The organism is Streptomyces sp. NPDC091272 (assembly GCF_044757485.1).
In the GTDB taxonomy this organism is placed as follows: Bacteria; Actinomycetota; Actinomycetes; order Streptomycetales; family Streptomycetaceae; genus Streptomyces.
Genome location: NZ_JBIVVC010000001.1, coordinates 624,879 through 672,933, shown reverse-complemented (window position 1 = coordinate 672,933; position 48,055 = coordinate 624,879). Strand labels below are relative to the sequence as shown.

The window sequence follows — 48,055 nt, the reverse complement described above, 5'->3', positions numbered from 1 at the left end:
GTCTTGGGTTGGGGGGGGGGCCCCCCCCCGCCCCGCCCCCCCCCCCCCCGGGGGGCCCCCCCCCCCCCGGGGGGGGGGGGGGGCGCCGCGGGGGGGCCCCCCCCCCCCCCGGCCCCCCCCCCCCCCCCCGCCACTGCCGAAAACCGTCCTGTCGTCGCAGGTCAACCCCCCTATTCGGCAAAATGATTTGTGGATGGGTCAACCATCAAAACCCTTGAAGGAGGTGATGCCCTCCGACACCAGCAGATCCACCTCCCGCAGCGTCCCGGGGTTCACGTCGGAGAGGATCATGTGGAACCCGTAGTCGATCGCGCAGTTCCCGTCGGCCTTCGCGTGCCAGGCGTCGAGGCCCGCGCGCAGGCCCTGGCCGGGGCTCTGGATGGCGAAGTCGACGATGGTGGTGGCGCCGCCCCAGGCGGCGGCGCGCGTTCCGGACTCGAAGGTGTCCGCGGCGAAGGCGCCGCCGAACGGCATCTCCATGTGGGTGTGCGCGTCGACGCCGCCCGGGATCACGCACTTGCCCGTCGCGTCGATCGTCGTGCCGGCGGTCCAGCCATCGGCGACGGCGGAACCGTGGGCGGCGAGGGCGACGACCCGGCCGCCCTCGATGAGCACGTCGGCGTGGTTCTCGTCGGACGCGGTGATGACGAGGCCGCCCCTGATCAAGGTGCGTGTGCTGCTGCTCATACGGTCGAGGACCTCCTGGGCCGGTCGCTGCGGGGGGTTCAGACGCTGTGCAGGGCTCGTTCGAGGACGGCGGCGCCCTCCTCCGCCTCCGCGACCGTCAGCGAGAGGGGCGGGGCGATGCGCAGCACGCTGGTGTTGTGGCCGCCGCCCTTGCCGACCAGGAGGCCGCCCTCGCGGGCCGCTTCCTGGACGGCGCCCGCCGCTTCCGGCCAGGCCTGGTCGGTGCCGGGGCGGACGATCTCGATGCCGGCCATCAGACCGCGCCCGCGTACCTCCCGTACGCAGGGAACGGTCGCGGCGATCGCCCGCAGCCGTTCCAGGAGGAGTCCGCCGACCCGCCGGGCGTTGCCCTGGAGGTCGTGTTCGAGCAGGTAGGAGAGGTTGGCGAGGCCTGCGGCCATGGTGACGGGTGAACCGCCGAAGGTGGAGATGGAGCCGGAGTCGATGCAGTTCATGACCTCGGCGCGGGCCACGACGCCGCCGATCGACATGCCGTTGCCGATGCCCTTGGCGAAGGTGAGGATGTCCGGCGGTCCGTTCTCGGCGTGCGCCTGCCAGCCCCAGAAGTGGTCACCGGTACGGCCCCAGCCGGTCTGCACCTCGTCCGCGATCCACAGGATGCCGTGCCGGTCCAGTACTTCGCGGAAGGCCGCGTACAGCCCGTCCGGCGGGGAGGTGAAGCCGCCGACGCCCTGCACCGGTTCGGCGATCAGGGCGGCCACCTGACCCCTGGCCTGGCCGAGCACGTCCTCCAGGTCTGCGACGCACGCCTCGATGAACTGGGCGTCGGACAGTTGCGCGTACGGACCCCGGTAGCGCACACCGCCGTGCACGTACAGGGTTTGCAGCGGGGAGAGGCTGGTCGGGGACCAGTTGCGGTTGCCGGTGAGCGCGACGGTGGAGAAGGAGCGCCCGTGGTAGCTGTTGCGCATCGCCAGGATCTGGTTGGAACGGCGGTACGTCGTCGCCAGCATCAGGGCGGTGTCGTTGGCCTCCGTGCCCGAGGTGGTGAAGAAGACCCGGGCGTCGGGGATGCCGGAGAGGTGCGCCACCCGCTCCGCCAGGTCGATCATCGGGCGGTTGAGGTAGAGGGTCGAGGAGTGGATGAGGCGTCCGGCCTGTTCGGCGACGGCCTTGGTGACCTCGGGGAGGGCGTGGGCGGTCATCGTGGTGAGGATGCCGCCGAAGAAGTCCAGGTACTTGCGGCCCTCGGAGTCGAAGACGTGGCGGCCCTCGCCGTGGGTGAGTTCGAGGGGCTGCTGGTAGTAGAGGGCGAGCCACTCGGGCAGGACGGCCTGATGGCGGGAGTGCAGGTCGGTCACGGCTGAACCAGTCCTTCGCGGAGGTGCGGGTCGGTCACGCACGGCTGATCGAGTTCTTCGCGTGCGCACGGGACGTGCACGGCTGAGTCACGGCTGATCGAGTTCTTCGCGTGCGCCAGGACGCGCACGGCCGGGTCATGGCTGTTCGAGTTCTTCGCGTGCGCACGCGTCGCGCACGGCTTGGGCGCGTGCCCTCAGGACGCGCACTGCTGGGTCACGGCTGATCGAATCCCAAGTGCGCGCACGCGACCCTTGCGGCTGCACGAGTCCCTTGCCCGCGCACGGGGCCCTTACGGCTGTACGAGCCCCTTGCCTGCGCTCGCGACCCTTACGGCTGTACGAGCCCCTCGTACGCGTCGGGGCGGCGGTCGCGGTAGAACGCCCACTGGTGGCGTACTTCCTCGATGAGGTCGAGGTCGAGGTCCCGGACGAGGAGTTCCTCCTCCTTGTCACCGGCCGTCTCGCCGACGAACTGGCCGCGCGGGTCCACGAAGTAACTCGTGCCGTAGAAGTCGTTGTCGCCGTACTCCTCCTGCCCCACCCGGTTGATCGCCGCCACGAAGTACTCGTTGGCGACCGCCGCGGCGGGCTGTTCCAGCTGCCAGAGGTGGGCGGAGAGGCCGCGAGAGGTGGCCGAGGGGTTGTAGACGATCTGCGCGCCCCCCAGGCCCAACTGCCGCCAGCCCTCGGGGAAATGGCGGTCGTAGCAGATGTAGACGCCGATTCTGCCGACCGCCGTGTCGAAGACCGGCCAGCCGGCGTTCCCCGGTTTGAAGTAGTACTTCTCCCAGAAGCCTTTGACCTGGGGGATGTGGTGCTTGCGGTACTTGCCGAGGTAGCTGCCGTCCGCGTCGATCACGGCAGCGGTGTTGTAGTAGAAGCCGGACTGCTCGCGCTCGAAGACCGGGACCACGATCACCATGCCGGTCTCTCGGGCGAGGTCCTGCATCCGGCGGGTGGTCGGGCCGTCCGGGACGGCCTCGGCCCAGCGGTAGTGCTCGGGCTCCTGCACCTGGCAGAAGTAGGGGGCGTTGAAGACCTCCTGGAACCCGATGACCTTCGCACCCTGCCGGGCCGCCTCCCGGGCGTGTTCCTCATGCTTGGCGATCATGGATTCGGTATCGCCGGTCCAGGTGGCCTGGACCAGGGCGGCGCGTACGACGTTGGCCATGACTCGTCTCCGTTCAGCCGGGAGCCCTGACGCCCGACGGGACGTCAGAGAGCTTCTACGCCCGTAGAGTTGGGACGCGGATCCTTGAACGTAAGCCGCTGCGGATGGCGGGGCAAGACCATCGTCGTGAACCCGCGGAGTCGATCTTGTTTCACACCCGCAAGGGTGAATTTCCGGCCCCGCCCCCGCCTAGAACTCGATCTTGATCGCGGCGTGCGGACGCTTGCCGCGGCGCAGCAGCGTGGCGGGCACGTCGGTGAGCCAGAACTGCCAGGTGTACTTGCGCGAGATCAGCTTGCGGACCTCACGCAGGCCCTCCTCGTCGAGCAGCGTCGCCGTGGCCTCGACGGTGGGCCCGTTCGGCTTGATCCGGCCGCGGATGTCGCACGGGGCGACGGTCACGCTGCTGTTGCGGCGGACGCGCTTGACCTTCCAGGTGTCGGCGTTGGTCCACACGTACAGCGCGGAGCCGTCACCGGCCACCCAGACCGGGGTGGCGACGGGGGTGCCGTCCTTGCGGAAAGTGGTGAGGCTTATGTAACGGGTGCGGGCGAAGGCGCTCGGGAGATCCATGGGGCGACCCTACGCGCGGGGGGCGGCCCGTGTGGGCGGAGTCGCCGATACGTCCGACGCCGGTTGCCCGTTGCCGCGCCTAGAGCAGGGGCAGCAGTTCGCTCCGCACGAGGAGCTCGTCGAGGGAGAGGCCGAGCGTGCCCGCGAGGGCGGCGACCGTGAAGAACGCGGGCGTGGGGGCGCGACCGGTCTCGATCTTGCGCAGCGTCTCGGCGGACAGCCCGGCGGCGCCGGCCACGTCGGGCATCGTACGGCCGGCGAGGGTGCGGGCCTCACGCAGCAGCTGACCGAGGCGTTCGCCGCGTTCGCGTTCTTCGGGGGTGAGGGGGGTGCGGACCATGCCGTTATTGTAATACCTCTGAGGGCGGGATAGTAATTGGCGCAGTGGTGAGGTGGCCCACGCACCGGTCACGCTCGGACCCACGCACCGGCCGCGCACGGGCCCACGCACCGGTCACGCTCGGGGCCACGCGCGGGGCCACGCACTGGCCACTCACCGTCCCGCGCCAGGGGTCAGGGGCGGGCCCACGCACCGGCCGCGCACGGCTCCACTCACCGGCCACCCACCGGCCAATCACCCTCCCGAGCCAGGTGTCAGGGGCGGTCCGACTCCCGCACCACCATCGCCGAGCCGCCGCCCCGGCGGACCTTCTCCGCCGCCGCGAGCCAGCGGCCGTCCGGCAGGCGTTGGACGCCCGTCGCCGCGCCGATCTCCGGGTTCTCCTTGAAGACGTGGCCGAGCGCCTCCAGCTCACCGCGGACCGGACTGTTCCACAGACCCGGCTCCAGCTCGGTGGTCGCCGCGTTCCGCTGGCTCGCCCGGGGCGACGCGATCGCGTCGACCAGCGGCAGCCCCCGGTCCACGTGCCCCACCAGACTCTGCAGCACCGTCGTGATGATCGTCGCCCCGCCCGGTGAGCCCAGTGCCAGCACCGGCTTGTCGTGCCGGTCGAGCACGATCGTCGGCGAGATCGAGGACCGCGGCCGCTTGCCGGGACCCGGCAGGTTCGGGTCGTGGACGGCGGGGTTGGCGGGCGCGAAGGAGAAGTCGGTCAGTTCGTTGTTGAGCAGGAAACCCCGCCCGGGGACGGTGATGCCGCTGCCGCCCGTCGACTCGATGGTCAGCGTGTAGGACACGACGTTGCCCCACCTGTCGGCCGTCGTGAGGTGCGTGGTGTTCTCACCCTCGTACGTCGTCGGCGCCGCCGTGCCCGAACTGCCGCACGTGCGCGACGGGTTGCGCGGGTCGCCCGGCGCCAGCGGGCTCACCAGCACCGCATCGTCCTTGATCAGGCACTCGCGCGAGTCCGCGAACCTCTGCGAGAGGAGCCCCTTCGTCGGTACGTGTTCGAAGGCCGGGTCGCCGACCCAGCGCCCCCGGTCCGCGAAGGCGATCCGGCTCGCCTCGATGAACCGGTGCAGATAGGCGGCCTGCGAGGCCTTCGACAGGTTCGTACGCTCCAGGATGTTGAGCGCCTCGCCGACACTGGTGCCGCCGGACGAGGAGGGCGCCATGCCGTACACGTCCAGACCGCGGTAGGACACCTTCGTCGGGGCGGGCCGCTGCGTCCCGTAACCGCGCAGGTCCCGCTCGTCGAGATCGCCGGACCGCACGACCCGGGTCGACCTCGGGTCGACCGGGGGCTTGCGCACCGTACGGACGATGTCGCGGGCGAGGTCACCCCGGTACAGCGCACCGACCCCCTCACGACCCAGCTTCTCGTACGTACGGGCCAGGTCCGGGTTGGTGAACCTGGAGCCCACGACCGGGAGTTGACCGTCGGGCAGGAAGAGCTTCGCACTGTCGGGGAAGTCCCGGAAACGGGCCTCGTTGCCCTGTGTCTGCGAACGGAAGGTCGCGTCGACGGTGAAGCCGTCACGGGCCAGGCGTTCGGCGGGCTTCAGCAGGGTGCGCAGCGGCTTCGAGCCCCACGCGTCCAGGGCCGTGGCCCAGGTGGCGGGTGTGCCCGGGGTGCCCACGCTGCGACCGCTGGTCATCGCCTGGTCGGTGGGGATCGGCTTGCCGTTCTCCAGGAAGAGATTCTTGTCGGCGCTGCGCGGGGCGGTCTCGCGGCCGTCGATGGTGCGCACTTTGCGGGTCCTGGCGTCGTAGGAGACGAAGTAGCCGCCTCCGCCGACGCCCGCCGAGTAGGGCTCGGTGACACCGAGCGCGGCGGCCGTGGCCACGGCCGCGTCCACCGCGTTGCCACCGTTCCTGAGCACCTCGATACCGGCCGCGGACGCGTCGGCGTCGACACTGGCGACCGCGCCGCCGTAACCGACGGCGACCGGGACCTTCGCGGGAGGCGCGGCGACGACGGGCGCCGCCGCCGCTCCCCCGCCCCGGGACTCGGCCGCTCCCCCGCCGCCCGGTGGCGCCGCCGCTCCCACCGTGACGACTGCCGCGGTCACGGCCAGCAGCGACAGTGCCCGTACTGCGGGTCCGGCGGGTCGGTCGGTTCGACGCATGCGTACCTCCTGGCGACAACAGTTCGCGCAGCGTAGCTCTACCGTCATGGCCCCGCCAGGTGCCCTGCGGCGCGTCCCGTCATGTGGGCCGGACCGACATGCGCCCGTCACAGAGCCGCACACCGGCCCATGACAGGCCCCCGCGGGGGACCCGGGGAACCCGTCCGTCCCACCGGCACCGTGGGGCCGCTAGCATGCGCGCCCATGAGTGACGACCTGCGCAACATCCTTCTGGGCGGGACAGCCGCCGGCCTCTGCGTCGCCGTCGGCTGGCTGGCCCGTACCTACCTCTGGCGCCGCAGACTCCGGCGCAGGCAGGCGTTCTTCGGGATGCCGAAGAACTCCGAGTCGCTGCTGGTCGTCAATCGCGAGCCCGGTGGCAGCGACTCGGCCGTGCACCGCTTCGACGTCTTCGCCCTCCTCGAACTCTCCGCGCTCGTGCGGGAGTGCGGTGCGCACGCCCAGATACTCACCCACGACGTCCCCCAGCAGGGATTCGGCGAGCGCACCGAATTCTGCGTCGGCAACCCGGGGTCCAACCGGCGGATGACCGCCCATCTGCAGAGTCTGCTCCCCGGCATACGTATCAACGTGGACGTCGAGCCGTCCCCCGACCGGGGCGCCTTCCAGATCGGTACCGAGCGCCACCGCCTGGAACCCGGGGTCGCCGAGTACGTCCTGCTGGCCCGGCTCACCGTCGGCGACGGCGCCCGCCCGGTCTTCCTCTTCTGCGGTCAGCGCGCCATCACCAACCAGGCCGCGACCCGCTATCTGGCCAGGAACCACGAGAAGCTGGCCCGCAAGCACGGTGACCGTTCGTTCTGCCTGCTGCTGAAGGTGGTCAACTCGCAGGCGTACGGCCCCGATGTGGTGGAGCTGGTCTCCGACGTGACGCGCTCGGCGCAGACCCCGCTGCCGGTCCCGCCACGCAACTCCCACCGCGCGGTGACGTGAGACCCGCCCCGGGCGCGGTCAGCTGCGCCGGTCCTCGACGGGCAGCGTCGGCGGAGCGTGGCGCCTCACCAGGGCCAGCACGTCCTCCGGGACCAGCTCGAAGACCAGCCGCTCGAAGCACAGCCCCTGCTCGGACCTCGGCTCGCGCCCCCTCATCGTCGACAGCCGCCGGTAGGCGGCGCGAGGCCGGCAGACGTACGGGAGCGATCCGGCCGACTCCCGTGCCTCGACGATCACGTACTGGACGCCCCGTACGCCCTCCGCCCGTACGGACACCACGTCGTCCCAGGGCACGGTCCGCCGCGGGTAGAGCGGCAGCCGCACCGAGAAACCGTCGGGCCCGGCCGAGATGCGCAGCGGGTGCACCGCGTACCCCACGTAGGTGACGGCGACGAAGAGCAGCAGCAGGCCGAGCGCGGACATCAGCGCCCCGGAGAGCGTGGCGTTGTTCGCCCCCTCGACGATCGCGTAGACGGTGTAGCCCCACATCACGGTGACCACCGCCGCCGCGACCGGCAGCGCCATGACCAGCCGGCGCAGCGGCAGCTCGATTGTCGTGTCGGCCGTCGGTGCCGCGTCCTGCGGGCCCTTCGGATCCTGTGCATGCGTCATGCGACGAGCTTCGGCGCTGGGCGGCCCGAGCACCAGTACCCGGCGGTAATCGGCCCTGTCCGCATCGCCGGCCACCCCTTGGCCGGACCGTCGTATCCCCTGCCACCTGCGGCTCAGCCCGCCGTCGCCTTCTGCGGAGTGCGGGCCGCGAGCTTGCCCCGGTAGTGGTCGACGACCACGGCGATCATGATCACCGCACCGGTGATCATCTGCCGCTGGAAGTCCGAAACCCCCATCAGGAGCAGCCCGTTGGTGAGTACGCCCAGCAGGCAGGCGCCGAGCAGCGTGCCGATCATCGAGCCCTTGCCGCCCGAGAGCGAGGCACCGCCGATGACGACCGCCGCGATCGCGGACAGCTCGTAACCGCTGCCGAGGATCGGGCTGGCGATGTTGAGGCGCGCCATGTACGTGACCGCCGCGATACCGACCGCGAAGCCCGCGATCACGAACGCCGCGACCTTGACCACGCTCGTACGGTGCCCGGACAGCCGCACCGCCTCCTCGTTGGACCCGATCGCGAAGACCAGCCGTCCGAAGACGGTGCGGGTGAGGACCAGGTGACCGACGACCACCATCAGCACCGCGATCCAGAAGAGCGAGGGGATGCCCAGGAGGGTGGAGGTGCCGAAGTGGCTGAAGCCGGGCGGGAAGTCGTACAGCGTCTGCGCGTCGGTGTGTTCGAGTGCCGCGCCGCGCGCCACGTTCAGCATGCCGAGCGTGACGATGAACGAGGGCACGCGCCAGCGCTCGGAGACGAAACCGTTGACGAACCCGCAGGCCATGCCGACGAGGGCGGCCACCGCGACGGCCAGCAGCACGGCGAGCGGGGTGGACAGGCTCGCCGAGGTCAGCACCTCCCCGGCGACGACAGCCGAGAGGGCCATCACCGAGCCCACCGACAGGTCGATGCCGCCGACCAGGATGACGAAGGTCATGCCGACGGCGAGCATCGTGTTGAGCGTGATCTCGGTGGCGATGTGCGTGAGGTTGTCGGACGTGGCGAACTTCGGGGCCGCGAGCGTGAAGACGAGCACCAGGGCGAGCAGCGCGATGCCGATGCCGGCCTCGCCCATCACCTGACGGGTCAGCTGGCGGGCGGTACGGCGCTCCGCGACGGGCGCGGCGGCGGCTTCCTTGGTGGGGGCCGGTGTGGTCATGAGGAGCTCTTCCCGTTCTCTGCGGCGGGTACGTCCGGGGGCGGGGCCGGTATGTCCGAGGCCGAGCCCTGGGCGCCCGGCGGAGGGGTCTGCGCCTGCGTGACGTATCCCGAGTACGCGAGCGCCAGGATGCGCGAGGTGTCGAAGTCGGCCCGAGCCACCTCTCCCGCGATCCGGCCGCGCGAGAAGACCAGGACGCGGTCGCAGACGCCCAGCAGTTCGGGGAGGTCGGAGGAGACCACCAGGAGCGCCTTGCCGTCCCCGGCGAGGTCCGTGAGCTGCTGGTGGATCTCGTAGCGGGCGCCGACGTCGATGCCCCGGGTCGGTTCGTCGACGACCAGGACGTCGGCCCCGGCGAGCAGCCACCGTCCCAGGACGACCTTCTGCTGATTGCCGCCGGACAAGGTGCGCACCGCCGTACGGATGCTGGGGGTCCGCACCCCCAGGCGGTCCACGGCGGCGCGTGCGTGGCGGTCCTCGTCGGCCCGCTTGAGCAGGCCCCGGCGGGAGATCCTGCCGGTCGCGGCGAGGGTGATGTTCGCGGCGACCGGCATGTCGAGGACCAGTCCCTGCCCCTTGCGGTCCTCGGTGAGCAGGCTGATGCCGTGGCGAACGGCGTCCCGGGGGGTACGGACGCGCACCCGGCGGCCCTTCACGTACACGTGTCCACCGTCGTGCCGGTCCGCACCGAACAGCGCACGTACCGTCTCGGTGCGGCCCGAGCCGACGAGCCCCGCGACGCCCACCACCTCGCCCGCGTGCAGCGCGAAGCTGACGGGCCCCGCGCCGCGCGGACGCAGCTGCTCGACGCGCAGCAGTTCGTCGCCCGCCGGGCGGTGCACGTACGGCGGGTACTCCTGCGCCATGTCCCGGCCGACCATCAGCCGGATGACCTCGGCGGTGCCGGTCCCGGCGAGCTCCTTGGTGACGACGTGGCGGCCGTTGCGCAGGACCGTCATGCGGTCGCCGATCTCGAAGACCTCCTGGAGGTGGTGGGAGATGTAGAGCACGGCGGTACCGCGTGCGGTGAGCCGGCGGATCACTGCGAAGAGTCGTTCGGTCTCGCGCGAGGTGAGGGTGGCGGTCGGTTCGTCCATCACCAGGACCCGGCAGTCCTGCCACAACGTCCGGGCGATCTCCACCAGTTGCATCTGGGCGATGCCGAGCCGCTCCACCTTGGTGCCCGGCCCGATATCGAGCCCGACCTCGTCGAGGAGTTCCTGCGCGCGCCGGTTGAGGGTGCGCCGGTCGACGACGCCGTACCTGCGCGGCAGCCGCTGGAAGAAGAGGTTCTCCGCGACGGTGAGGTTGGGCAGGAGATTGAGTTCCTGGTGCACGACCTGGACGCCGGCCCGCATGGCGGCGGCCGTGTCCTTGGGCGCGTACGGCTCGCCCGCGAGGCGCAGACTGCCCGTGTCGGGCGGCTGGATGCCGGCCAGGATGCGGACCAGGGTGGACTTGCCCGCCCCGTTCTCGCCGAGCAGGGCGTGCACCTCCCCCGCGCGCAGTTCCAGCCGTACGTCGTCGAGGGCCTTGACCCCCGGGAACGCCTTGCCGATGCCCCTGGCCTCCAGGACCACCGGCGCGCCGGCCCGGGTGTCGCTCGTCGAGGGTTGCGTCTGTTCGCTCATCGCGTCATCCCGCGTCCACGCCGGTGACGACCTTGACGTCAGTCTTCACCCAGGCCGCGGACTTCTCTCCCTCGACGGCCCGCAGCGCCACGTCGATGCCGTCGGCGGCCTGCTTTGCGGCGAACTGGTCCACAGTGGAGACGACTTGACTGTCCTTCAGGTAGGGCTTGACCGCGGCGATGTTGTCGAACGACGCGACCACCACCTTGCCCTTCCTGCCCGCCGCCCCGATCGCCTTCACCGCGCCGAGCGTCATGGAGTCGTTGGAGGACATGACGCCCTGGATGTCGGGGTGCGCGGTGAGCAGGTTGGACAGCACGGTGTACGCCTCGTCGGTCTCCCAGTGCGCGGTCTTCGACCCGACGACGGTGAGCCCGCCCTCCTTCGCCGCCTGCTCGAAACCGGCCTTGCGCTGCTGGGCGTTGGCGGCGCCCGGGTTGCCCTCCAGGATGACGACCCTGCCGCCCTTGCCGAGCTTCTTGGCGAGCACCTCGCCGGAGAGCCGGGCACCCTCGGCGTTGTCGGGGCCGACGAAGGGCACGTCGAGGCCGGCGGCCTTGAGTGCGCCGTCGTCGAGCTTGACGTCGATGTTGACGATGCTGATACCGGCCTTGGCCGCACGGCCGAGCGGGGCGACGAGGGCGCGGGAGTCGGCCGGGGCGAGGACGAGGGCGTCGGCCTGTTCGGTGATGCAGCGGTTGATGGCGGCGACCTGACCGTCGATGTCGGTCTCGTTCTGGATGCCGCTGGTCTTGAGCTCCAGGGTGCCGAGCTGCTGCGCGTGGTCCTCGGCGCCCTTCTGCATGGTCTGGAAGAACTCGTTACCCAGGGACTTCATCACCAGGCAGACGGTGGGTTTGCCGTCCTTCTTCCTGTCCTTGCCGCCGCCTTCGGCAGCGGATCCGCCCTCCTGCCCGCAGCCGGTGAGGGCGGTGGCGAGCAGCAGGGACGAGGTGGCGGCGGTGGCGAGGGAAAGCCTGCGGTTCATCGTTGAACTGCCTTCCGTTGAAGGAGAGTTCGCGTCTCGGTGGGACGCGGGCGAACGGGCCGGGGTCGGCGGCGGGTCGTGCGTGGAGATCCCGGGACGGCGGGATCCCTAGAAGGGAACCCCCGCGCGGAGCACGACATTGGCGTACGGAGTCGTCTCCCCGGTCCGTACGACCGCCCGTGCACGCCGCGTCAGCTTCTTGAGCCGTGCGTGCGGCACCCGGTCGAGCGGGGTCCCGGCGAACTGCTGGTCGAAGAGGGCCAGCAGTGCGGGGTCGGTGGCCTCGTGGGCCACGGCGGCGTGCTCCACGACGAGTTCGTCGAGCACCGCCTCCAGCACGGGCAGGAACGCGGGTTCGCCGCGCCGCCAGACCAGGTCCACGACCTCCACCCCGGGTGGCACCGGCAGCCCGGGGTCGGCGACGACCAGCAGGTCACCGTGGCCGAGCGAGGTGATGATCTCCAGGAGGCGGGGGTGCCAGAGCCCGTCAGCGCGCATGGTGCACCTCATTCGTCGGGGCCGGCGGATCGGCCGGGCGGTCGGTGGCCGGGAGGGCCGTCGGACCGGCCGCCGGACCGGCCGCCGGATCGGCCGCCGGCAGGGGTGCACCGTCGAGCAGTGCGTCCACCTCGGCGCCCGAGGGCAGCGAACTCTGCGCGCCGGGCCTGGTGGTGGCGAGGGCCCCTGCCGCGCACGCCCTGCGGACCGCCTCGGGCAGCTGCGTACCGGCCCCGAGGGAGAGGGCGAGCTGTGCGCAGAAGGCGTCCCCCGCCCCGACGGTGTCCACGGCGGCCACGCTGAACCCGCGTTCCGCGCAGTTGAGTTCATCGTCCGCGGCCACCGCGCCGTCCGGGCCGAGGGTGATGACGACGACGCCGGGTCCGAGTTCGCGCAGGGCACGCGCGTGCTCCTGCCAGTCGCGGCTCCCCCGCGGCAGCAGACCGGCGGCCTCGGTCTCGTTCACCACCAACACATCGACGGAGGCGAGGAGTTCGGAGAGCCCGGGGTTGACGGACGGTGGCAGCGGCGCCGCGTTGAGGACGACGAGCGCTCCCGCGTCGCGGGCCTCGCGGGCGGCCGCCAGCACGGTGGGCAACGGCACTTCGAGCTGGAGGAGAAGCGTCTCGGCGCGGCGCGCGACGGTCCCGCCGGTGAGGCTGCCGAGAGCGGGTACGTCGAGGTGGCGGTTGGCCCCCGGGGAGAGGGTGATGGTGTTCTCGCCGTCCTGCTGCACGACGATGAGCGCCACCCCGCTCGCCACTCCGGGGAGTTGGGCGACACCGCGGTCGTCCACGCCCTCCTCGGCGAGGCGCTCGCGCAGCTCGCCGGCGAGCGCGTCGTCACCGAGCAGGCCGACCATCGCCACCTCGGCGCCGAGCCGGGCCGCCGCGACCGCCTGGTTGGCGCCCTTGCCGCCCGCGCCACGTACGACGTCCGCGCCGGAAACGGTCTCGCCGGGCTGCGGCAGCCGCGGCACGGTGACCGAGAGGTCCATGTTGAGGCTGCCGACCACGACCAGTCGCTCGCTGCTCACCGGGCACCACCGTTCTCCGTGGACAGGTCCATGTGTTCGCCGCCCGCCGGTTCGGGGCATCCGCAGGAGCCCCTGGCCAGCAGGGTCACCGCGAGGACGTCCCGGGTGGGCGGCAGATCGGGCTCCCGCATCCGCTCCAGCAGGCGCCGGACCGCCGTGCGGCCCAGTTCGTCGTACGGCTGGCGCATGGTGGACAGCGCCGGGCAGGTGTACGCGCCGGCCGCGATGCCGTCGAACGAGACGAGGGCCAGGTCGTCGGGGACCCGGATGCCCAGCTCGGTCGCCGCGCGCAGCACCCCGGCCGCCTGTTCGTCCGAGGTGACGAAGAGGGCGTCCACCGACCGGTCCCTGGCCAGCAGCGCACGTCCGGAGCGGTATCCGTCGAGCCTGCCGAAGGAGCCGTGCATCAGCGGCGCCGCGTCGGGGCACGCCTCCCAGCCCGTACGGCCGCCGGAGCCCGTCCCGGCTCTGAGCCCTGCCTGCTCCAGCGCCGTGCGCCAGCCGACGACGCGGTCCACCGTGGGGTGGATGCCGAGCGGCCCCGCGATACAGCCGACCCGGCGGCGGCCGTGCGCCAGGAGGTGCTCGGTGGCGGTCCGCGCCCCCCTTGCGTTGTCGACCAGGACGTACGAGGTCGCCACGCCGTCGAGTTCGCGGTCGAAGACCAGGCTGGGCACCCCGGACCTGGCCAGTTCGGCGCGCCAGGCCTGCTCGCCCTGGGAGGGGATCAGCAGCATCCCGTCGACCTGCCGGTCCACGAAGGTGCGGATGTAACCGGCCTCGCGGGTCGCGTCCTCGACGCTGTTGCCGACGAGCAGGGTGTAGCCGGCGGCCCAGGCGTGGTCCTCCAGCGAGCGGGCCAGCTCGGCAAAGAAGGGGTTCGCGGCGTCGGGCACCACGAGCCCCAGCGTCATCGTCTGGTTCATCCGCAGCGAGCGGGCGACCGCGTTGGGCCGGTAGTCGAGCGTCCTGACCGCCGCGAGGACGCGCTCCCTGGTGGCGGGGGCGACGGAGCGGGGCCCGTTGTTGAGCACGTAGCTGACCACCGACGGGGACGTGCCCGCGAGCTGCGCCACTTCCTGCCGTGTTGCCATTGCGACCCCCGGTGTCCCTGTGGTGCGGATGCGCGGTGCGAGAGCTCCGCCTGCCGCAACACGAGTTGGCAACTCGTGTTGCGGCAGGATTATGAGAAGCAACCCGCGCAACCGCAAGGGGTGCGCGCCCGCTGTCACGCTCTGCGCAGCAGCCCGATGTAGAGGTCCCAGAACCGCTCGGCGTCGACGTCGAGCACGATCGTGGCCTTGCGGGTGCCGCGTGGGTTGTTCGGCGCGTCGAACTCGTCGAGCTTGTACCCGAGCGAACGTCCGTAATCGGCACCGAAGTTGGCGTCCACGTCGACGTACCGGCGGTCGCTGCGCCGCGCCACGGCGGGATCGAGGAAGACGGCAGCGGTGATCGCGTCCCAGAGGAAGTGGGTGGCCCGCGGGTCCTTGGCGAACTCGGGCCCCTGCAGGTCCTTGAAGATCTTCTTGATGGCGGTCTGCTTCCCCGCGACGATGGCGTCGTACTGCCTCTTGCCGTAGACGACGTGCTGTGCGGCGTCGTCGGGCACGATCGTCTGCTTGCGGAACGGGGTGCGCAGCGCGATCCGCGCCGACTCCGGGTCGAACCACCAGTTGAACTCGGCGGCCGGGGTGATGTTCCCGGGCTTGTCGAAGGCGCCGCCCATGTAGATCACCTCCTTGATCAGCGGCACGATCTCGGGGTGGGTGCGTACGGCCAGTGCGAGGTTGGTAGCGGGTCCGTCGGCGAAGACGGTCACCTGGCCCGGGTACCGCTTCACCTGCTCGACGATGAAGTCCGCGGCCGCCGTGTCCTTCTTCGGCGCGGTCCTGGGGTAGCCGCCGTACGGGGGCCTGGCGAGCTTGTCGTACGACGGCGGGCGCCGGGAGTCGAAGGCACCGGCCCACGGCGGTTTGCCGTACAGCGCGCTCTCCGCGGTGAGCCGCTCCTGCCGGCCGGGCATCAGCGGTTCGCCCGCGCCCGCGACCACCGGGATGTCGGAGCGGCCGATCAGCTCCAGCTGGCGCAGGGAGTAGGCGGTGCCCTCCTCGACCCAGGTGTTGCCGCTGACGACGGTGACTCCGAGGAAGTCCACGTTCTCCGCCTTGGCCAGCATGAACATGGTGACGGCGTCGTCGTTCAGTTCGCCCATGTCCGCGTCGAGGATGACCTTGCGGCTGTTGTCGGCCCGCGGCTGCGGCGCCGCGGGGATCACCTCGGGCACGGGCGCCGCCGCGGCGACCGGGGAGAGGAGCAGCGTTGCCGCGATCAGCGGGCCGAACAGTCTTTTGCGCACGGGGTCCTCCGTCGGGGAGAGCGGGCACGGACCGCGCGATTATGAGAAGCAATCCGGTCAACGGCAAGGCACGGAGCACGCGCGCCCGCAAGGGGCCGTAAGGACCTGCCGCAAAGGACCTTGGTCCTTTACCGCTGCGTCACTCCTCACAAAGCGCCTCGCGCATTTGCCGCAACCAAGGCTTGGCGGATTACCTCCTTCAGAGAGGACAGACAGGGACAGACAGCACGCTTCTCACGGAGGTTTTCCAGTTGACCCGTATACGCCGCCCGCGCACCCGGCTCCGTACCGGCACCCTCACCGGCACCGCAGTGCTGGCCACGGCAGCACTGACCGCCTGTGCGGGCGGGACCGCCTCCGGCTCGGCCGCGGCCGACGAGGCGCCGCGGACCAAGGTGACGGTGAACCTCACGGGCGACCAGGCCAAGGCCGGTGATCCGGTCAAGGTGACCCTGGCCGGGGACGGCACACTGGACGGCGTGACGGTCAAGGACGCCAAGGGCGGCACCCTGACCGGCCAGATATCCGCCGACGGCAGGTCCTGGACCTCCGCACGTACGACTTCTCCCGGCACCGGCTACACCGTCGAGGCGAAGGCATCGGGGGCCACCGCGACCAAGGCGGGGTTCACCACCCGGGCCGCCGACAAGGTCAACAAGCTGAGCATGGCTCCCGGCAAGAACACCACGATCGGCATCGCGCACCCGCTGTCGATCGTGTTCGACAACCCGGTCAAGAACAAGGCCGACGTCGAGAAGCACCTCAAGGTCACCACCTCGAACCGCACCGAGGGCTCCTGGGGCTGGATGACCGACTACTCCGGCAAGGACCGCGTCGACTGGCGGCCCAAGGAGTACTGGAAGCCCGGTACGAAGGTCAGCCTCGCGGCGGACCTGAACGGCGTGAACTCGGGCCGGGGTGGCGGCTGGTTCGTCCGTGACTACAGGACGAACTTCACCATCGGCAAGAGCCAGGTCGTCAAGGTCGACCTGGACGGCCACCGCCTCAAGCTGATCCGCGACGGCCAGGAGATCAAGGACGTGCCCATGTCGGCGGGCACCCCCGGTGGCGACAAGGCGTCCTGGCGCGGCAAGACCGTCCTGATGGCGAAGGAGGGCACCATCAACATGCGCTCCGAGACCGTGGGCCTGGGCGACGCCTACGACAAGATGGTCGACCACTCGATGCGGCTGACCTGGTCGGGCATGTACGCCCACGCGGCGCCGTGGAACAAGGGCGTCTTCGGCAAGGCCAACAAGAGCTCAGGCTGTGTCGGTATGAGCGACTCCGACGCCAAGTGGATCTACGATCAGGTCCAGGTCGGCGACCCCTTCGAGGTCACCGGCTCCGACGCGAAGGGCACCCAGGCGCTCAACAACGGCTACGGCAACTGGAACGTGTCGTGGTCCGCATGGCAGGCCAGGAGCGCCCTGACCGCCTGACGGCGGGTGCGGGGCCGCGAGGCTTGGGGCCGCCGGGGGGATGCAGCTCCTCCCACAGCGCGGGGCCGCCGCGGGGGGCGGCTCCCGGACCGCGGGGCCGGCTCCAAGAGCGCGTCCCCGGGAGCCGAACCCCACCGCCGACAACGTCCCGGCCGCCGCCTCACCCCGGTGGCCGGCACCGTCGACCCGTTCCGCGTCGAGCACTGCCCGTCCGGCGCGCAGCTGACCTTCTCGCCTCCCGCGGCCGACCCAGTTTCGTGTCGGTACCGCCTCGCGGCGAGTGATCCCCGGCTGCTGCCGAACCGGAACGTGCTCTCTTCCTTGACCTACCGCTCCCTCAGCGGCTCAAGGAACAGGAGGTACCCCCTTCGGCAGCAGCGTGCCCGCCTCGGCCGGAGCGATGTCCATGCCCTCCGTCCTGGGATTGCCCCGCTGCCGCCTGGACACCCAGTTGGCGAACCAGGAGAGCAGCATGCACATCCCGATGTAGATCGGCGAGATGACCAGCACCACGGGGATGAAGGGCAGGTCGTAGTCGAGGTTGGACGCGATGAGCTTGCCGGCGTGGAGGAACTCCTCGTAGGTGATCAGGAACCCGAGGGAGGTGTCCTTCAGCGCGACCACCAGCTGGCTGATGATGGTCGGCAGCATCGCCCGGACCGCCTGCGGCACCAGGACGTACGTCATGACCTGCGTCTTGCGCATCCCCAGTGCGTACGCCGCCTCCCGCTGGCCGCGGTCCACGGAGTGCACCCCGGTGCGGAACACCTCCGCGAGCACCGAGCCGTTGTAGAGCGTCAGTCCGGCCACCAGGGCGGGCAGCGGCTGCACCTTCAGCGCCACGAAGATGAAGAAGATCATCACCAGCACGGGCATGGCGCGGAAGAACTCCACGCACAGCGCGGACACCCAGCGCACCGGGCGGTGCTCGGACAGACGTCCGACCGCGAGGAGCGCCCCGAGCAGGAGCGAGAGCACCGCGGCGTAGGCGAACGCCTTGAGCGTGTTCGCGAGCCCTCGGAGCAGCAGCTCCTGGATGCCCTTGTACTGGAAGGGTGTCCATTTGGCCGCCGTGAACTGGTCGGTGTCGAACAGGAGGTACACGATCCAGCCGACCAGGGCGAGCAGCAGGATCGTCGAGGCGATCCCGTACATCAGGTGCCGGTGCCGGGTCCTGGGTCCTGGGATGTCGTAGAGGGCGGTGGACGCCGTCGAAAGTGCGCGGCTCATCGGGCGACTCCCCAGCGCTTCTCCAGCAGGTGGAAGAGCGCGCTGATGGTGAGGGTGATGATCAGGTATCCGACAGCGATCCAGACGAAGCTCCAGATGACGCTGTAACCCAGCTCGTTGAGGGTCTTGTAGGTGCCGAGCAGCTCGACCACGGAGAAGGCGCCGGCGATCGCCGAGTTCTTGGCGAGCGCGATGAGCGTGGAGCCGATCGGCGGGATCACCGACCGGAAGGCCTGCGGCAGCACCACCGTTGACAGGGTCTGCCCGAAGGTCATGCCCAGGCTGCGGGCCGCCTCGCCCTGCCCCAGCGGCACGGTGTTGATGCCCGAGCGCAGTGCCTCGCAGATGAACGCGGAGGTGTAGCAGCCGAGTGCGAGCACCGCGAACAGCTGGAAGGGCAGCACGAGTCCGAACCTCGGCAGCCCGAGCAGCACCGCGAAGAACAGCAGGGTGAGCGGGGTGTTGCGCAGCACCGTCACCCAGGCCGTGCCGAGCGCCCGGAAGGAACCGACGGGCGAGACCCGGCAGGACGCCATGACGAAGCCCAGCACCAGGGCCAGCACGGAGGCGTAGACGGTCAGTTCGACGGTGCCGAGGAAGCCCTTGCCGTAGAGGGAGAAGTTCTCGGTGAGTACGTTCATGTGGGGGTGGCCTCCCTCAGCTCGCCGGATAGCGGTCGATGGGCGGTGCGGGAGTGGCCTTGCGGCCGGAGAGCCCGAGCGTCACGTCGTACGCCTTCTGCCAGTCGCCGTTCTTCTCGCGGGCGGCGAGCGCGTCGTCGACGGCGAACCGCAGCGCGTCGTCGCCGCGTGGGAGGCCGATGCCGTACGGCTCCTTCGAGAAGGGTTTGCCGACGACCTTCATCTCCTCGGGGACCTTGGCCGCGTACCCCATCAGGATCGTGTCGTCGGTGGTGACGGCGTCGACCTGGTAGGTGAGCAGGTTGTCGACGCAGACCGAGTAGGTGTCGTAGGCGACGAGGTCGGCCTCCGGATGGTCCGCCGCCATCCGCTGGTACGGGGTGGACCCGGCGGCGGAGCACACCCGCTTGCCCGCCAGGTCGCCGGGTCCTTCGATGTCCTTCTCGTCGGTGCGCACGAGCAGGGACTGGCCGGCCATGTAATACGGGCCGGCGAACCCGACGAGCTTCTTGCGGTTGTCGTTGATGGTGTAGGTGCCCACGTAGTAGTCGATCTGGCCGTTCTGCAGGGCGGTCTCGCGGTTCGCGGAGGCGATCGTGCGGAACTCCACCGTGGCGGGGTCGAAGCCGAGCGAGGCGGAGATCATCTTGGCGATCTCGATGTCGAAGCCGGAGTAACGGCCGCTCGCCGGGTCCTTCTCCCCCATGTACGGCTGGTCCTCCTTGGCCCCGACGACCACGTGGCCGCGCCGCTCGGCCTTCTGCCAGGTCGGCGACGCGGGCAGTGAGAAGCCCGACACCACCTTGTAGTCCGGGAGTTGGTCCGGGCTGGGGCCCTTGACCGGCGGGCTCCCCTCCTTGCCGCAGGACACGGCCAGGAGGGCGAGCGCCAGTGCGATGAAGGTCTTTCTCGTACGCAGCAATGGTCCGCCCCCGCTCAGTGCTTGAGGATCTTGGAGAGGAAGTCCTTGGCGCGGTCGCTCTTTGGGGCGGTGAAGAAGTCCTCCGGCGTACGGTCCTCGATGACGCAGCCGTCGGCCATGAACACGACACGGTTGGCGGCGGACCTGGCGAACCCCATCTCGTGGGTGACCACGACCATGGTCATGCCCTCGGCGGCGAGCTGCTGCATGACCTCCAGGACCTCGTTGATCATCTCCGGGTCGAGCGCGGAGGTCGGCTCGTCGAACAGGAGCACCTTGGGGTCCATAGCGAGTGCGCGGGCGATGGCCACGCGCTGCTGCTGGCCGCCGGATAGCTGGGCGGGGAACTTGTCGGCGTGCGCGGCGAGCCCGACGCGCTCCAGCAGCTCCCGGGAGCGCTTGTCCGCCTCTTCCTTCTTCCGGCCGCGGACCTTGGTCTGGGCGAGCGACACGTTCGCCAGGACGGTCTTGTGCGCGAAGAGGTTGAAGGACTGGAACACCATGCCGACCTCGGCACGCAGCTGCGCGAGCGTCCTGCCCTCCTCGGGGAGGGGTCTTCCGTCGATCCGGATGGTGCCCGACTCGATCGTCTCCAGCCGGTTCATCGTCCGGCAGAGCGTTGACTTGCCCGAGCCGGACGGGCCGATGACCACCACCACCTCCCCCCGGCCGACGGTGAGGTCGATGTCCTGAAGGACGTGCAACTTCCCGTAGTACTTGTTGACGCCCACCAGCTCGATCAACGGATCGACGGCCATACGCTGCCCTACCCACTCTCAGCTGTGTCGAGGTCAGCGCAAACTATCCATCCCGGAAAGGGACTTCACGCCCGACACGCACAAGAGGGAAGAACCGTAAATAGCCGTATTTACGCGGTTGACGAACATACGGACGTCAGGTCTCGGACGTCACGCCTCGGACGTCTCCGCGTACACCTGGGTGAGCTCGGGGGCGCCGGTCGCCGCCCACTCCAGGCCTGCGCCGACCACGTCGATGTCCCGGCCGCAGGCCAGCATCACGACGGGTGTTCCGCTGGGCCACAGGTGCCAGTGCGCGCCGGGCACGGTGCGGACGATCACGGTGCCCAGGTAGAGACCGGCGTCGTTGCCGAACCAGGGCAGCTCCTCCGGGTCGTCACGCCAGGACGGCGGCAACTGGTCCAGGGCCTCCAACGAGGCGGGGGAATCGTCCAGTTCGAGGCCGTACTGGGCGGCCCGGACACGCAGCAGCTCGCATTCGGCGAGGAGTTCGCCAAGGCCCTCCTGATCGGAGTCGTCGGAGGTGTGCACCGCCGTGCTCCGCGCCGTGGCCTGTCGCTTGCGCCAGGTGTCCAAGAAATTCATACCGCTCAGGTTCGCACCCACATGGCTCCGGGCACCACAGGCGCGCGGGCCCTGACGCCCCCTCAGGGCTCCGGGACGGGCCCTGGAGAGGGCGTCGTGCCACGTCAGAGCTCCAGGTCGACCACCACGGGGGCGTGGTCGGAGGCGCCCTTGCCCTTGCGCTCCTCGCGGTCCACGTAGGCGTCCTTGACGGCCTCGGTGAACGGCTTGTTGCCGTAGGCGAGGTCGATGCGCATGCCCTTGTTCTTGGGGAAACCGAGCTCGCGGTAGTCCCAGAAGGTGAACGGGTGGTCGTACTTCAGCGGACGCGGTACGACATCGCCGAGGCCGGCCTCACGGAGCGCCGCCAGGGCCGCCCGCTCGGCGGGCGTGACGTGCGTCGCGCCCTCGAAGAGCGACGGGTCCCAGACGTCCTCGTCGGCCGGGGCGACATTGAAGTCACCCAGCACGGCGAACGGCCGGGCCCCCGCGGCGTCCTTCGCCACGGCGGCCCTCAGCGCCTCGAGCCAGGCCAGCTTGTACGCGTAGTGGTCGTGCCCGACCTCGCGGCCGTTGGGCACGTAGACCGACCAGAGGCGGAGCGGGCCGCAGGTAGCGGAAATCGCCCTCGGCTCCTGCACGCCGCCGTACTCGGGGCCGCCCGGCAGGCCCACGACGACGTCCTCCAGGCCTGCTTTGGAGATCAGCGCCACGCCGTTCCACCGGCCGTCGGCGTTGACCGCGGACTCGTAGCCGAGCTCGCGCAGCTGGGCGGCGGGGAACTGCTCGGCGGTGGACTTGGTCTCCTGGACACAGAGCACGTCCGTGCCGGTGCTCTCCAGCCAGGCCAGCAGCCGGGGCAGGCGGGCGGTGATCGAGTTGACGTTCCAAGTGGCGATGCGCATGTCTCTCAACCTACTCGCCGGGTCTGACAGCCGCCGCTCCGCCGGCCGCCGCGGGTGTTCCGGCCGCGGCGGCCGTGGGGGCGCCGGCCCGCGTCACAGGGCCGTGGAGTCGCCGGGCGCGAGGTGGTGGTGCTGTGCGCCGCCGCCGAGGGTGCCGATGTGGTGGCCGTACAGCGGCAGGGCGAGGTCGGTGAGGAGCGCGTCGTGGATGTCGTACGCGTGTCGCGGACCGACCTCGCGGACGTAGTCGATCACCTCGGAGACCTTGCTCCAGGGAGCCATCACCGGCAGCAGCAGCGTCTCGACCGGCCGGTCGGGGACGGTGAGGGCGTCGCCGGGATGGAAGACGGCGCCGTCCAGCAGGAAGCCGACATTGGTGATGCGCGGCAGATCGGGGTGGATGACGGCGTGCAGTTCGCCGTGCACCTGGACCTCGAACCCGGCGGCGCTGAAGGTGTCGCCGTGCCCGACCGTGTGCACGCGGCCGGGAAAGGCGGCGGAGATCTGCTCGGCGACGCTGCGCAGCGTCCAGATCTCGGCGGCGGGGTTCGCCTCCATGGCGGCCCTCAGGTGGTCCTCGCTGTAGTGGTCCGCGTGCTCGTGCGTCACCAAGATCGCGTCCGCGCCGAGCGCGGCGTCGGACTCGCTGAAGGATCCGGGGTCGAGGACGAGGGTGCGACCGTCCTTCTCCAGCCGGACGCAGGCGTGCGACTTCTTGGTGAGCGCGATGCCGTGCCCGCCGTGACCGCTGGCGCCGTGCCCACCGGCGCCGTGACCGCTCGCGCCGCTTCTGCTCATGTCGTCGCTGCTCATGGTGTCCATCCTGCTACGGCTGCGGTGTGGTCTCCTGTCGGACCACTTCCCTCGCGGTCTCGAAAGCCGCGTGCGCCGCGGGAACACCGCAGTACACGGCGGTCTGGAGCAGCACCTCACGGATTTCGGCGGGGGTGAGCCCGTTGCGCAGGGCGGCCCGGACGTGCGAGGCCAGGGACTCCTGGCGGCCCCCGGCGACGAGCGCGGTGAGGGTGATCACGCTGCGGGTACGGCGGTCGAGCCCGTCCCGGGTCCAGATCTCACCCCAGGCGTACCGGGTCAGCAGGTCCTGGAAGTCGCCGGTCATCTCGTCCGCGCCCGCCAGCGCCTCGTCGACGTACGCCTCTCCGAGCACCTCGCGGCGCACCTTCAGACCTTCGTCGTACGGGTCGGGACGCCCACCGGTGACCTGCTCGGGCGCCTCGTCGACGACGGCGGCGGGGGTGTGCGCGGGCTGCGGGGCGGCGTCGGCGGGGGCCCGGGCCTCGGCGGCGGCCGGGAGCGGCGGTACGGGCGCCAGCAGGGTGGTGCTGGTGTCCTGCCACGCGGCGGTGAAGTGGCGCACCAGCAGGTCGGTGACGGCGGCCGGCTGCTCGACGGGCGTCAGGTGCGAGGCGCCGGGGACGAGCGCGAGGCGTGCGTCGGGGATGCCGGCGACCAGGGTGCGGGCGTCGGCAGGTCCGGTGACCTGGTCCTGCTCGCCGACCACGACGAGGGTGGGCACGGCGATCCGGCCGAGTTCGGGCCGGATGTCGAAGGCGGCCAGGGCCTCGCAGGCACCGATGTAACAGGCCGGGTCGGTGGTCCGCACCATCTGCACGGCCCATTCCACGATCGCGGGCTGCGCGGCGGCGAACGCCTGCGTGAACCAGCGTCCCGGCGCGGAGGCGGCCATCGGGTCCATGCCGTTGGTACGCACGATGACACCACGCTGGCGGAACTCGTCGGCGGTGCCGAACCGGGGCGAGGCGGCGACCAGCGCCAGGGAGGCGACCCGGTGCGGATGCCGCAGCGCCAGCTCGGCCCCGACGGCCCCACCGATCGAGCAGCCCGCGTACCCGAACCGCTGGATGCCCAGCTCGTCCAGCAGCGCGAGCAGCCTGCCGGTCAGCTCCCCGACCGAGGTACTGGGCTCCACGGGCGCACCGCCGTGCCCCGGCAGGTCGTACCGGAACACCCGCCAGCTACGGGCGAGCTCCGGTATCTGGCGGTCCCACATGTGCCATGTGGTGCCGAGGGAGGGGCCCAGCACGAGGACCGGGGCGTCTTCTGGCCCGTCGAAGCGGTATTGGAGGGTGTTCCTCGGTGTCTCACTCACCTGCCCGACCCTCTCATCAGTCACCTGCAGTCCTACCGGCAGGGCCAGAAAGTGTGGGGGGATGCGGGCATGGACGCCATGTGGTCTGCCTCCACCATCAAGGTCATCCGCTCGGGTACAGACGACCCCGACTTCGCCGACAAGCTGTCCCCGCCTGATCGGGCGGCCACGAGGTCGAGACGACCTCCACCTCGGAGTCCGGCAAGTCCACCTCGGTGTCGATGCGGCAAGAGCGCATCCTGGCCGCCGACGCCATCCGCGCGCCGCCCACCCAAGGGCACCGCGCTTGCGTTCGCCACCAGCGTGCGCGCGGCGATACTCGATCTGGGCCCCTGGTACCTCGAACCCGGCGCCGACGCACTCTCCGCCGCGTCCGCCCGCGCCTCCAGGGGCATCACCGCCCGCGCCATCGCCAAGGAAGGCGGCGCCGCCCACGTTGGCGGCGGAGATCTGTCCGGCCAGATCGTAGGTGTAGCTGTCGGCGCCGGACTTGGTCCGGTTGCCCGGGACGGTGGCCCGTTCGAGTTCGGACCCGGCCTGTGGGCCGCCCGGCACCGTACCGCCACCCCCGGCTCAGCCCCCGCTGCGACCCGCGAACGCCCGTACGTCGGCGTCCGGGTCGTCCGTCGCCGTCGTCAGGGCTGCGCGGGCGTCCGCGTCCGACGGGTGGCGGAGCAGGGCGAGGACGGCGGCCTTGCGGACGTCGGCGTTGGTGTCGGCGAGCGCCTTCGCCAACGCCGGGACTGCCGTCCCCGCGTCCGCGGCGCCCAGCGCGGCCGCCGCCCCGGCGCGCGCCCGCCATGCGGTGTCGTGCAGAGCGTGCACGGCCGCCTTGGCCTGCGCGGCCGGGCAGGCCGTCGCGCCGAGGGCTTCGAAGGCGGCGGCGCGCACCAGGGGATCGTTGTCACCCACGAGCAGCGCCAAGGTCGCCGGCACCCCGTCAGGACCGGACGCGGCGGGGCCGCCGCCCTGCGCCACCGCGGCAAGCCCCTTGGCCGTCGCCACGCGTACCTCACGGTCCGGGTCCCGCGCCGCCCTCGCCAACTCGGCCACGGCGTTGACCGAGACCAGCGCATGGACCGTCTCGACGCGCACCCCGAGGTCGGAGTCGGTCAGCCCCCGGCCGAACAGCGCGGCGTCGCCGAGGCGCAGCGCCCGCAGCACGGCGGGCCCCGCGGTGCGTACCACCGGGTCGTCCGACCCGAGCGCGGCCACCAGGGGTTCCCTCAGTCCGGGTTCGGCCGGCAGTGTCTCCACCAGTTCCCGCAGCGAGCCGGCGGCATCGGCGCGTACCCCGGCGTCCGGGTCGGCCAGCGCCGCGGCCAGCGCAGGACCGGCGCCGTCCGGAGCGGTCTCGGTCAGCGCCGCGACCGCCGCCCGGCGCACCGCCGGATCCGGGTCGGACAGATAGGGCGCGAGCGCGTCCAGGCCGGGCTGGTCGTCGGTCAGGGCCAGCAGCTCCAGGATGCGCGGGGACGCAGTCCGGCTCCGTCCCTCGGTGCGCGCGGGCGCGGCGAGACGTGTACCGGTCGGTGCCACCTCGCGCGGTCCCGCGGTCGCCACCTGCTGGAGCTCGACCTCTCCGAGGTGCCTGGAGGCCCCGCCGACCGGGGTGTACTCGTCGACGGCGACGAGGTACGGCGCCACCGGCCTGGCCGTGAACTCCATCGCCCCCGAGGGCGACTTGCGCAGGTCCAGGTGGTGCAGCCACTCCTTGTCGTCGCTCTTGGGGTGGTCCGTGCGCTCGTGGTAGAGGCCCCAGCGTGACTCCGTGCGCGCCAGTGAGGCGCGGGCCGCCATCTCCGCGCAGTCACGGATGAAGCTCACCTCCGCGCACCGCATCAGTTCGTGCGCGGTGGTGGCGCCCATCCCGTCGATCTCGGTGCGCATCCGCTCGAAGTGCTCCACCGCGAGGGAGAGCCGGGCACCCGACTTCGGCGGCGCCACGTAGTCGTTCACGAAGCGGCGCAGCTTGTACTCGACCTGGGTCTGCGGCGGCCCGTCCGGGTTGCGCAGCGGCCGGTAGATCAACTCGTGTGCTTCCCGCAGCTGTTCGGCCGGCAGCTCGCCCTCGTACGCCCGGTGCCGCGCGGCGTCCGCACCTGCGAGGTCCCCGAAGACGAACGCGCCGATCATGTAGTTGTGCGGGACGCAGGCGAGGTCGCCCGCGGCGTACAGGCGGGGCACGGTGGTCCGGGCCTGGTCGTCGACCCGTACCCCCGAGGCCGAGTGACCGCCGCACAGGCCGATCTCAGAGATGTGCATCTCGATGTCGTGGGTCCGGTAGTCGTGACCGCGCCCCGAGTGGAACGTCCCCCGGGTGGGGCGCTCGGTCGTGTGCAGGATGCCCTCCAGGGCGGCCACGGACTCCTCGGGCAGATGGCTCAGCTTCAGGTACACCGGCCCGCGGTCGGAGGCCAGCTCGTCCCTGAACTCGGCCATCATCCTGCCGGACCAGTAGTCGGAGTCGACGAAGCGTTCGCCGTGCCGGTTGACCTGGTAGCCGCCGAAGGGGTTGGCGACGTAGGCGCAGGCCGGGCCGTTGTAGTCCTTGATCAGCGGGTTGATCTGGAAGCACTCGATGCCGGTCAGTTCGGCGCCGGCGTGGTAGGCCATCGCATAGCCGTCCCCGGCGTTGGTCGGGTTCTCGTACGTCCCGTAGAGATATCCGGAGGCGGGCAGCCCGAGCCGGCCCGCGGCGCCCGTCGCGAGGACGACCGCTCCGGCGCGAACCGTGACGAACGCGCCGGTCCTGGTGTGGAAGCCGGCCGCCCCGACCGCCCGCCCGTCCTGCGCGGTCAGGATCCGCACCGGCATGACGCGGTTCTCGATGCGGATGCGCTCGCGCATCTCGCGACGGCGCAGCTGCCGGTAGAGGACCTTCTTGACGTCCTTGCCCTCCGGCATGGGCAGTACGTACGAGCCGGAGCGGTGCACCTGGCGGACCGCGTAGTCGCCGTACTCGTCCTTCTCGAACTTCACGCCGTACGACTCCAGGCGCCGCACCATGGCGTAGCCGCGGTTCGCCGTCTGTCGGACGGTGGACTGGTCGACGATGCCGTCGTTGGCACGGGTGATCTCGGCGACGTAGTCGTCGGGTTCCGCGTGGCCGGGGATGACCGCGTTGTTGACGCCGTCCATGCCCATGGCGAGGGCGCCGGAGTGACGCACGTGCGCCTTCTCCAGCAGGAGGACGTTCGCGCCGTGCTCGGCGGCGGTCAGCGCCGCCATCGTGCCCGCGGTGCCGCCGCCGACGACGAGGACGTCGCAGGAGAGTTCTTCCGCGTCCGTCAGGGAGGGGATGTCCATGGTGCTGACCTCTCAGGTGCTGAGCGAGTGGAGTACGGCGCGGCGTACGGCGACGGAGGCGGGGTCGGTGGCGCGGGAACGGTCGCGGGGGTGGGGTACGTCGAGCACCCGCCCGGTGCCGAGAAGTGCGACCCGGTCCCCGAGGAAGACCGCCTCGTCGACGTCGTGCGTGACGAAGACGACGCTCGCCCCGGTGCCGTGCAGCACGTCGATCAGCAACTGCTGCATTCCGGACCGCGTCTGGGCGTCCAGCGCCCCGAACGGCTCGTCCATCAGCACGGCGCGGGGCTCGCCCGCCAGAGCACGGGCCAGCTGCACCCGCTGGCGCTGCCCGCCCGAGACGCGGTGCGGGTACGCCCCTGCGTGCTCACCGAGCCCCACCCGCTCCAGCCACCGCGCGGCGACCGCCCGGCGCTCGGCGCGAGGCACTCCCCTTACGGCGAGCGGCAGTTCGACGTTGGCGCGCACGGTGCGCCAGGGCAGCAGGGCGTCCTCCTGGAAGACCAGGGCCCGCTCCCGTCCCGGCCCGGTGACGGCCTTCCCGTCCAGTGCGACCTCTCCGCCGAGCGCGGGCAGCAGCCCGGCGAGCGTCCGCAGCAGGGTCGACTTGCCGCATCCGGAAGGGCCCACGACGGTGAGGAACTCACCGGGTACGACGTCGAGGTCGACCCCGTCCAGCACGGCGGCGCCCGCGTGGCCCAGCACCGCGCCCCGCAAGGTCAGGTGCGCGCCCCGCGAGGCGGGGGCCTTGGGTGTGGCGGTGGTAGTGGCGGGTGTGGCGGGTGTGGTGGTCGTCATGACGCGGTCCCTTCTCGTACGGGCGCGACCTGGTCGGCGGTGGCCGGACGGGTGGGGGCGGGGCCGGTGGTGGCCGGGCGGGTGGGGCCCTGACCGGTGGGGGTGGGGCCGGTGGGGCTCTGACGGGTGGTGACCGGACGGGTGGGGCACTGACCGGCGGGGGCGGGGCCGGTGGTGACCGGACCGGTAGGGCCCTGACCGGTGGTGACCGGACCGGCGGGCCCCGGACCGGTGGTGGCCGGACCGGTGGTGGCCGGACCGGTGGCGCCCTGAACGGCGGGACCCCGACTCCCGCTGCCCGTGCCGCCGGGGCCGTGGCCGCCGGGCGGCGTGACAGTGGCGGAGCGGGACCGGGAGGCGCGCCGTCCGGCGCCCGGCCCCCCGGCCGCGGTCCGCGGCAGCCATCGGGTGAGCCGGCGCCCGGCCAGCTCCACGGCGGTGGAGGTGAGCCACCCCAGCAGACCGATCGTCACCATGCCGACGAACACCCCCGGGTAGTCCACGACTGTGTAGTCCTGCCACGTGCGGTAGCCCACCCCGTACTCGCCGGAGATCATCTCGGCGGAGATCACACAGATCCACGACACCCCGATGCCCACCGACAGTCCGCCGAGGATGCCCGGCAGTGCTCCGGGCAGCACCACCGAGAGGAGGATCCGCCACCGTCCGCCGCCCATCGTGCGGACGGCCTCCTCCCAGACCGGGGTGAGCGCGCGCACCGCGTGCCTGGTGGACACCATGACCGGGAAGAACGCGGCGGTGAAGGTGATGAAGACGATGCCCTGCTCGTTGCTGGGGAAGAGCAGGATCGCCACCGGCACAAGGGCGATCGCCGGAATGGGCCGCAGGACTTCGAGGACGGGCCCCAGCACGTCGGCAGCGAACCGGGACCGGGCGACGGCCGTGCCGACCGCCACCCCTGCCACGGCCGCCAGGACGAACCCGGTGAGGATCCGGGTCAGGCTGTCCGTCAGGTCCTGCCAGTACGTGCCGTCACCGACCCGCTGCCCGAAGGTCCGTGCGACCTCCGTCACTGTCGGGAACTGCTCGAACCGCAGCCACATGTTGACGTCATACGTCGTCAGCAGCTGCCACACGCCCAGGGCGACGGCCAGGGACAGGACCCGCACCACATGCCGGGCCGTCATGCCGCTTCCCTCAGCGCAGTGCTGTACGGGACGATCCGCGCGTACGGCTTCCCCGCGGTGTGGGCGCCCGCCGCGGCGGCGGTGACGAACGGCAGCAGCTTGTCGCCGTCCACCACCCACACCGCCTTGTCGGCGAACCACGGTGTTCCGGTCGAGGCGTCGGGGACGTAGGCGGCACGAACCGTGTCACCGGCCTTCGCCACGGCGGCCAGCAGCGCACGGGGGGAGTCGAAGGAGGTCGTCGTTCCGTCCCTGAGCCACAGTTCGGCGCGGGCCATCGGCGCCCGGTATCCGAGGGCCTTCTGGTATCCCGCGCCGTAGGCGCGCCGCAGGTAACGGTCGTCGACGAACGCGTCCACGTCCACGTCGCCGACGAGCTTCGCCGACTTCAGGACCGGCACGTCCTCCTTCAGGGCGTCGATCAGCGCCGGCCGGATCACCGGGTCGAAGGTGGCGACACCGTTCGCCCCGTTGTAGAGGTAGACGACCTCGGCGGGCAGCCCGGTGGCCCGAGCCACCGACTCGGCCGCGACGACAGGCTTCCCGCGCAGGTACGTGGTGGCGCGGACCTGCGCACGCAGGAAGTCCTCGACCAGGGCGGGCCGTTCCTCGGCGAACGCGTTGCGCGCGGCCACCCCGTGGAAGGTCGGCAGATTCAGCCCGGCGCCGTCGTACAGCGCCTTCCCCTTGCCCTGGAAGGCCAGCAGCCCCGGCCAGGCGACGAACTGGGAGAGTGCGTCCGCGCTGCCCGACTGGAGTGCGGACGCGCCCACGGCAGGCTGCTGGTTGAGCTTGCGGATGTCCTTCTCCGGGTCGAGGCCCGCGCGTTGCAGGGCACGCACGAGCGTCCCGTCTGCCGCCGAGCCGACCGATGTGGACACGCGCTTCCCGCGCAAGTCCTCAAGGGTCCTGAGGGACGAACCGGGCCCTGCCATCACGGTGTTGAGACCGCCACGGAGGTTGTAGCCGGTCACGGACACCAGCCGGGTGGGCCGGTCGAGCTGCTCGCCGCGAGCCGCGTTGATCAGCAGCGGGAAGTCACCCATCGAACCGATGTCGATCTTCCCGGCGGTCATCTGTGCGGTGATCGGCGCACCGGTGGCATAGTCCTGCCAGCGCACCTTGTACGTGACGCCGTCACGGGCGCCGCGCTTCGCCAGCTCCTCCTCGAAATAGCCGAGGCTGCGCAGGAGGGTGCCCGCGGTGACGGTGTTGATGGTCTTGGACTGGTAGCCGACGGTCACGGTGACCGTGCGGGAGTCGCCCGCCTCCGCGCCGCCGCCGCACCCAGTGGCGAGTACGGCGGTCAGCGCAGTGGCCAGGGCGGCGGGAAGTGCCTTCCGGATCATGGGGCGTTGCCTCTCAGCGCAGCAGGTAGGGCATGTTGACCTCGACGGCGCCGGTGGGGCACCGGGCGGCGCACGGGCCGCAGTACCAGCACTCGTCGACGTGCATGTACGCCTTGCCGTTGTCCGGGTGGATGGCGAGCGAGTCGAGCGGGCACATGTCGACGCACAGGGTGCAGCCGTCGATGCACTTCGACTCGTCGATGGTCACGGGCACGTCGGCGCGCTGGGGGGCCAGGGGCATGGCTGTCTCCAGAAGGGGAGGGTGAACAGGAAGGGAGCGCGGAGAGGGAGGAGGGGAAGGTGAGGCGGCACGGGCCGGCGACACAGCCGACGGAACCGGGGGGCGGGGGTCAGAGGGAGCGGCGCAGGAGCCCGCTCATCGTGATGCGGTCTCCCCTGAAACGGATGAACTCCAGGTCCACCGGCCGTCCGTCGCCGAGATGGGTGAGCCGCTCCAACATCAGGACGGCCGCGCCGCGCGGCGCCTCCAGCACGGCGGCGGAGTGCGCGTCCGCGTTGACGGCCTCCAGCGTGATGTCGGCGGTCCCGAGCGGCTGCCCGGTGAGGCGTTCGATCAGCCGGAACACGTCGTTGTGCTCCAGGTCGCAGTCGAGCAGTGCGGACCCGATGTCCATCGGGATGTACGTCAGGTCGAGCGACAGGGGCAGGCCGTTCAGCCTGCGCAGCCGCTCGACACAGAGCACATCGGAGTGGTCGGCCAGGCCCAGGCGCCGGGCCACCGGAGCGGGCGCACAGACCGGGCCGGCCGTCCGTACCTCGTTGGTCACCACGCCGTGCTCGTTCAGGGTCTCGGCGAGGCCCTGGAGCCGGTCGAGGCCGTGCGGGTACTTCTCGGACACGAGGACGGTCCCCACCCCCGGCTGCCGCTCCACCAACCCTTCGGTGCGCAGCAGGTCCAGCGCCTGGCGCACCGTGTTGCGGGACACTCGGTAGTCCGCTCCGATCCTGTCCTCCAGGGGGAGGACCCCGTCGGGAAATCCATTGGTGCGCGCCTGCTGGCGCAGCAGGTCGGCGAGCTGCCGGGCGTGGTCTGCGCGCAGCCGCCGGCGTGCGGCGGCTGCCCGCAGACGGGGCGCGGCGTGCTCACGGATCCGTTCGGCTGGCATGCGCTGGACCATACCGACGGTGTCCACGGGGTGGTGTTGCGGCAGCATTGCGCCACCTGAGACACCGATCGGAACGCTGTGACCTGCAATCTTCCGGGACTTGGCGAAAGATCTGCCACACCGGGGGCCGCCGCCATGCCGTATCTGCTGTTGTTCGGGGCCGGAGGGAGCGGAGGGGAGCCGGAGGTAACGGAGGGGTCCGGAGGGAGCGGAGGGGAGACTGCCGTTGCGGACGGCCTGGCCGTTACGGACCGAGCTGCGAGGGTGTGGCTTGTTACGGCCCGCTCGATACGGACCGACCGACCGACACGGCCGACCGCTAGGGGGCGGACTCGCGAACCGTCAACCGGGTCGGCAGGATCAGCGGGCCCGGGTCCTGCCCGTCGATCGCCCCGACCAGCATCCGCGCCATTTCACGCCCCAGGGCTCTGACCGGCTGACGCACGGTGGTCAGTGGTGGGTTGGCGTGCCGAGCCCCGGCCAGGTCGTCGAAGCCGATCACCGAAACGTCCTCGGGCACCCGCAGGCCCCGACGACGTAGCACCTGGAGCGCACCGACAGCCATACCGTCCGATGCCGCGAAGACCGCGTCCAACTGCGGATGCGCGTCGAGTAGTTGCTCCATGGCCCGTGCGCCACCCTCCTCCAGGAACGCGCCGGAGGAGACGCCCGTCAGAGACATGCCGGACAGCGTCAGCCCCTCGGTGAAGCCCTGCTCGCGGGCGACCGAGACCTGACTGTCGACCTGACCTGTGATCATGACGGGTCTGGTGCGTCCTGTGCGCACTAGGTGATCGGCGGCGAGCCTGGCCCCGCCCCTGTTGTCGGCGTCCACGTACCAGCGAGGTTCCCCGGCAAGGGGCAGACCGCCGAATACCACGGGCATCCCGGCCTCCTCGGCCAGCCGTCCCAGCGGGTCGTCACCGCGCAGCGCCATCAGCATGATGCCGTCGGCGCGGCGTGAGCGGATTATCTGCCGCAGGCGGTCGCGGCCGCGCGGTGTGTTGGCGAGCACCAGGATCAGTTGCAGCTCGGTGTCCTCCAGCGCCTCGCTCACCCCGACGATGATCTCCGCGAAGAACGGGTCCGCGAACAGGCCGGTCTCGGCGCTGGAAGCGGCCAGCACCACGGCGCCGACCTTGCTGCCGGCCAGTGCCCGTGCGGTCGGGTTCGGTACGTATCCCAGTTCGCGGACGGCGCGTTCGACCGCCTCGCGCTTGGCCCGGCTCACATGAGGGACGTTGTTGATCGCCCGGGAAGCCGCCGTCCGCGACACACCCGCTCGTGCGGCAACCTCATCGAGGGTCGGCATGCGCCTCGGCGTCGGCTGCATCGGAACGCTGACTCCTCGGCTTCATCGGCGCGCTGGACATGCTGATGATCCCACGGGCCCGCGGAGCGAACGCGGGCGATCGACGATCGGATGTGCGACGCCGGAGGTGCCGTCCGGCCGACAACCCCGTCGAACGCCGGCTGCTGACACGGCATCACCGGAATCACCGGCATCACCACCCTTCTCACCTGCGTCGAGCGCATCCCAGTGCCGACCGGCATGCGGGCCCGCGGGGCTCGTGGCGCGCAAGAAAACCGGTAGCGCTTCCAGTCTTGCGCTCAGCTCATTTACTCCAACGCGGAGAAAGGTCGTGCAGGGTCCCTTGACAGGCTCAATTGCCGCCCACACGATACCGGGAATACCCCATGGCCCCGGAGTGGCAGCCGGAAGCGCTTCCAGTGGGAGCGCTCCCAATACATACCGAGGCGGTCTGGGCGTCCCAATCCGAGCCGCGTCCCTGCCCGAGCCGCCTCCCTGCCCGAGCCGCCTCCCTACCTGCGCCACGTCCCTACCTGAGCCGCCTCCCTGCCCGAGCCACGGGGTGCCCGAGCCACGGGCTGCCCGGGGCGCCGCTCCACCGCTCCCTCCTCCGTACCGCTCGGTCAGGAAGACAGCCGCGCGGTGTCTCCCCGTCAGGAACCGTGCCGTCAGGAACCGTCAGGAACCGTCCCGTCAGGAACCGTCCCGTCAGGAACCGAGGTACTCCCCATGCGTCACCTCCCCCGCGCGACAGTGGCAGCGCTGCTCGCCCTGCCGCTGGCTCTCCTTGCCGCTGCGCCCGCCCAGGCCGCTGACCCGACCACGCTGACAAGTGGCTTCTACGTCGACCCCAACTCCAGCCCTGCCCTGTGGGCCGCCGCCAACCCGGGCGACGGACGAGCACCCGCCATCCGCGACAACATCGCCACGAAACCCATGGCCCGCTGGTTCGGCAACTGGAGCGGCACCATCGGCACCGCGACCGGGGCCTACGTGGGCGCGGCCGATGCCCAGGACAAGCTGCCCGTCCTCGTGGCCTACAACATCCCCAACCGCGACATCTGCGGGGGACAGTCCGGGGGTGGGGCGGGGTCGGTCAACGCCTACAACGAGTGGATCGCCGCGTTCGCCGACGGCATCGGCGCCAGGCCCTCCGTGGTCATCCTCGAACCGGACTCGCTCGGCGACACCAGCTGCATGACCGCCGCCCAGATCACCGAGCGCAACGCCCTGCTCAACAACGCGATCACTCAGTTCAACGCGAAGGCCCCCAACACCTGGGTCTATCTCGACGCGGGCAACCCCGCCTGGCGCAGCGCCACCGAGATGGCCGCCAGCCTGAACGCCGCGGGCCTCAGCCGAACCCGCGGCTTCTCGCTGAACGTCTCCAACCACTTCTCCACCGCCCAGAACATCACCTACGCCGACGCGGTCAACGCCGCACTGCGCTCGACCGGTGGATACACCAAACCGTTCGTCGTGGACACCAGCCGCAACGGCAACGGGTCGAACAACGCCGAGTGGTGCAACTCCGCCGGCCGCAGGATCGGCGCGACGACCCAGCAGGGAGGCGGTGCCGAGATGCTCCTGTGGGTCAAGACCCCCGGGGAGTCCGACGGCAACTGCGGCGTAGGCGCCGGTTCCGTGGCAGGCCAGTTCCTTCCTGAGGTCGCCTACAGGGCGATCTACGGCTACTGATCTCCCGCAGTCTCTCGCGGGCCCGCCCCCACCACGGCCAACGGCATCGGCGCATCCGCCGCGTACCGTCAGGGGCGTGGGCCCCCGTCCGATCGCCGACACCGAAGTCCCTCTCGTCGACGCCTACTTGTACTTGTACATGGCGTCAGCAAGGCCGGTACACCCTCTCGCCAAATCAAGCAGGCCGTTGCGCCGAGCAGTCTTCTCGATATCCACCGGTGCAAGAGTTGCCAACTCTCGTACCCTGAACGGGCTTTCTGAGGTACCTGCTTATATGCAGCGGTAGAGGAAGCCCACTCGTTGCAAGGCGTGACGGTCACTGCACTGCACAGCTCCGCCCTTCGGCATTACCTTCCAGCGAAACGCGGACGCATTGCGTGGGTAGCAGGTTGCGGACGACATCCGAAATTTACAGAGAAGCGTGCGTGATCTAGTTCACTTTGCCCTGGCTTTGAAGATCGACAGTGCAAGGGATAGCGTCACCGACGTCCGAAAGCGGTGGTCCAGACCAAGCCACCGAATTTGAGGACGAATTGCACACGACCATGTGCAGGGGGGAAGAAGCCATCGGGGGAGGCTCTGCATTGCCACGCGTTCGCCGCCCTTGGGGCCCCATCCCCCCTTTGTGCACATAGCACCAAGGGGAAGTATAGATGAACCACAACTCCATCCGTTATGCAGCCGCCACAGCCCTGGCAGCTGTCACCCTCGGCGTCGCCGCTCCAATGGCCAGTGCTACCGAGGCGCACCGAGCCGTTCCCGCTCAGGTCTCCGTCGAGCAGATCACCGCGGCCGACCTCGTCTCGCTGATCGCGGCAAGCCCCGCCGCGCAGACCAACGGTGAAGCGTCACTCACCCCGGAGGCCCTGCAGGAACTCCAGGAAATCTCGGAGCAGCGCCAGTACGCGGGCGGCCGGGTCGGCGCCGCCATCGCTCTGCTGAAGAAGTCCGGCGGCCTGGTCAAGGCCGGCGCCAAGGCGGCGCTCGGCGGCATCAAGAAGTACAACGACTGGGTCAGCAGCCTCTCCAACTGGAACCCGGTCAAGTGGGCCCTGAAGGGCCTGCCCACGGCTGCTCAGTACGAGGTCTACGAATGGCTGCGCAAGCAGCTCTGACCTGGTCTGCCGGGGCGCGGCCCGCGCGGCCGCGCCCCGGCAGCCTCAGTCTGTCGTACTGCTCCTGCCCCAAGGGACCGGAATGTTGAACCATAAGCAACTGCAGCTCGGAGCAGCGGCGGTCATCGCTGCCGTCGCTCTGGGGGCCGCCGCACCGGCTGCCTCCGCACAGGAGAGCGTTCACACCGCTCGCACTGTTGGCGCCCCCGCCGGAATGTCCGCGGCACAGGCACAGGCACAGCACATTCTGTCCTCACCGCAATTGCGCCCGCACCTGAGCGGCACGGGCCGGGCCCTGCTCCAGGCTGCGGCCGGGGGTGACACGCGCCCCGAGATCCAGCGGGGTGCCGTCAACTCGGCGGCCAAGGCTGCCTTCGGCCTCATCAAGAAGGCCGGTGGAAAGGTCCTGTCGGGCGCTTCCAACGCCGCGAAGAAGGGCGTGCCGGCCTTCAAGAAGTGGGCCGACGGCCTGGCTTGGTACCACCCGGTGCGCCTGGCCGTCGCCGCACTCGGCGGCGAGGGCATCAAGCAACTGGTGAGCCTCCTCGCCGGGTGATCAGCGAATCGTGTGGCGGCGCGCAGCCGCCACACGATCATCCGCCCCCCATGGGCCGATCGCGCACCCCGCTCCCCCACCCCCCACCGCAGGAATACGCCATGCACTCCGACACGGGCCCTTCCCAGGCCCACGCCCCCGGCCCTCCCCCGAGCTCCGAGGAGAAGCCCGGTTGGGCAGCCGCCGGCCTGATCACCACCTGCTTCTTCGTCGCCGTCCACTGGGGCGGCACCAGCGGCTGGTGGCACGCACTGTGGATTCCCCTCCTGCTCCTTTCCGTTCTGGGCGCAGGATATGAATGGACGGTCCTCGTAAAGGCCCGTTTCCGCATGGAGTGGAGCGAATGGCCCACCATGATCGGCACGCACACTGCGCTCCTTGCCGGCACCGCCATCGCGCTCGGCCTGCTCCAGCTGTGACCTTCCGCGATACCCCGACAGGAATTCCCCTTCACGACCTGTGAGCGGAAAGGCGCTTTCCATGTCCGACGCTCCCCCCGGCTGGCCTCCGCCCCGTCCCGGCCGGGCCGCCACTCCCCTACCTCCCCCTGCTCCCGCCGCGACCCCCGCCCCGCCGGGCTCCCGCTACGACGAACAGGCCCGCAACGGCAGACAGACCCGACAGGGCAGGACCGCCGAGATCTTCTTGGCGGTCCTCTTGCTGGCCGGCGTGACCATAGCCGTCACCGTCGCCGGCGCGGTCCTCGCGCTCGCACTCGGACTCGACGCCCCAGACCCAGAAAGCGAGCAACTCTTCGCGAACCCCGTCGCCGACCAGGCAATCACCCTGATCGGTCTCGCGGTGGCCACCCCGGCCGTACTTCTCGCCGTCCGCCTGTGCGGACACCGGCCCATGGGCACGGTGTCCTCGGTCACCGGGAAACTACGACTGGGATGGCTGGGGCGGTGCGCCCTGGTCGCGTTCCCGCTGATGACCCTTCAACTGGGACTGCTACTCCTGTGGACGTACCTGTCGGAGAACCCCGCCGACGGCGGTGAACAGGCTGTCGAGTTCGAGTCCTGGCCCGTCCTGCTGGCGAGCCTCGTCGTGCTGTGGGCGCTGGTGCCGTTCCAGGCGGCAGCCGAAGAGTATGTCTTCCGCGGCTGGCTGGTGCAGGCCTTCGGCGCCTGGCTGCGCAACCCCTGGCCCGGCATTGTCGTCGCCTCGCTGCTCTTCGCGCTGGCGCACGGCTTCGGCGAGACAACCGGCTTCGCGCTGCTCCTCTACTCCGCACTGTGGTGGGGCTGGCTGGTCCTCCGTACCGGTGGCCTCGAAGCAACCATCGCCCTGCACACCGCGAACAATGTTCTGACCTTCACCGTCGCGGCAGTCTTCGGCGAACTCTCCGACACCGGGACCGCCGCGGACGCCCCCTGGCAGGCCCTCGTCCTGGAACTCCTCTTCGCCCCCGCCTACTGCCTCCTGATCGCCCGCATGGCCCGACGCCGGGCCATCGCCACGACAACTCCGTAGGGTCTGCCGGCACCTTCATTCTTGGGACACCCCACCGCCGACGGCTGCCGGGGAACCAGAACGACTGCAAGGCGTGGGCGGAATCCGAGGCTCGTCATGCCCCATCGTCGACGCAAGGGCGAAGACCTGCCCGCTGGAAGGAAGTGGACAACAAGTCCCACAAGGGGGTCCGTGCCTGTTCGGGCACGTTTTCGCCTGAATGAACCCTTCTCAGTAACGCCGCGTGACAGTTCGTGATCTTCGCTCAGGTGGTGCGGCCGTGTTCCAGCTGGAGCAGGACGAGGGCGGCTCGGGCGATCCAGGTGATGCCGCTGGGGTCGAGGCTGACCCGGCGCAAGGCCTTGAAGGTAACCTTGCGCAGGGCGTTGGCCCGCTCGGCGACAGCATGTACGCCTCGGATGACCGAGTTGAACGCCTGCTGTTCGTCGTCGAGTTCGCCGCCCTTGGGCTTCTTGACCGGGTGGCGGAAACTATCGCCGGCGTTCTCGTAGCCGAGGTCGGTCAGGGTGGGAATGTCCAGTGTGGAGGCGAGCCGGTTGAGGGCGCCGACCAGGCCGTGGGTACGGGCACAGGTGGTGTCGTGCTCGCGGCCGGGGCGGACCGGGGAGGCCCAGATCGGCCAGCCGTCGGGGGCGGAGATGACCTGGACGTTGCCGCCGTGGTGCTTGTGCTTCCCGGACCACCAGACCACCAGAGGTCGGCGCCGTTGGGGCCGGGGCGGCGACGCGGTCGGTACGGATGACGGTGCCGTTCAGGTTGAGATGGGTGTGGTCGGCGGCCGTCGCCTGTTCCAGCGTGGTGGACAGATCCCGGGCGTGGTCGGCGAGCACGGTCAGTCCCTCGTGCAAGTAGCGGTACGCGGTGGGTACCGAAACCCTGTTGGCCCGGACGAGTTGTGCCAGCCGGGTCCCGTCGACGAACCACCGCAGCACCAGGACACTCTGCTTGAAGACGCCCAGAGCACGGCCTTGCGGGTGCCGAGCCGTTCGCGGTGCTCGCGCAAGAGCCGGGCGAGAGTCTCGGCGGTCTCCCTGCCGATGTCGAGTGTTGCGGTGTAGGTGATACTGGTCAACGCGTGAATCCTGTGGGTTCCGGAACGTGATCTTCGCGGGCCTGTTCCTACCAGGGGCTTCTCGCGTATCTGATGCCGGGTCAAGCCCGTCTGATGGCCCTGGTCGGTCAGGAAGATCGCGGATCTCCCGGACGGGCGGCCCAGCCAATACTCTGAGACCCGCCCGCACTACCTGGGAGAGTCATGACAAGTAGGTTTACCGAGTTGGCCGTTGACTGCCACGAACCGGAGAGGCTCGCGGCCTTCTGGTGCGAGGTCTTGGACTTCAAGGTGATCGACCGGAGCGAGGGCAAGGTCGAGATCGGCTCCTGGGTGCCGACCGTCGAGGATGTTCGGGCCCGCCAGATGCCGCCCACCCTGCTGTTCATCCAGGTGCCCGAGGGCAAGACCGTGAAGAACCGGCTTCACCTCGACGTCAGCCCGATCGACGGCAGCACCGAGGACGAGGTGACCAGATTGCTCGGCCTCGGCGCCACCAAGACGGATGTGGGCCAGGGCTCGGGCCGAAACTGGGTGGTCATGACAGACCCTGAGGGCAACGAGTTCTGTGTCCTGCGCACCCTGACACCGCAGAACTAGGCCGCGAGCGGGCAACCGCACCCCGTTACACACCGCAACCGTAACGTTGCCGAGAAGACCTCAATGAAGACCTGGAAGATCCTGCGTGACTGTCGCCTCAAGGGCGACGGAGTCCACCACGCCATGCTCGGCACCGCACGAATGCACAACCTCGCCCGCCGGATAGATCAGCGGGTGGCGCAGCGGCCGACCACGTCCGAGGCGACCCAGAGATCATTTACGGGACAGGTATCAGGTCGCGCGGCTTGTTGGCGCGTCCCGCTCCGTCAACAGCGACCGCGCGACGACGTCGAGCAAGCGATTGGCTCGGGAGGCGAGCGCGGGTTGGTCGCCGGCCCAGGCCAGCATCGCTATCAGGGCGAAGAGGTCGTCCCCGTCAATGTCCGGGCGGGCGGCCTTCGCTTCCTGGGCGCGGGTCAGGAGTCCGGCGCCGGCCGCGCGCAGCGTGACGCACGAGGTGTGCAGAGCCGAATCGGTGTCATCGATGGCGGCTGCCATCAGTTCGGTCACGCCTCGGTACTCCGTGGTCCATGCGACGCATTCACTCACCCACGTCACGAGCGCCTCCGCAGACGCCCGCGACGTCGTGAGCCCCTTCGCCCTGGCGGTCAACGCCTCGAAGCTCTCGTGCAGCAGTGCCTCCAGGAGCGCCTCGCGGGTCGGAAAGTGCCGCAGCAAGGTCGCCAGCCCGACGTTTGCCCTGCGCGCCACATCACGCATCGATACATCGATGCCGTGAGCAGCGACGGCGGGGCGCGCCACCGCGAGCAGGTGGGCACGGTTCTTCACGGCGTCGGCACGCATCGCACTCCCTCGGTTGCCAAACGGTTCACCGATCCATATATTCGGATCGGCGAACCGTTTATTCGGTCCAGTGATCCACATAAGCGTAACCCGCCTTGCGACCAGGAGGACGATGATGACCCGACGCACGATGAAGGCGATCAGGCTGCACGAGTTCGGAGGTCCCGGTGTGCTCCGGTACGAGGATGTGCCCGTCCCCGTTCCGGCGCCGGGCGAAGTCCTCGTCCGCGTGAAGGCGGTCGGCCTCAACCCTCCCGACTGGTACGTCCGCGAAGGCATGCCCGGCGTCCCGGACGAGTTCAAGCCTCCCTTCGACCTGCCGCTGATTCCGGGGACCGACATCTCGGGGGTCGTGGAAGCCGTCTCCGACGATGTCCAGGGTTTCGCGCCTGGCGACGAGGTGGTGGGCCTGCTCCGCTTCCCCGACGAGATGCAGAGTGGTGCATACGCAGAGTACGTCGCCGCACCAGCGAGCGACCTCGCGCCGAAACCGGCCACCGTCGACCATGTCCAGGCCGCCGCCCTGCCCATGTCGGGACTGACGGCATGGCAGTACCTGATCGACGTCGGGCACGAGCACCCCTCCCCGTTCCAGGCCGCCCGGCACCAGCCCGTGCCCCTGAACGACGGCATGACCGTGCTCGTCAACGGTGCCGGCGGCGGAGTCGGCCACCTCGCCGTGCAATTGGCCGCATGGAAAGGTGCCCGCGTCATCGCGGTCGCCTCCGGCGCCCATGAACAGTTCCTGCGCGACCTGGGCGCCGACGAGTACATCGATTACACCAAGCAGCGCCCTGAGGAAGTCGTCCGCGACGTGGATGTGGTTTTGGACGCCGTTGGAGGGCCGGCCAGCCGGCGCTTCCTGCCCGTCGTCAAATGTGGCGGGGCTCTGTATCCGGTGTACGTCGGGGAGTTCGACGAGGAGGAGAACGCGAAACTGGGCATCACCGTCACCGGCACGCAGGTACGCGCGAACGGCACGCAACTCGCGGAGCTCGCCGCGCTGGTGGACGCAGGCACCCTACGCGTCGCCGTGGACAGCACATACCCGCTCGCGCACGCTCAGGCGGCACACGAGCGTGCAGCCAAGGGCCACCTTCAGGGCAAGATCGTGCTCACCGTCGACTGAGCGATGGAGCGATGCTGAACCCACCTATGGGACGCTACGGCCCCCAGCTCCTGGCCCGCCTCGCGCAGACGCCCGGACCGTCAGCTGAATGACTATGACCGAACTGAGCGACGGGGTGTTCTCTAGCCGGCCCGGCTTGACCCACCAGGCCGGGCTGCTCCAGAAGGCGGGGCTCATGAACGCCGTCATGCACCGCGTACGTACGCGACCACATACGCACCCAGCCGCCCCGCTCCGCAGCCCGAAATGACACGAGCACATCCGGTCCCAGGCCGCACGCGTGGTCATGAGGCCGAGGTCGAACGCTCGGTCATGGGTGAGACGGGGTGATGGCGGCTGAGAGCCGGTCGCGTCAAAGGTCTCGACAAGCGCGTCGTCCGCGCTGAACTACCCCCAGGCGGCGGGGAATTCGAGGGCGGGTGGGCCGGACCCGGCCCAGGGTCTCGATCATGCTCTCGGTCATCTGCAACTGGCATTCCCTGCGCATCCGTTCGGTGCCCCTGACTCGGTACTGACCGAGCATCCCGTCGGCACCTGGTCATCCGCGCACGTTCATCGTTCGCCTCAGGTTGACGAGGATTCCCTTCATGCGTACCACCGCACTCCCCACCTTTGTGTTCGTCCACGGTGGGTCAAGCAACGCCCGCGCCTGGGGGCCGTTGCAGAACGAGCTGGCACTTCACGGGCACCGTTCGTACGCCGTCGACCTGCCCGGTCACGGCGACCGCGCCGGCCAGCCTGCCGCCTACTACCGGCAGCCACAGGACCTGACGGCGCTGGCCGCCGCCCCCTCCTCGATGCGAGGGATCACCTTGCGGGACAACGTCCGTCACGTGGTGGATGTCCTGCACCGGCTCGCCCCGTCGGGGCCTGTGGTGCTGGTGGGCAACAGCTTCGGCGGCCTGACCGTCACCGCCGTCGCGAATGCCGTGCCCGAACTCCTCGACCGTACCGTCTACCTCTCCGCGGTCTGCCTCAGTGATCCGATGGTCACTGAGGAGTGGGACGTCCTCGACGACAACCTGCTGGACGCCGCAGCCGCCCGCATCACCGTGCCGGACACCGCGGCGCAGGGGGTGGTACGGCTGAACTGGCGCGCCGCGCACACCGACCCCGTACTGTTCGCGCAGCTCAAGGGGGCGGTCATGGCCGACTCCAGCGACCACCAGTTCCGTGTGCTGCTCGACTCCATGGACCCGGACGAGAACTCCGCGGTACTGGAGGAGGGCGCGGTGGCCCGAGCCGCGCGATGGGGCACGGTCCCGCATACCTTCGTACGCCTCGGCGAAGAGCTGAGCATTCCCCCGGCCGTCCAGGACTACATGATCCGAGAGTGGATCACGAGTGCGCCTGCCGGGGCGAGTGGGCCGGAGCCCACCGGTGGATGACTTCCCACCGCGGGAACCGGCGCCGGCAGAGTCCTGTCTCCCGCCGTCCCGGCACCGCTCAGAACCCGTACCGCACGAACCGCATCGCGTGCGCCAGTGGCGGCACATGGGCGAGCGCCCTGGTCAGGCGTCCGGCGATGCCCGGCTGGTGGCGCGCGATGAGGTCCACGGCGGACACCTGATCCAGCAGGCGCAGGGGCGGATGCTCACGGGCGAATGCGGCGGGCGATGGCAGCGCCCAGCGAAAACCCGTGCCCGCGCGCCGCATTGACGGCTGCAGACCGGCGACGGTCCTGACCCAGGGGGCCACCCCGTCGAAGACGAACCGGCCGCTCGCGAAGTGGCTCGGCACGCGGTCCGCGAGCCGGGCCACGTCGTCCGGTGCGAGGTACATCAGCAGCCCCTCCGCCAGTACCAGGGCCGGACGGTCCGCGGGCACGTCGTCCCACCACGCCGCTTCCGTGACCGACGATCCGATCGTCCGGACCCCTTCCACCGGTCCGTACAGGCGCTCACGCAGTTCGATCACATCGGGATGGTCGACGTCGATCCACCGTGCGGTCACCGGCCTGGCCACCCGCAACGGCCTGCTGTCGAGCCCGCATCCCAGGTGCAGTACCAACCCGTCGGGGTGCTCTTGGAGAAACTGGCGGGTCCAGGTGTCGAACTGACTGGCCCTGGTCGCGACAAGAGGCGCGTTGCCCCTGAGATTGCGCAGCCGCTCGAAGTCGTAGTCGATCCGGTCCATCGTCTGCTGCGCGTGGCGGTCGCCCAGGATCGGCCGCGCGCGGCGGTTGTCCAGCGCGCGCAAGTACAGCGCCATCAACAGGGTTTCCTTCTCCTGCCCCAGACGGACCTGTTCTGTCATGGAGTCTCCTCCCCTCGTGGCTCGCTGCCCGGCCCTCCCGGTGCGAGTATCGGCTGGTGCGGGTTCCCGCGCACCTCCACCCGTTGCGTTGGCGCTCCGCCGCCGAGCACCGCGACACTGGCGCGCACTGCCGACGGCTGCCAGCAGCGCGCGCTCGCGGGGGCATCGCAGGACGCGGTCTAAGCCGTTTCGCGTTTGACCGCGATCATGACGGCGTCATCGTCCAGACGACCACCTACGTGGCGCAGCAAATCGCCCTCCAGCCGGGAGAGGAGTGCCTCCGGGCTCGTGTCCGTCCACCCGGCGATGCGCTCCAGGAGCGGGTAGAAGTCTCCCGTGCTGCCGCGGGCCTCGGTCACACCGTCGGTGTACATGAGCAGGAGTCCGCCGGCTGCCAGCGGAAAGCTGGAGGCGACGTAGCGCTGCTGCGTCAGCTCTCCCAGGCCGAGTGGAGGCGCCGGGTGCGCAGTCTCCACCACCCTGAGGCGGCCGGCGTGCATCACGACCAGCGGGGGGTGCCCACAGGAGATCATCTCTACGTCCCGGCCCTCGTCGGGGATGTCCAGAACCACTGCCGTGATGAACGTTTCCGCGTGAATCCCCTGATCATGTCGGCCTCGGCGCACACTCCGGTCGAGGTATGCGACCAGCTCGTCCAGGCGCGACGGGTAGGGCGCGGCGACACGGAACGCCCCCAGCAGCAGCGCGGCGTCCTCGACCGCGCCCATGCCCTTTCCCCGCACGTCGCCGACGATCAGCCGGGTGCCGGAATCCGTGCGGACCGCACCGTACAGATCCCCTCCGATACGGGCTTCGGCCTCCGCCGCGAGGTAGCGGGAGGCGACGCGCAGCGGCCCGAGCCGTCCGGGCATCGGCGGCAGCACCACACGTTGAGCGGCATCGGCCACGTACCGCACCTGCCGGAGCTCCCCGGCCCGACGTTCCCGCACCACGCAGAAGATCACCAAGCTCGCTCCGACCAGCACCAGGGCGAGGATCTGCGCCTCGTGGTTGGCCGAGAGCAGCTCGTCCGGATCGCGCGCCACCCCGATGGCCGTCTGAGCCAGTACCGCCAGTCCAGCGACCAGCCCCACCGTCCAAGGTCCGCCGAACATGGGTGTGACGGCCGGAGCCGCCACCAGCAGAGGGCCCAGGTGAATGTCCGGCGGCGCCAGTACGTCGACCACCGACACTGCGGCAATCCATACGACCGGGACGGCGACCCACGCGCGACCTCCTCGCACACGTCGGCGAAGCGCTGCAACAAGTTGCGACATGGCTCCTCTCTACACGGACCCGCGACTGTCACACCTCCAGCCACGCGGGCCCCAAGTGCCCGACGGGCCGCAGTCGGCGCGGGCGCTCTTGATATTGCCGCGAGGGAGGGCTGGAAAGAGGACGTGCCCGTTCCGGTCGCTGATCGTCCCGTTGAACGTACGGAAGACCGGCCTCCCCGCCGCTGACAAGGCCATTTTCGGTCACGGCCCCGACCGTCCGAAAGTCGGTCCTCGCCTCCATTTGTTTAATTCGAAACGAGTGGTGCGATCAAATGCCTCTGTCCCTTGAACAAGGTACGCAGACGCGGGTGTCGAGGCCCAAGGGGCGGGAACTCGATCGCTTGTCCTGAACCGTGTCCCCAGTCGATTCAAGGAGAAGTCGTATGAACGAACAGAGATGATTCGCCCTCTATGCACCTTGGCAGAGGTATTTGCTGGATATCGGAAAGAGCGCCTGCTCACGTGCCGTGAGAGAACCGCTTGCATGCATGAAGGACTGTCGTTCCGCCAGAATTATGGAGACACCATGCATAAATCCGCACCCCTTGACCTCGGACTCTCCTGTGCCGAACATCTCGCCCGTGTTCCCGGCGCTCTCCTGGACTGCGTCTCGGACGACCTGTCCCTTCTTCTCGCGTACCACGGCGTGCGGGAGAACGAGGAGCCGTTCTCCGTGGACTGGCGATTCGATCTCCGTGAGGACCCGGGCGGCGCGCCGCCGCGGCTGCGAATGCCCGCCGCTGATCTGGAAGCGCGCATCGCTGCACGAACCGGGCTTCTGCTGACCTGGCGAGCCGCAGCGGACACCGACCGCGACGCCCGGGACTGGGCGGAACAACTTGAGGGCGGACGGCCGGTCCTCGTGGTGGGGGACGCCTACCACCTCCCCTGGCTTCCGTACCACGGCAACGAGCACATGGACCACGGCTTCGTCGTCGACGGCGTCCACGGCTCCCTCCAGCACCCGCGGGAACTGGTGCTGGACGTGATCGACCCTTACGACAACGCCACCCGCTGGGGAACCTCCAGGCCGCTGTCCACCACGATCTCGCTGGCCGACCTCGCCCCGGCGCTCCCCGGCGGACGATGGGGCGTTCTGCGGAACGTCCCCCAGGCGGACAGTCACCCTTCGGCCGAGCAGCTCATGGCAGACAATCTGCTGGGCCTGCGATCAGCTGTCGGGGAGAACGCCTTCAAGGCATTCTGTGCGGGTCTGGACGACAGCAATCCGGATAGCTGGGACCACTACACCCTTCAGACGTGGCTACTGGCTCGCTCCAGGGCTTTGCACCTCCGCTGGCTGACAGCCCACGCGCATGAATTGCGGGATTTCAGCCGGAACGCCGTGGATCTTCCCGTCCTGTTCGGCGAGAACGTGGCCAATCCGTGGAAACAGGCTGCTCAGTCCTGTTACCTCGCAGCTCGGCGGAGCGCGGCCGGCAAGAGCGCACCCCCGTCGGCCCGCGAAAGCCTGGAACGTGCCGCAGCGTCCGAGGCTGAGTTCGTCGAGTTCCTGGGCAGGCACTCCCAGTGAACGACTTCCTGTGAACGACTTTCCTGTGCAGCGACTCCCTGTGCAGCGACTTTCTGTGACACGAATTCCTGTGAAACGACGTCCGTTCCCCTCAGACACAGGTCAGGAGAACAATGTTCTGGTACGAACGCATTCTGGACACGGCCGCGCGACATCCGGAAACCGTCGCACTGGAGGAAGCGGAACGGCCGGTTTCGTACGGCGAGTTGCGGGGCGCCGTCGACGCGATATCGGCTTGCCTGCGGCGGCTGTCCCCTGACCACGGACGCATCGCCATCGAGACGCACAAGGTGCCCACCACCGTCGCGGCCATGTTGGCAGTCCTCGACAGCGACCGCTCCTACGTACCGCTCGACCCCGCATCTCCGGCCGAGCGCCGGCAGTTCGTGCTGCGCGACGCCTCGTGCGCGTTGCTCATCACCACGCGACCCGAGCGGGAGGACGCGGACCTGTCGGTTCCCGTCCTCGTACTCCCGGAGAATCCCGGCGACCTCACCACCCTGCGCCGGCACCTGGACGCGGTCGCACCCCCGCTCTCCACCGCTGCGGAGCACCGTCCGGTGGTCGGCGATCAGGTCGATGGCGTCCGCACGGAGGCGGACGCGGAGGCGTACGTCCTCTACACCTCCGGCTCCACCGGGACCCCCAAGGGCGTGGTGATCAGCCGTCGCAACGTCATGTCCTTCCTGGACTCGGTCGGCAGCGCCTACCCGCTGCACCGCGGCGACCAAGTGGCTGTGCACGCCCCTCTCCACTTCGACCTGCCCGTGTACGACGTCTATGTGGGCCTCGCCGCCGGTGCGACCCTGCACCTGGTTCCGGAGCGAACCGCCCTCTTCCCGCAGGCGTTGACGCGCTTCCTTCAGGAACGCCGCATCAGCCACCTGTACGCCGTACCGTCCGCCCTGACCGCGCTCCTGCACCGCGGCTCCCTGAAGCCCGGCAGCCTGCCCGACCTGCGTCAAGTTCTCTACGCCGGTGAGGAGTTCCGGCCGAGTGCGCTGGCGTCCTTCCTGGCAGCCGTCTCCCCGGCTCGGATCGCCAACCTCTACGGACCCATCGAGACCAACGTGGTCACCGCGTTCGACGTAGCACCCCACGACGTGGAGAGCGGTCGGGTCCCGCTCGGCCACCCCGTGCCCGGAGTCACCCTCGCCCTGCGCACGGCGGACGGCACAGTCACCGAACGGGCCGCGGTGGAGGGCGAGATACTGATCGCCGGGGACTCGGTGACCCCCGGCTACCTCAACCGCCCCGAGCTGTCGGCGGACACCACGGTGGTCGCGACCAGCGAATCGGGCCCGCACCGCTTCTACGCGACCGGTGACTTCGCCCGGCGTGGCGACGACGGGCTGCTGCACCTGCTGGGCCGGCGGGACGGACTGGTCAAGACCCGCGGCTACCGCGTCGAACTCGGTGAGGTGGAAGCGGTCCTCGGCGATCACCCGATGGTTGCCGACGTGGCCGTT

At 70.2% G+C, this 48,055-nt stretch carries 42 protein-coding genes and 5 pseudogenes (1 of these 47 running past the window's edge); 14 read left to right on the top strand and 33 right to left on the bottom strand.

Going from position 1 to position 48,055, the window contains the following annotated elements:
- Nucleotides 1-207 precede the first annotated feature (207 nt).
- The 6 genes and pseudogenes from ACIQM4_RS02695 to ggt form a co-directional block, all read right to left on the bottom strand.
- Nucleotides 208-687, bottom strand: a pseudogene (locus ACIQM4_RS02695) (amidohydrolase family protein); the annotation flags it as partial.
- Between the two features lie 38 nt (nt 688-725).
- On the bottom strand, nt 726-2,009 hold the full coding sequence (locus ACIQM4_RS02690; RefSeq protein ID WP_401584975.1) for an aspartate aminotransferase family protein: 1,284 nt from the start codon (nt 2,007-2,009) through the stop codon (nt 726-728).
- 328 nt (nt 2,010-2,337) lie between these two features.
- Nucleotides 2,338-3,180, bottom strand: a complete 843-nt coding sequence (locus tag ACIQM4_RS02685; RefSeq protein ID WP_401584972.1) for a nitrilase-related carbon-nitrogen hydrolase — start codon at nt 3,178-3,180, stop codon at nt 2,338-2,340.
- A gap of 189 nt (nt 3,181-3,369) precedes the next feature.
- Complete coding sequence (locus ACIQM4_RS02680) at nt 3,370-3,753, bottom strand: PPOX class F420-dependent oxidoreductase (protein WP_401584969.1); 384 nt, start codon at nt 3,751-3,753, stop codon at nt 3,370-3,372.
- A 79-nt stretch (nt 3,754-3,832) separates the two neighbouring features.
- Nucleotides 3,833-4,093, bottom strand: coding sequence for a helix-turn-helix domain-containing protein (locus tag ACIQM4_RS02675; protein ID WP_401584967.1), 261 nt, complete (start codon nt 4,091-4,093; stop codon nt 3,833-3,835).
- 254 nt (nt 4,094-4,347) lie between these two features.
- The gene (gene ggt / locus ACIQM4_RS02670; RefSeq protein ID WP_401584964.1) at nt 4,348-6,222 is read right to left on the bottom strand and encodes a gamma-glutamyltransferase; all 1,875 of its coding nucleotides are present in this window, start codon (nt 6,220-6,222) and stop codon (nt 4,348-4,350) included.
- A 204-nt stretch (nt 6,223-6,426) separates the two neighbouring features.
- On the opposite strand from ggt, the gene ACIQM4_RS02665 reads away from it, so the two are divergent.
- The gene (locus ACIQM4_RS02665) at nt 6,427-7,176 is read left to right on the top strand and encodes a hypothetical protein (RefSeq protein ID WP_401584962.1); all 750 of its coding nucleotides are present in this window, start codon (nt 6,427-6,429) and stop codon (nt 7,174-7,176) included.
- Between the two features lie 18 nt (nt 7,177-7,194).
- On the opposite strand, the gene ACIQM4_RS02660 is transcribed toward ACIQM4_RS02665, so the two are convergent.
- The 8 genes from ACIQM4_RS02660 to ACIQM4_RS02625 all read right to left on the bottom strand — a co-directional run bounded on the left by ACIQM4_RS02660 (nt 7,195) and on the right by ACIQM4_RS02625 (nt 15,457).
- Nucleotides 7,195-7,788: a hypothetical protein gene (locus ACIQM4_RS02660; RefSeq protein ID WP_401584960.1), complete on the bottom strand. Its 594-nt coding sequence runs from the start codon at nt 7,786-7,788 to the stop codon at nt 7,195-7,197.
- A gap of 113 nt (nt 7,789-7,901) precedes the next feature.
- The gene (locus tag ACIQM4_RS02655; RefSeq protein WP_401584957.1) at nt 7,902-8,945 is read right to left on the bottom strand and encodes an ABC transporter permease; all 1,044 of its coding nucleotides are present in this window, start codon (nt 8,943-8,945) and stop codon (nt 7,902-7,904) included.
- Nucleotides 8,942-10,576, bottom strand: coding sequence for a sugar ABC transporter ATP-binding protein (locus ACIQM4_RS02650; protein ID WP_401584955.1), 1,635 nt, complete (start codon nt 10,574-10,576; stop codon nt 8,942-8,944). Before ACIQM4_RS02650 ends, ACIQM4_RS02655 begins: the two co-directional genes overlap by 4 nt.
- A 4-nt stretch (nt 10,577-10,580) precedes the next feature.
- Nucleotides 10,581-11,564 (bottom strand): sugar ABC transporter substrate-binding protein, encoded by a 984-nt coding sequence (locus ACIQM4_RS02645; protein WP_401584952.1) that lies wholly within the window; start codon nt 11,562-11,564, stop codon nt 10,581-10,583.
- A gap of 108 nt (nt 11,565-11,672) precedes the next feature.
- Nucleotides 11,673-12,062 carry a D-ribose pyranase gene (gene rbsD, locus ACIQM4_RS02640; protein WP_401584949.1) on the bottom strand — a complete coding sequence of 130 codons (390 nt, stop codon included), beginning with the start codon at nt 12,060-12,062 and terminating at the stop codon, nt 11,673-11,675.
- Complete coding sequence (locus ACIQM4_RS02635; protein WP_401584946.1) at nt 12,052-13,098, bottom strand: ribokinase; 1,047 nt, start codon at nt 13,096-13,098, stop codon at nt 12,052-12,054. Before ACIQM4_RS02635 ends, rbsD begins: the two co-directional genes overlap by 11 nt.
- Nucleotides 13,095-14,192, bottom strand: a complete 1,098-nt coding sequence (locus ACIQM4_RS02630) for a LacI family DNA-binding transcriptional regulator (protein WP_401584944.1) — start codon at nt 14,190-14,192, stop codon at nt 13,095-13,097. The genes ACIQM4_RS02635 and ACIQM4_RS02630 overlap by 4 nt, the downstream gene beginning before the upstream one ends.
- 134 nt (nt 14,193-14,326) lie before the next feature.
- Nucleotides 14,327-15,457 carry a nucleoside hydrolase gene (locus tag ACIQM4_RS02625; protein WP_401584942.1) on the bottom strand — a complete coding sequence of 377 codons (1,131 nt, stop codon included), beginning with the start codon at nt 15,455-15,457 and terminating at the stop codon, nt 14,327-14,329.
- Nucleotides 15,458-15,708: 251 nt separating this feature from the next.
- Here ACIQM4_RS02625 and ACIQM4_RS02620 point away from each other — a divergent pair, with 251 nt between their 5' ends.
- On the top strand, nt 15,709-16,899 hold the full coding sequence (locus ACIQM4_RS02620) for an Ig-like domain-containing protein (protein WP_401584939.1): 1,191 nt from the start codon (nt 15,709-15,711) through the stop codon (nt 16,897-16,899).
- Nucleotides 16,900-17,244: 345 nt separating this feature from the next.
- Here the strand turns inward: ACIQM4_RS02620 and ACIQM4_RS02615 are convergent, their stop codons facing one another.
- From ACIQM4_RS02615 to ACIQM4_RS02580, 8 genes are all read right to left on the bottom strand, one after another.
- The gene (locus tag ACIQM4_RS02615) at nt 17,245-18,129 is read right to left on the bottom strand and encodes an amino acid ABC transporter permease (RefSeq protein WP_401584936.1); all 885 of its coding nucleotides are present in this window, start codon (nt 18,127-18,129) and stop codon (nt 17,245-17,247) included.
- Complete coding sequence (locus tag ACIQM4_RS02610; protein WP_401584933.1) at nt 18,126-18,770, bottom strand: amino acid ABC transporter permease; 645 nt, start codon at nt 18,768-18,770, stop codon at nt 18,126-18,128. The genes ACIQM4_RS02615 and ACIQM4_RS02610 overlap by 4 nt, the downstream gene beginning before the upstream one ends.
- Nucleotides 18,771-18,786: 16 nt before the next feature.
- Entirely contained in the window at nt 18,787-19,692 is a 906-nt protein-coding gene (locus tag ACIQM4_RS02605; RefSeq protein ID WP_401584931.1) for a glutamate ABC transporter substrate-binding protein, read from the bottom strand.
- A 14-nt stretch (nt 19,693-19,706) separates the two neighbouring features.
- Nucleotides 19,707-20,450 (bottom strand): amino acid ABC transporter ATP-binding protein, encoded by a 744-nt coding sequence (locus ACIQM4_RS02600; protein WP_401584928.1) that lies wholly within the window; start codon nt 20,448-20,450, stop codon nt 19,707-19,709.
- Nucleotides 20,451-20,600: 150 nt separating this feature from the next.
- The gene (locus tag ACIQM4_RS02595) at nt 20,601-21,035 is read right to left on the bottom strand and encodes a DUF6278 family protein (protein ID WP_401584925.1); all 435 of its coding nucleotides are present in this window, start codon (nt 21,033-21,035) and stop codon (nt 20,601-20,603) included.
- A 104-nt stretch (nt 21,036-21,139) separates the two neighbouring features.
- On the bottom strand, nt 21,140-21,919 hold the full coding sequence (locus ACIQM4_RS02590; protein ID WP_401584923.1) for an exodeoxyribonuclease III: 780 nt from the start codon (nt 21,917-21,919) through the stop codon (nt 21,140-21,142).
- Between the two features lie 93 nt (nt 21,920-22,012).
- Complete coding sequence (locus ACIQM4_RS02585; protein ID WP_401586053.1) at nt 22,013-22,648, bottom strand: MBL fold metallo-hydrolase; 636 nt, start codon at nt 22,646-22,648, stop codon at nt 22,013-22,015.
- A gap of 97 nt (nt 22,649-22,745) precedes the next feature.
- Nucleotides 22,746-24,050: an alpha/beta fold hydrolase gene (locus ACIQM4_RS02580; protein WP_401584920.1), complete on the bottom strand. Its 1,305-nt coding sequence runs from the start codon at nt 24,048-24,050 to the stop codon at nt 22,746-22,748.
- A 15-nt stretch (nt 24,051-24,065) separates the two neighbouring features.
- On the opposite strand from ACIQM4_RS02580, the pseudogene ACIQM4_RS02575 reads away from it, so the two are divergent.
- Nucleotides 24,066-24,467 (top strand): annotated as a pseudogene (locus tag ACIQM4_RS02575) (TraM recognition domain-containing protein); the annotation flags it as partial.
- Nucleotides 24,468-24,623: 156 nt separating this feature from the next.
- Here the strand turns inward: ACIQM4_RS02575 and ACIQM4_RS02570 are convergent.
- The 7 genes and pseudogenes from ACIQM4_RS02570 to ACIQM4_RS02540 all read right to left on the bottom strand — a co-directional run bounded on the left by ACIQM4_RS02570 (nt 24,624) and on the right by ACIQM4_RS02540 (nt 33,093).
- A complete protein-coding gene (locus ACIQM4_RS02570; RefSeq protein WP_401584917.1) occupies nt 24,624-27,359 on the bottom strand; it encodes a fumarate reductase/succinate dehydrogenase flavoprotein subunit in 2,736 nt (911 codons plus the stop codon).
- Nucleotides 27,360-27,371: 12 nt separating this feature from the next.
- Nucleotides 27,372-28,157, bottom strand: a complete 786-nt coding sequence (locus ACIQM4_RS02565; RefSeq protein WP_401584914.1) for an ABC transporter ATP-binding protein — start codon at nt 28,155-28,157, stop codon at nt 27,372-27,374.
- A 323-nt stretch (nt 28,158-28,480) separates the two neighbouring features.
- Nucleotides 28,481-29,305: pseudogene (locus ACIQM4_RS02560) on the bottom strand (ABC transporter permease); the annotation flags it as partial.
- Nucleotides 29,302-30,654, bottom strand: coding sequence for an ABC transporter substrate-binding protein (locus ACIQM4_RS02555; protein ID WP_401584912.1), 1,353 nt, complete (start codon nt 30,652-30,654; stop codon nt 29,302-29,304). The gene ACIQM4_RS02555 and the pseudogene ACIQM4_RS02560, both read right to left, overlap by 4 nt.
- Before the next feature lie 13 nt (nt 30,655-30,667).
- Nucleotides 30,668-30,895, bottom strand: coding sequence for an indolepyruvate ferredoxin oxidoreductase subunit alpha (locus ACIQM4_RS02550; RefSeq protein WP_401584910.1), 228 nt, complete (start codon nt 30,893-30,895; stop codon nt 30,668-30,670).
- Nucleotides 30,896-31,004: 109 nt separating this feature from the next.
- Entirely contained in the window at nt 31,005-31,781 is a 777-nt protein-coding gene (locus tag ACIQM4_RS02545) for a GntR family transcriptional regulator (protein ID WP_401584907.1), read from the bottom strand.
- A 319-nt stretch (nt 31,782-32,100) separates the two neighbouring features.
- Nucleotides 32,101-33,093, bottom strand: coding sequence for a LacI family DNA-binding transcriptional regulator (locus ACIQM4_RS02540; RefSeq protein ID WP_401584905.1), 993 nt, complete (start codon nt 33,091-33,093; stop codon nt 32,101-32,103).
- Nucleotides 33,094-33,822: 729 nt separating this feature from the next.
- Between ACIQM4_RS02540 and ACIQM4_RS02535 the strand changes: the two genes are divergently transcribed.
- The 5 genes from ACIQM4_RS02535 to ACIQM4_RS02515 all read left to right on the top strand — a co-directional run bounded on the left by ACIQM4_RS02535 (nt 33,823) and on the right by ACIQM4_RS02515 (nt 37,935).
- Entirely contained in the window at nt 33,823-34,791 is a 969-nt protein-coding gene (locus ACIQM4_RS02535) for a glycoside hydrolase family 6 protein (RefSeq protein ID WP_401584902.1), read from the top strand.
- 653 nt (nt 34,792-35,444) lie between these two features.
- Nucleotides 35,445-35,906 (top strand): hypothetical protein, encoded by a 462-nt coding sequence (locus ACIQM4_RS02530; protein ID WP_401584900.1) that lies wholly within the window; start codon nt 35,445-35,447, stop codon nt 35,904-35,906.
- Between the two features lie 82 nt (nt 35,907-35,988).
- Entirely contained in the window at nt 35,989-36,462 is a 474-nt protein-coding gene (locus ACIQM4_RS02525; RefSeq protein ID WP_401584898.1) for a hypothetical protein, read from the top strand.
- Nucleotides 36,463-36,563: 101 nt separating this feature from the next.
- Complete coding sequence (locus tag ACIQM4_RS02520; RefSeq protein WP_401584896.1) at nt 36,564-36,881, top strand: hypothetical protein; 318 nt, start codon at nt 36,564-36,566, stop codon at nt 36,879-36,881.
- A 61-nt stretch (nt 36,882-36,942) separates the two neighbouring features.
- Nucleotides 36,943-37,935, top strand: coding sequence for a lysostaphin resistance A-like protein (locus ACIQM4_RS02515; protein ID WP_401584893.1), 993 nt, complete (start codon nt 36,943-36,945; stop codon nt 37,933-37,935).
- Nucleotides 37,936-38,179: 244 nt separating this feature from the next.
- Here the strand turns inward: ACIQM4_RS02515 and ACIQM4_RS02510 are convergent.
- Nucleotides 38,180-39,007: pseudogene (locus tag ACIQM4_RS02510) on the bottom strand (transposase family protein).
- 183 nt (nt 39,008-39,190) lie between these two features.
- Between ACIQM4_RS02510 and ACIQM4_RS02505 the strand changes: the two are divergent.
- Nucleotides 39,191-39,586, top strand: a complete 396-nt coding sequence (locus ACIQM4_RS02505) for a VOC family protein (protein ID WP_401584890.1) — start codon at nt 39,191-39,193, stop codon at nt 39,584-39,586.
- A gap of 63 nt (nt 39,587-39,649) precedes the next feature.
- A pseudogene (locus ACIQM4_RS02500) lies at nt 39,650-39,742 on the top strand (IS5/IS1182 family transposase); the annotation flags it as partial.
- A 75-nt stretch (nt 39,743-39,817) separates the two neighbouring features.
- Here ACIQM4_RS02500 and ACIQM4_RS02495 read toward each other — a convergent pair.
- The gene (locus ACIQM4_RS02495) at nt 39,818-40,390 is read right to left on the bottom strand and encodes a TetR/AcrR family transcriptional regulator (RefSeq protein WP_401584888.1); all 573 of its coding nucleotides are present in this window, start codon (nt 40,388-40,390) and stop codon (nt 39,818-39,820) included.
- Between the two features lie 115 nt (nt 40,391-40,505).
- On the opposite strand from ACIQM4_RS02495, the gene ACIQM4_RS02490 reads away from it, so the two are divergent.
- A complete protein-coding gene (locus ACIQM4_RS02490) occupies nt 40,506-41,519 on the top strand; it encodes an NADP-dependent oxidoreductase (protein WP_401584886.1) in 1,014 nt (337 codons plus the stop codon).
- 587 nt (nt 41,520-42,106) lie between these two features.
- Nucleotides 42,107-42,907, top strand: coding sequence for an alpha/beta hydrolase (locus tag ACIQM4_RS02485; RefSeq protein WP_401584883.1), 801 nt, complete (start codon nt 42,107-42,109; stop codon nt 42,905-42,907).
- Nucleotides 42,908-42,965: 58 nt separating this feature from the next.
- On the opposite strand, the gene ACIQM4_RS02480 is transcribed toward ACIQM4_RS02485, so the two are convergent.
- Nucleotides 42,966-43,775 carry a class I SAM-dependent methyltransferase gene (locus tag ACIQM4_RS02480; protein ID WP_401584880.1) on the bottom strand — a complete coding sequence of 270 codons (810 nt, stop codon included), beginning with the start codon at nt 43,773-43,775 and terminating at the stop codon, nt 42,966-42,968.
- Between the two features lie 179 nt (nt 43,776-43,954).
- Complete coding sequence (locus ACIQM4_RS02475; RefSeq protein ID WP_401584877.1) at nt 43,955-45,052, bottom strand: PP2C family protein-serine/threonine phosphatase; 1,098 nt, start codon at nt 45,050-45,052, stop codon at nt 43,955-43,957.
- 484 nt (nt 45,053-45,536) lie between these two features.
- Here ACIQM4_RS02475 and ACIQM4_RS02470 point away from each other — a divergent pair, with 484 nt between their 5' ends.
- Nucleotides 45,537-46,586, top strand: coding sequence for a BtrH N-terminal domain-containing protein (locus ACIQM4_RS02470; RefSeq protein ID WP_401584874.1), 1,050 nt, complete (start codon nt 45,537-45,539; stop codon nt 46,584-46,586).
- A 113-nt stretch (nt 46,587-46,699) separates the two neighbouring features.
- Nucleotides 46,700-48,055 carry the 5' portion of an amino acid adenylation domain-containing protein gene (locus tag ACIQM4_RS02465; RefSeq protein ID WP_401584872.1) on the top strand. 249 nt of this gene lie beyond the right edge of the window, so the window shows 1,356 of its 1,605 coding nt (coding positions 1-1,356); its start codon is at nt 46,700-46,702; the stop codon falls past the right edge of the window.

Coding starts and splice junctions, on each gene's coding strand:
- ACIQM4_RS02685 (WP_401584972.1), bottom strand. CDS start 3,180: ATGGCCAACGTCGTACGCGCCGCCCTGGTCCAGGCCACCTGGACCGGC.
- ACIQM4_RS02680 (WP_401584969.1), bottom strand. CDS start 3,753: ATGGATCTCCCGAGCGCCTTCGCCCGCACCCGTTACATAAGCCTCACC.
- ACIQM4_RS02675 (WP_401584967.1), bottom strand. CDS start 4,093: ATGGTCCGCACCCCCCTCACCCCCGAAGAACGCGAACGCGGCGAACGC.
- ggt (WP_401584964.1), bottom strand. CDS start 6,222: ATGCGTCGAACCGACCGACCCGCCGGACCCGCAGTACGGGCACTGTCG.
- ACIQM4_RS02665 (WP_401584962.1), top strand. CDS start 6,427: ATGAGTGACGACCTGCGCAACATCCTTCTGGGCGGGACAGCCGCCGGC.
- ACIQM4_RS02660 (WP_401584960.1), bottom strand. CDS start 7,788: ATGACGCATGCACAGGATCCGAAGGGCCCGCAGGACGCGGCACCGACG.
- ACIQM4_RS02655 (WP_401584957.1), bottom strand. CDS start 8,945: ATGACCACACCGGCCCCCACCAAGGAAGCCGCCGCCGCGCCCGTCGCG.
- ACIQM4_RS02650 (WP_401584955.1), bottom strand. CDS start 10,576: ATGAGCGAACAGACGCAACCCTCGACGAGCGACACCCGGGCCGGCGCG.
- ACIQM4_RS02645 (WP_401584952.1), bottom strand. CDS start 11,564: ATGAACCGCAGGCTTTCCCTCGCCACCGCCGCCACCTCGTCCCTGCTG.
- rbsD (WP_401584949.1), bottom strand. CDS start 12,062: ATGCGCGCTGACGGGCTCTGGCACCCCCGCCTCCTGGAGATCATCACC.
- ACIQM4_RS02630 (WP_401584944.1), bottom strand. CDS start 14,192: ATGGCAACACGGCAGGAAGTGGCGCAGCTCGCGGGCACGTCCCCGTCG.
- ACIQM4_RS02615 (WP_401584936.1), bottom strand. CDS start 18,129: ATGAGCCGCGCACTTTCGACGGCGTCCACCGCCCTCTACGACATCCCA.
- ACIQM4_RS02610 (WP_401584933.1), bottom strand. CDS start 18,770: ATGAACGTACTCACCGAGAACTTCTCCCTCTACGGCAAGGGCTTCCTC.
- ACIQM4_RS02600 (WP_401584928.1), bottom strand. CDS start 20,450: ATGGCCGTCGATCCGTTGATCGAGCTGGTGGGCGTCAACAAGTACTAC.
- ACIQM4_RS02595 (WP_401584925.1), bottom strand. CDS start 21,035: ATGAATTTCTTGGACACCTGGCGCAAGCGACAGGCCACGGCGCGGAGC.
- ACIQM4_RS02590 (WP_401584923.1), bottom strand. CDS start 21,919: ATGCGCATCGCCACTTGGAACGTCAACTCGATCACCGCCCGCCTGCCC.
- ACIQM4_RS02570 (WP_401584917.1), bottom strand. CDS start 27,359: ATGGACATCCCCTCCCTGACGGACGCGGAAGAACTCTCCTGCGACGTC.
- ACIQM4_RS02565 (WP_401584914.1), bottom strand. CDS start 28,157: ATGACGACCACCACACCCGCCACACCCGCCACTACCACCGCCACACCC.
- ACIQM4_RS02555 (WP_401584912.1), bottom strand. CDS start 30,654: ATGATCCGGAAGGCACTTCCCGCCGCCCTGGCCACTGCGCTGACCGCC.
- ACIQM4_RS02550 (WP_401584910.1), bottom strand. CDS start 30,895: ATGCCCCTGGCCCCCCAGCGCGCCGACGTGCCCGTGACCATCGACGAG.
- ACIQM4_RS02545 (WP_401584907.1), bottom strand. CDS start 31,781: ATGCCAGCCGAACGGATCCGTGAGCACGCCGCGCCCCGTCTGCGGGCA.
- ACIQM4_RS02540 (WP_401584905.1), bottom strand. CDS start 33,093: ATGCCGACCCTCGATGAGGTTGCCGCACGAGCGGGTGTGTCGCGGACG.
- ACIQM4_RS02535 (WP_401584902.1), top strand. CDS start 33,823: ATGCGTCACCTCCCCCGCGCGACAGTGGCAGCGCTGCTCGCCCTGCCG.
- ACIQM4_RS02530 (WP_401584900.1), top strand. CDS start 35,445: ATGAACCACAACTCCATCCGTTATGCAGCCGCCACAGCCCTGGCAGCT.
- ACIQM4_RS02525 (WP_401584898.1), top strand. CDS start 35,989: ATGTTGAACCATAAGCAACTGCAGCTCGGAGCAGCGGCGGTCATCGCT.
- ACIQM4_RS02520 (WP_401584896.1), top strand. CDS start 36,564: ATGCACTCCGACACGGGCCCTTCCCAGGCCCACGCCCCCGGCCCTCCC.
- ACIQM4_RS02515 (WP_401584893.1), top strand. CDS start 36,943: ATGTCCGACGCTCCCCCCGGCTGGCCTCCGCCCCGTCCCGGCCGGGCC.
- ACIQM4_RS02505 (WP_401584890.1), top strand. CDS start 39,191: ATGACAAGTAGGTTTACCGAGTTGGCCGTTGACTGCCACGAACCGGAG.
- ACIQM4_RS02495 (WP_401584888.1), bottom strand. CDS start 40,390: ATGCGTGCCGACGCCGTGAAGAACCGTGCCCACCTGCTCGCGGTGGCG.
- ACIQM4_RS02490 (WP_401584886.1), top strand. CDS start 40,506: ATGACCCGACGCACGATGAAGGCGATCAGGCTGCACGAGTTCGGAGGT.
- ACIQM4_RS02485 (WP_401584883.1), top strand. CDS start 42,107: ATGCGTACCACCGCACTCCCCACCTTTGTGTTCGTCCACGGTGGGTCA.
- ACIQM4_RS02480 (WP_401584880.1), bottom strand. CDS start 43,775: ATGACAGAACAGGTCCGTCTGGGGCAGGAGAAGGAAACCCTGTTGATG.
- ACIQM4_RS02475 (WP_401584877.1), bottom strand. CDS start 45,052: ATGTCGCAACTTGTTGCAGCGCTTCGCCGACGTGTGCGAGGAGGTCGC.
- ACIQM4_RS02470 (WP_401584874.1), top strand. CDS start 45,537: ATGCATGAAGGACTGTCGTTCCGCCAGAATTATGGAGACACCATGCAT.